The sequence below is a fragment of the Cellulophaga omnivescoria genome (assembly GCF_001999725.1).
Taxonomy (GTDB): Bacteria; Bacteroidota; Bacteroidia; order Flavobacteriales; family Flavobacteriaceae; genus Cellulophaga; species Cellulophaga omnivescoria.
In genome coordinates, this window is record NZ_MDDP01000004.1 from 115,344 (window position 1) to 173,014 (window position 57,671).

The window sequence follows — 57,671 nt, forward strand, 5'->3', positions numbered from 1 at the left end:
ATTGTTGTAAAAGGTTCTACAACAACATTTTTTGCGATTTTAGCACCTGGGTGTATATACGCTAAAGGTTGATTCATTCTATTGTTTTTTTGCTATTTGTGCCATCATTTCGGCTTCACAAACTAATTTATCATTTGCATAAGCATACGCTTGCATATGACATATTCCTCTGCGTATTGGTGTTATAAGGCTACAGTGAAATATTAATGTATCTCCTGGTAAAACCTTTTGTTTAAACTTAACTTTGTCAATCTTCATAAAAAAAGTTAAGTAATTTTCTGGATCTGGTACAGTACTTAAAACTAAAATACCTCCTGTTTGTGCCATTGCTTCTACTTGTAAAACTCCTGGCATAACAGGTGCTCCTGGAAAATGACCTACAAAGAATGGCTCATTCATTGTAACATTTTTCATCCCCACTACATGATTATCAGAAAGTTCTAACACTCTGTCTATCAACAAAAATGGAGGTCTGTGTGGTAACATATCCATAATTTGATGAATATCCATTAAAGGAGGTAAACTCAAATCATATTTAGGTACACTGTTTCTTTTTTCTAACTTAATTATTTTAGCTAATTTTTTTGCAAATTGTGTATTTACAAAATGCCCTGGCTTGTTAGCTATAACCTTACCACGTATTCTAATACCTGTTAAAGCTAAATCTCCAATAACATCTAATAGTTTATGACGTGCAGCCTCATTAGGCTGGTGTAATGTTAAATTATCTAATATTCCATTAGGCTTAACAGATAATTTCTCTTTCCCAAAAGCTTTTTCAAGCTTTTTCATTGTTTCATCAGATATTTCTTTATCTACATAAACTATGGCATTATTTAAATCACCTCCTTTAATAAGTCCGTGTTCTAATAACATTTCTAACTCATGTAAAAAGCTAAACGTTCTTGCATTAGAAATTTCTTCTTTAAAATCTGATAATTTTAACAAAGTAGCATTTTGTGTACCCAAAACCTTGGTACCAAAGTCTACCATAGTTGTTATTTGGTAATCATCAGATGGTATAATAGTAATTTCACTACCAGTAGCTTCGTCTTTATAAGAGATAACATCCTTTACAATGTATTCTTCTCTTTCTTTTTCTTGCTCTACTACACCTGCATTTTCTAAAGCCTCAACAAAAAACTTTGATGAGCCATCCATTATTGGTAACTCTGGAGAGTTTAACTCTATTAAAACATTGTCTATCTCTAAACCTACTAGTGCAGCTAATACATGTTCTGGTGTTTGTATTTTAACACCTTTCTTTTCTAAATTAGTACCACGCTGTGTGTTTTCTACAAAATTAGCATCGGCCTCTATTATAGGTTCCCCTTCTAAATCTATACGTTTAAAAGCATAACCGTGGTTTTCTGGAGCAGGTAAAAACTTCATTGTAACTTTTTCACCTGTGTGTAAACCTACACCTGTAAGCGTAGCTTCTTTAGCTATAGTTCTCTGTTTTGCATTGGGTTTATTTGCCATCAAACTTTTTTTCAATGTTATTTATTCCTTTCACTATTTTTGGTAAGTTTTTAAAATGAACGTAAGACTTATTAAAATCTCCATAATTCATAGCAGGTGAGCCTTGTAAAACCTCGTTATCTTTAATGTTTTTACCTATGCCAGACTGTGCTTGTATGCGTACATTATCTCCTATAGAAATATGACCTACAATACCTACTTGGCCACCTATCATACAATTTTTTCCAATTTTAGTAGACCCTGCAATTCCTGTTTGAGCAGCAATTACAGTATTTTCACCAATTTCTACGTTATGTGCAATTTGTATTTGGTTATCTAATTTAACCCCTTTTCGTATAATTGTAGATCCCATTGTTGCCCGGTCTATAGTAGTACCAGCTCCAACATCTACATTATCTTCTAAAATTACATTACCTATTTGTGGTATTTTTGTAAAAGTACCATCGGTATTTGGAGAAAAACCAAAACCATCAGAACCAATTATAACTCCTGTATGTATTACGCAGTTGTTGCCAATTATAGAGTCTGAGCATATTTTTGCTCCAGAAAATAAAGATACATTATCTCCTATGGTTACATTATCTGATATGTATACGTTTGGATATATTTTAGCATTTTTACCTATAGTTACATTTTTACCAATGTAGGTAAATGCACCTAAGTAAACATTTTCTCCATAACTAGCAGATTCGTCTACATAAACTGGCTGTTCTATACCACTTTTATCATTTTTAACCTGATCATAATAGGTTAACAATTTTGTAAAAGATTGATAAGCATCATCTACTTTTATTAACGTTGTTGTAAAGTCTTTCTCTGGTAAAAAATCTTTATTAACAATAGTTATAGACGCCTTTGTTGTATATAAATGTGGTGTATATTTAGGATTAGCTAAAAAGGTAAGCGAACCCGCTTTTCCTTCTTCTATTTTAGCAAGTGTATGTACAGTAATTTCAGGATCTCCCTGAACTTCACCTTCTAAAATACTTGCAATTTGACTAGCTGTAAACTTCACGTGTTGTTAATTAATTTAGTAAGGTGTTTTTTTATCCTTATTATGTATTATTAAAAATTAAGGTTTTACAAAAACCATAATTAACGGTGACAAAAGTAAGAAAAATAGTGAAATGTTTACATTTTACTTGAGCTGTGTTTTTATAATACCAAGTAAAACGCTGGCTTATAAACTTTAACCCATTATAATATTTATAAATTTTCTTTACATTTTTTTTACATTAACCTATTCTGTTTTAGGATAACAAGCGTAGTATTTGGTTACTGTTTTAGATAATGTTTTGCTATTTAGCTGGTCTGATGCTTTTGAAACATCTATTATTTTTCCATTTTCTTTTAGCACTTTTATAGGTTGTATATGCTGTATATAAGCCGTATTTTTTATTTCTCCACTAAACACAAAGTATGCTGTTTCTTCATCCGTTAAATTGTGTTTCTCTTTAAATAAATTAAACTCTTTTTTTACTTTTATTGCAGATATTGGCTTTTTCTTCATTTTTATATGAAGTAAATCTCTATGCAATATCATTCTACTTAATGTAGCTAAAACAAAATCGCTATTATGCTGCCACTCTTTAATAGCTGCCATAATATCTATATCATCTAACTCCGAAAATTTTTCAATTACATCAGCATTAAAATCTTTTAAAGTTATTTTGTTTTTTATAAAAAATGATAAAATAGAACTACATGGTAAATTATTACCGTTATGTATTAATTCCTTTGCCCTTTTTAACGTTTTTATTAATAATTGCTCTGCTACCAAGCCAGTTTTATGTAAATATACTTGCCAATACATAAACCTACGAGCCATTAAAAATTTCTCTACAGAGTATATCCCTTTTTCTTCTACAACCAAATCACCATCTACCACATTAAGCATTGTAATTAGGCGTTCTGCATTAATATTACCTTCCGCTACACCTGTATAAAAGCTATCTCTTTTTAAATAATCCAGCCTATCCATATCTAATTGACTAGATACTAAATCATTTAAAAACTTTTTAGGGTGTTCTTTTTTAAAAATAGCTATTGCTGTATCTAGCTTACCATCAAATTCTTTATTAAGCTGTTGCATAAACACCAAGGATATAGCTTCATGATCCACACCCTCTACAATAGTATGCTCCATTGCATGAGAAAAAGGGCCATGACCAATATCATGTAAAAGAATGGCGCATAATAGTCCTTCTTCTTCTTTTTTAGATATTTTTACACCTTTAAAACGGAGAATTTGTACAGCTTGCTCCATTAAATGCATACAACCCAATGCGTGCTGAAACCTAGTGTGCTGTGCTCCAGGATATACTAAATATGTTAAGCCAGTTTGTGATATTCTGCGAAGCCTTTGAAAATAAGGGTGCGCAATAATATTAAAAATTAGCGTGCTTGGTATGCCAATAAATCCGTAAATTGGATCATTGAATATTTTAAGTTTGTTAGATATAATCAAAATCTTCTTTCTTTACAATTACAAATATAGACACTAAATGAACAAGATAACAATACTTTGGGTAGATGATGAAATAGATTTACTTAAACCACACATAATATTTCTAGAAAAGAAAAATTACCAAGTGATAACTTGCCAAAGTGGTAGAGAAGCTTTGGAAGAGCTAGAAGAAACTAAAGTGGACATTGTTTTTTTGGATGAAAATATGCCTGGAATTAGCGGTTTAGAAACACTTTCCGAAATTAAAAAAACAAACACTTCTTTACCAGTTGTAATGATTACAAAAAGTGAAGAAGAGCTTATTATGGAAGAAGCAATTGGCTCTAAAATAGCAGATTACCTTATAAAACCAGTTAACCCAAACCAAATATTGTTAAGCTTAAAAAAGAGTTTAGACCACTCTAGATTAATATCAGAAAAAACAACATCTAACTACCAACAAGAATTTCGAAAAATTGCAATGGATTTATCAATGGTAAATACCTATGAAGAATGGGTAGAGTTGTACAAAAAACTTATACATTGGGAATTACAACTAGAAGAAATTGAAGATACTGGAATGTTTGAAATTCTTGAATCTCAAAAAATTGAGGCTAATAATCAGTTTGGTAAGTTTATAGATAAAAACTACCCTAATTGGTTTTCAGTTGACAATACTCCTGTTTTATCACATACGCTATTTAAAAACTTAATTAAACCAGAGCTAAAAGATAAGTCCACCCTGCTTGTGGTTGTAGATAATTTAAGGTATGACCAATGGTTAGCTTTTGAAAGTACCGTAAATATGTTTTATAAAAAAACAAAAGAAGAACCTTATTTTAGTATTTTACCAACCGCTACACAATATGCACGTAATGCCATATTTTCTGGATTAACACCTTTAGAAATGGAAAAACAACATCCAAACTGGTGGAAAAATGATACTGACGAGGGTGGTAAAAATTTATACGAAGAGGATTTTCTTAGCGCACAATTAAAAAGGCTTGGACTAGATTTAAAATGGGAATACCACAAAATTAGTAGTTTAAAGCAGGGCAAACAATTGTCTCAAAACTACAAAACTCAAAAAGATAATAATCTTACTGTAATTGTATACAATTTTGTAGATATGTTATCACATGCAAAAACAGAAATGGAAGTAATAAAAGAGCTTGCAAGCAATGACAAAGCTTACAGATCTTTAACTGTAAGTTGGTTTAAAAATTCACCTTTATTAGAAATAATACAGCAAGCCCAAGCAATGGGACAAAAGCTTATAATTACCACAGATCACGGCACAATAAATGTAAAGCAACCCTCTAAGGTTGTAGGAGATAAAGACACTAGCCTAAACCTAAGATACAAGACAGGAAGAAGCTTGTCTTATGACGATAAAGATGTTCTTGCTGCAAAAAATCCAAAAGATTTACAACTCCCAACAATTAACATGAGCAGCTCTTTTATCTTTGCTAAAAATGATTTATTTTTTGCCTACCCAAACAACTACAACCATTATGTAAGCTACTATAGAAACACTTACCAACATGGCGGTGTGTCATTAGAAGAAATGATTATTCCGTTTGTTGTTTTAGAGCCTAGATAATTGTTTTAAAACTTACTACTAAATACTTTTGTACGCTTGTAATTTTTTATAAAATGAATAAAACTTTTTCTACACCAGAAATTCAGGATATTGCTAAGGATATAATTAAAAACACTCCTACTAAAACCTTATGTTTTTATGGAGAAATGGGTGCAGGCAAAACCACTTTAATTAAAGCCATAATGAAAGAACTAGGTGTTGCAGGGGACACCTCTAGCCCTACCTTTGGCATTGTAAATGAGTATCATAATAACAAAAACGAAACCTTAGCTTATCATTTTGATTTTTATAGACTTGAAGACGAAATGGAAGCCTTAGATATTGGTATAGAAGATTATTTTTACGCTAACAAATGGGTATTTATAGAATGGCCTGAAAAAATAGAGTCATTTTTACCAGAAAATGCTACCAATATTAAGCTAGAGGTAATTAACCCTACAGACCGTAAAATCAGTTTTTAATGAAGGTTTAGAAAAACCAAATTAACCAATGGTTTTAAAAATAAAATTGTAATTTTGATGGTCAGATTTAATTAATATAAACGGATATGAATCAGCCTTCTTCGCCATTTAGCAAATATCAATTACTACCACAAGAAGAAAAGCTAGAAATCCTTAGAAAAAAAGGTGAATTATTTATTGGTATGCTGAAAGAAAATCAGTACCAAGAAAAAAGAATATGCTTAACTCCAGATGCCGTTAACGCTCTTACTTGCAACGGGCATAGGGTTTTAATAGAATCTGGGGCTGGTGAAGGTGCAAATTTTTCTGATTTAGATTATACCAATGCAGGCGCCGAAGTTACAAAAGACACTAAAAAAGTATTTTCTTGTCCGCTTATTTTAAAAGTAGAACCACCTACTCTTTCAGAAATACAAATGTTAAATCCGCAGACTACTATTATATCTGCGCTTCAGATTAAAACACAATCTAAAAAGTATTTTGAAGAATTAGCAAAAAAACGAATTACCGCAATTGCTTTTGAATACATACAAGATGAAGATGGTAAATATCCTGCTGTACGCTCTCTAAGTGAAATAGCCGGTATTTCATCTGTCTTAATTGCTTCAGAATTAATGGCTACAACAAATAATGGCAACGGATTAATGTTTGGAAACATTAGCGGTGTACCACCTGTAGAAGTTGTAATAATTGGTGCCGGAACAGTTGGCGAGTTTGCTGCAAGATCTGCTATTGGCCTAGGCGCTAACGTTAAAATATTTGATAATTCTATAACCAAACTAAGACAAATACAAACCAACTTAAAACAAACCGTTTACACATCTACATTACAACCAAAAAACCTTTTAAAATCTCTAAAGAGATGTGATGTTGCCATTGGCGCAATAAGAGGTAAAGACCGCTCCCCTATTGTAGTTACAGAAACTATGGTAGAAAATATGAAAAAGGATGCTGTGATTATTGATGTTAGTATAGATATGGGTGGCTGTTTTGAAACCTCAGAATTAACTACACACAATAAACCAACCATTAAAAAACACGGTGTAGTACACTATTGCGTACCCAATATACCATCTAGATACCCTAAAACGTCATCAATATCTATAAGTAACATTTTTACACCTTACCTTTTAAAAATTGGTGAAGATGGTGGAATGGAAAATGCATTACGTTTTGACAAAGGACTACGCAACGGACTATATATGTACCACGGAATTTTAACAAACAAATCTGTAGGAGAATGGTACGACTTACAGTATAGTGATATCAATTTTTTAATTTTTTAATATGGCATTCATCAAACGATTAGGATGGTACTTAGTTGGGCTATCAATCGGTATTGTATTTTTAACTGTTTTCTTAAAAAAGAAATCAGACGAAACAGGAACAGAGTTCTGTTATTTTCCTAACTGCAGAGTTCTTAAAGACCTACGCTCTAAACCTTTATCTTACTCTAACGATATACAAGTTTTACTTAACAACAAAACTATAGATTCTACTACAGTAGCATATTTTTTTAATAATGGCGATATAGATTTTGGCAATAGCGATACTAAATCTACACCGTGTAAAACCTATAAAATTGAAGGTTTAGTTAAAGAAAAACAAGCAATTTTAACTGTAATAAATTGCACAGACAAAGTAGTTGTAGATAAAATTAGCATAAACAATTAATCTACATTACTTTATGTATAAAAAAAGGGAGCATTTAATATGCCCCCTTTTTTTATAGTATTTATTGTATTTTTCTTCTTTTACGTTCTTCTTTTAATAAAGACAACTCCCTTGTGGTTTGCCCCGCTACAGAAGTATTCTCCTCTGCCCTACGTATTAAGTATGGCATTACATCTCTTACTGGTCCAAAAGGTAAATATTTGGCAACGTTATAACCTTTATCTGCTAAGTTAAACGATATATGATCACTCATCCCATACAACTGTCCAAACCAAATACGAGGATCCGAATGGGCAATGTTTTTATCTTTCATTAATTGCATTAAGCTATAACAACTGTTTTCATTATGTGTACCCATAAAAATAGACATTGTATCTAAATTATTTATCATATACACAACCGCAGCATCAAAATTATCATCAGTGTCTTTTTTAGAAGCACATATTGGTGTGGGATATCCTTTTTCTTCAGCCCTCTCATTCTCTTTCTCCATATAAGCACCACGCACCACTTTCATTCCTATTTTAAAGCCTTCTAATTTAGCTTCTTCGTGCAATTTTTTAAGGTAATCTAACCTGTCCCAACGGTACATTTGTAATGTATTATACACTACAACTTTTTCTTTATTGTATTTACGCATCATTAAAGCACATAAGTCATCTGCCGCATCTTGCATCCAACTTTCTTCACCATCCACTAAAAGAGCAACATCTAAGTCATAAGCCTTTTTACAAACCTTATCAAATCTAGCAACAATTCTATCCCACTCTAATTGTTCCATTTCTGTTAAAGGAATACCTGCACCAACTTTTTCAAAAAGAATAAAACGTCCAAAACCGGTAGGCTTAAAAACAGCTAACGGTATAGACTCCTTTTCCTTTACAAAATCCAGTACATGTAATATTTTTTCGTAAGCTAAATCAAAATGATTTTCCTCTTCTTTACCCTCAACAGAGTAGTCTAAAATTGTACTAACTTTTTTGTTGTACATTTTATCTATAACAGGCAAACAATCTTTCTCACTAACACCACCACAAAAATGGTCAAAAACAGTAGCCCTAATTAAGCCCTCTACTGGCAAATGTGCTTTTATAGCAAAATTTGTTACTGCTGTACCAATACGTACTAACGGTTCATTAGCAATTAGCTTAAATAAAAAATAGGCTCTTTCTAATTCAGAATCCGATTTTAAAGCAAAAGCAGTTGCTGTATTTTCAAAAATTTGTTCCATTTTTATGAATTTCGTAATGCGGCAAATATAAATACAGATTTTGTATTCTAATAACTAAAATATGTCTTTATTTTGCGTCTAGTAAAATAAAAATTATGCAGTCAATTTCAGCTCAAACATATTCAGTTCATTTTAACCAAAAAGCCTATACAGAACTAAACACACATTTAGCAAAAGCTAACTACTCTAAAGTGTTTATTTTGGTTGATGAAAATACCCACCAACATTGTTTGCCAAATTTTATGGCACAAATTAATGGTGACTATAATTTTGAAATAATTGAAATTGAAGAAGGTGAAATAAACAAAACTATAGAAACTTGCGTACAAGTTTGGCACGTTTTATCTGAATTAGATGCAGATCGTAAAAGTGTTATGATTAACCTTGGAGGTGGTGTAATTACAGATTTAGGAGGTTTTGTTGCTTCTACATTTAAAAGAGGCATAGATTTTATAAATGTACCAACTACACTATTATCTATGGTAGATGCTTCAGTTGGTGGTAAAACCGGTGTAGATTTAGGCTCTTTAAAAAACCAAGTTGGCGTTATTAACCAACCACAAATGGTGTTAGTTATTTCTTCATTTTTGCAAACATTAGAAAAAAGACAACTAAACAGTGGTTTTGCAGAAATGCTTAAACACGGCTTAATTAAAGATAAAAAATACTGGAACGAATTAAATTTAGTGTCCGACTTTAATAATCTTGATGAATTTATTTACGACTCTGTGGTTATTAAAAATGATGTTGTAACCATAGACCCTACAGAACAAAACCTGCGTAAAATTTTGAATTATGGCCACACGTTAGGACACGCTATAGAGTCTTATTTTTTAGAAAATGAAGACAAAAAAACACTCTTACATGGAGAAGCCATAGCTATAGGTATGGTACTAGAGGCTTTTTTAAGCAATAAATTAACTGGTTTAGAAAATAAAGATTTAGAGGCTATTAAAAATACCTTTACAAAACACTACGGAAAAGTTGAATTTACTGAAGATGATATAAAACAAATTTTAACCTATTTAAAGTTTGATAAAAAGAATTCTCACGGCAATATCAATTTTGTTTTATTAGAGTGTATTGGAGAATGTAAAATTGATGTTAATGTTGATGAAGATTTATTACACCAATCTTTTGCATACTACAAAGTTTAAGCTACACACCTACATAAAAACCCTGCTACACAACTAATTACAATTTTGCTGTAAAAAAAGTTTTAGTTTAGTTCTTATAAAACTAAAACCTATGAATTATGTTACGCAAACTAGTAGATTACAAAAAACTTGACCACACTGTAGCCGCTAAATTAATAGAGTCTTACCCGCACGGATATGGCGATAATGACATTATTGTTTTTAAAAATGCAAAAGGGGAATTTGTAGAGGCTGTAGAAGTCAGAACAGAAGACACCATTTACTTAGTTAGAATAAGTAAAAGCTTATCTAATTTTATAGCTAATTTTGACGATGCTATAGAAAAAGAATTAGAAACAACAGGTACAGAAACTTCTGCGTCTGCTAATTTTGAAGACGCAGAGGAAACGGAATAGTGTTTTTACACCACCTATTATAAATATCTATCTAAAACAATTTTAGTATGATGCTCTAAATGGCCGCAAGCAACAAAACCTGCAGCTGCAGTACTCATTGGAGAGTTGCTTGCCGTACCCACAAACTTTAATTGCTCATTGGTTAAATTTGCAAACAAAGAAATGGTTGCCGCTCTAACATCTAAAAATTCTTTTAATAAACTTTTTCTATTTCTTGAATTTGCATTAGATGTTGGCACATAATCATCTTGATCAAAACCTGGTAAAGGAGTAGCATCTAATCTAGAAAAACGCAATGCTCTATACTGAAATATACGCTCGGTATCAATAATATGCACTAAAACTTCTGCTACAGTCCATTTTTCTGTAGCATAGGCATAATTTAGCTTGCTATCTGGTATAACCGCTATTAAATCCTTAAACTTTTTTTTACCGTTTTCCAAAGCGGCAAGTAAGCTTACATCTCCTAACAAATCTATATACCCTTTATAATAAGCATTATAATCTTGTGATGTTAATTCTGTTGCTTTCATTTCTAAAAAATAAAAAACCCAATGCGTAAAACATTGGGTTGGTGTTATTAATTTACTTTCAATATTAAGAAATTACAATTCATTAAAAATTGTATGCATTAAACGTTTTTTATCGTTAATACTTTCTTCCAAAGAAATCATTGTTTCTGTTCTACTAATACCATCAATATCATCTATTTTAAAGATAATATTTTTAGCATGTTGAGTATCTCTTGCTCTAATTTTACAAAAAATATTAAACTTACCTGTTGTAATGTGCGCCACGGTTACATATGGTATACCAATTAAACGCTCTAGAACAAACTTTGTTTGATGTGTTTTTTCTAAAAATATTCCTACATAAGCAATAAAAGAATAACCTAACTTAACATAGTCCAATGTTAAAGATGAACCTTGTATAATACCGGCTTCTTCCATTTTCTTTACCCTTACATGTACAGTACCCGCAGATATTAATAATTTTTTTGCGATATCTGTAAACGGAGTTCTGGTGTTATCTATTAACATATCCAGAATCTGGTGATCAATTTCGTCTAGCTTAACTTTAGTCATTATATAATTAAATTTGGAACAAAAATAGTAAAATAAGAAGATATACGCACTAAATATGACTTTTTTTTATCAATAATGCAATTATTTTACATATACTAATTAAATTGTTAATTACCAAGTAAAGCAGTAGATAAAAGATGGTTATTTTTAACAAACTCTAAATCATTATTATTCAGTAAATTAAGAGTTTTATGAGCGTAAAAATTGTCTATTTTTTTTGCCTCAGTTACAACAGGCTCAAAAACAACTTTCTTACCTTTTAACACTTCTTTATAAAGAATACCTAAAGAATCGGCATTAGGATATGTAGTTGTTATATTTTTAGTATTATAAATAATAAGGTCTAAAAACTGCTTACCATTTTCTGGAATTTCAAAATAAGCATCAATACTAAAATTATTTAGAGAGTTATTAGCTATAGTTTCTACTCCTTTTAAAAGAGAATAAAAAATAAATTCTCTGGTTTTCTCTCTTTCATAATCATCAGGAAAGTGTCCAGATTCAAATAAAATGGTTGGCGTATTTAACATCTGAAAAGCATCACCAACACAATTAGCATTAAAACCATCATCATACCTACCAACTTGACCTGGTATAAAGTATTGCAAAACTCCATTCATAGCTGCAATAAGCTGCATACTTTTTTTTCTAGAAACAGATATATCTCTTTCTTCATTAAATGCAGGAGCTAAAAAAGATACCGTAGCAGGTTTATTAGTTTCACCTACATTAAAAATTGTTCTCTGGTCATGTAAGTTAAAACAAAAATCAGGTTTAAACTCATCATATACTTTTCTCAAAATTTTACTTTCTGGCTGAGTTCTTTCTTGCGCATCTCTATTCAAGTCAATTTTGTTTGCATTAATTCTAGTATATGCTTTTGCTCCATCTGGATTTAGTATTGGTATAATTTGTATGGTACATTTTTCTAAAATAGAAGACTGCAAATTTGATGGTTTCTCTAAAAAACTAATAAAGTCTAAAACAGCCTTTGTGGTTGTAGACTCATTACCGTGCATTTGAGACCACATTAGAATCTTAATTTTACCAGTACCAATTGTAATTAATTTTATTGGTTCTCCCAAAACAGATTTTCCTACTTGCTTATTTTCATTCTTAAAAATGCTAACTTCTAAAAAAGGAAAAACATGCTCATTAGTCACATATCTACCTACTACACTACCAACTTTACAACTTAAAAATATCTGTTTAAAATCTATCATTTTAACCTAATTATGAAGTGGTAAATATAGTGCTATATTCAGTTACATATGTAACATATGTAATTACAAATGTAACTACTTAATTCACTTTTGTAAACGTAAATTTTATATGCAATTAATAATTAGTTACATTTGTAAATCAATAAGTTTAGATGTATTGATTTTACTTATGAATAAAATATAAAAATCATTATATCAAATAAATAGATTTCTTTATTTAAAGTAAAAATATAAATAATTTTACTAGTTTACAAACTAATACAAGTAAAAAAAGTGTTAAAAAAGGATATAAAATGTTACAATGGTAAATTCAGAGGCATTCATAAAAAGACTAGAGAAAATAATTAACTATTACGATTTAACTGCTGCTGCTTTTGCCGAAAAAGTAGAAGTGCAACGCTCTAGTATATCACATATTTTATCTGGAAGAAACAAACCCAGCTTAGAGTTTGTTTTAAAAGTAATAACACACTTCCCTGAGGTGAATTTATATTGGCTTTTAAACGGCAAAGGGAGCTTTCCTGAAGCAAACAAAACACACTCACACCCTGCCGAGAAAGCAGCTCAAAAAAACACAGACAACTTTAAAAAAGAAGTTAGTAAAGTAATTATTTTTTACACCGATGGAACTTTTGAAACCTATAACAAATAGTAAATTAAAGCCTTAATTTAACAATATATCAATGGCTAATTTTAAGCTAATTGCATATTTTTGTGATATGAAAATAAAATATTTTTACCTGATAGCTTCTGCTTGTTTAGTAACAGCTTGTTACACACCTAAAAGAGATTGCAAAGACTTTAAAACCGGGGAATTTACTTTTGATTACGAAATAAGCGGCGAGAAAAAAACAGGACGTTTTACAAGGGACGAGAATTATAGTGTTGAGTATTACGAAAATAAGATAGACAGCTCATCCGTACGATGGATAAATGATTGTGAATTTGTATTAAAGTCTTTAAAAGATCAATCTTCTATCCACTTTAAAATACTAGAAACCACTGAAAACAGCTACACGTTTGAATACAGCAATGCTGCCAGAGACCCTAAAAAAGAATTAGTAGTTATGAGAGGTGAAGCTATTAAAGTAAAACAATAGAGTACCGACTAAGAATAGCCATCTTAAGCACACATTTACATTACAAACACATAAATAAAGTGCACTACACTCTTAAGCGCTTAAAAGCTATTAAAAACAATAAAGCCTCGCTATAAGCGAGGCTTTATTGTTTTATTTAAAGAGACAACCAATTTAGTTAGGCCTTTCAAAAGACTTTTTAGGATTATTTTTTGCATATTGCTTAAACTGCCTTTGCTGTTGCTTAACAGTCATTGTACTGCCATCATGACTCCATCCAGGAGGACCAAAAATATACATTAACTTATGAGATAGCTTTTTTGACTTCTTCATATCCATCCAAATATCTTTAAACTCGTGCGTTAAAATAACAATTGGATTGTTAGAGTTTGGTGCATGTATTACACCATACTTAACATCAATACTATCATCTAAAGGCAACCAAGTACCAAACATTCTGTCAAAAATATTTAAAAAGCCTCCATGGTTTTTATCTAAATACTCTACGTTTTGCGCGTGGTGTACCTGGTGCATTGTATGCGTATTCATAAACTTCTCAAAAATACCTAACTTTGGTAATAACACCGTGTGCAACTGAAACTGCCACAAGGCCTCTATACCTAAACAGAACACAACCATCTCTGGCTCAAAACCTATAGCTGGCATCCACATATAAAATAGCGGCTTGTAAAGTAATGTAAACCAGCCATTTCTAACAGCTGTTCCCAAATTAAAGTTGTCTGATGAGTGATGTACAATGTGTGCCGCCCATAAAATTCTTATTTCATGATTTGCCCTATGAAACCAATAGTATGTAAAATCATCTGCAAGCTGACAAAGCAACCAAACATACCAAGCATAACCAAAAGATTCATAACCTAAAAGATTAGTATTTACACCATTTACTTCTGGATTGCAAAGCTCAAAAACAAACTCAAAAATTACAATGGCGGATATTACTTTTAATGCTGCAGCAAGTATTGCAGATCCCACACCCATAAAACCACTTGCAAAAAGATCTTTCCAGTCGTAAAGATCATGATGTTCTTCATGACTTTTACTATATGCTAATTCTAATAAAATAAAAATTATAAACGCTGGACCGCCATATACTAGCGGGTTTGTTAAATCCATATAAAAATATTTTTTTTGCTAAGATAACTATATTAAAGGTTATTATTTCTAAAATAAAGTTGTTTGTTCAGTATCATCATCAGTAGAATCATCTTTATCATCCGCTTTAGAATCCATAACCTCCTCCTTCTCTGTCACTTTCGTTTCTTTTAAAACCTCCTCTTCCTCTTCTACCTCTTCATAAGGTAAAGACTCTAGCACATTGGTATTTTTAATCTTGTCTGCGGTTAACTGATTACCTAAAGCTTTAATTCCCTTAACAGCTATAAAATCCTCTATATCAACCTCTTGATTTGGTTTCTGCTCTTTACCTCTAGGCTTTACAAATTCTAATTCCACAACCGGTCTCCAATCTGTAGATACCAACTCTAGAACAGACTTTGGATGCTCAGAAATAAACAACTCCTCCTTATTTTCATTCTCTATAAGAAAGCGCTTCACGTAATATCGCTCTTTTGCACCATCAAAATAAATAGCAGAAATAGGCTTTTTAGGGTTCCATTTTTCCAAAACTATCATATCCTCTTCAAAATGAGTTGTAATTTCTGGTTTAACAGTTTTTGCAATTCCCTTTTGAGTTATAATAAGAATTAAATCTTCCCCTTTAAACTCGCCAAGCAACTCTCCTCTACCATCTAAATTTAACTTACCCACCACATCATCAAACCAAATTTTCCGTGGTTTTAATGTAGAAACACCTTTTTCTTTTAAGTCTATACGCTTAACTGCATATTTACTAACAATATTACCTTTTGAAGATCTACCTTTAATTAAAATATCAGAGAAATTCATATCCCATTTTAACTTCTTAATACTCCCTACCTGTCTTAAGTGAATTGTCACCACTTCTGCTTCACCATTAGGATTTGCAGAAAAATAAAGAACATCAGAATTTGGCTTCCCGGTAGTTAAGGGATACAATTTATCTCTGGTAACAGAGGTAACATTAAAACGCTTTATGTAGCTAGCTCCGCCTTTACCATCTTTATAAATCATATTATAAGTGGTACGTTTGTCTTTTTTCTTAAATACAGCTACGTGTATAATATTTTTGCCTACAAATATTTTTGAATCTACCTTAGAAACCATCATATGGCCATCTTTAGTAAAAACAATAATATCATCTATATCACTACAATCTGTAACATATTCGTCTTTCTTTAAAGATGTACCCACAAAACCTTCTTCTCTATTTACATAGAGTTTAGTATTTCTAATAACAACTTTTGTTGCTTCAATATCATCAAAAACTCTAATTTCAGATTTACGCTCACGATCTTTACCGTATTTCTCCTTTAGATTTTTGAAATAATCTATAGCAAATTCTATCAAATGCTCTAGATTATGTTTTACCTCTGCTATGCGCTCCTCTAAACTATCAAGTAATTGCTGAGCTTTATCTAAATCAAATTTAGAAATACGCTTTATTCTAATCTCTGTTAAACGAGTTATATCCTCCTCTGTAACAGCTCTTTTTAAATGTTTGGTATGCGGTTTTAAACCCTTATCTATAGCAGCTATAACACCTTCCCAGGTTTCTTCTTCTTCAATATCTCTATAAATTCGGTTTTCAATAAAAATACGTTCTAAAGAAGAAAAATGCCACTGCTCCTCTAACTCACCTAATTGAATTTCTAATTCTTCCTTAAGGAGTTGTACAGTATAATCTGTAGAGCGCTGCAACATTTCTGTTACCCCAATAAATAACGGCTTATTATCTTCTATAATACAACCTAAAGGCGAAATAGAAGATTCGCAAGCTGTAAACGCGTAGAGTGCATCTATAGTTTTATCTGGTGAAATACCAGCTGGCAAATGAACCAAAATCTCTACATCTGCAGCTGTATTATCTTCAATTTTTTTAATTTTTATTTTACCCTTATCATTGGCTTTTAAAATTGAATCTATTAAAGAAGAGGTGTTAGTCCCGTATGGTATCTCATTAATAACCAGAGTGTTTTTATCTAGTTGAGATATTTTAGCTCTAACCCTTATTTTACCACCTCTAAGTCCGTCATTATAACCAGTAACATCTATAATTCCTGAAGTAGGAAAATCTGGGAACAATTTAAATTTTTGCCCTTTTAAATGCTTAATAGAAGAATCTATTAATTCTATAAAGTTGTGCGGAAGAATTTTAGTTGATAAACCCACTGCAATACCCTCTGCACCTTGCGCAAGTAATAATGGAAACTTAACTGGTAGGTTTACAGGTTCTTTTTTACGGCCATCATAAGATTGTTGCCATTCAGTAATTTTAGGACTAAACACAACATCTAAAGCAAATTTAGACAACCTAGCTTCTATATACCTAGACGCCGCCGCCCTGTCTCCTGTTAATATATTACCCCAGTTACCTTGCGTATCAATTAAAAGATCTTTTTGCCCTATTTGCACCATAGCATCTGCAATACTCGCATCTCCATGCGGATGATACTGCATTGTATGCCCTACTACATTTGCAACTTTATTATACCTTCCATCATCTAACTCTTTAAGCGAGTGCATAATTCTACGTTGCACAGGCTTAAAACCGTCTTCTATAGCAGGTACAGCACGTTCTAAAATTACATAAGAGGCGTAATCTAAAAACCAATCTTTATACATCCCAGTGACCTTTGTAAGCTCATCTTGTGGATTGTTTGCGTTATTATCTAGATTTTCGTTAACTTCTTCGTTCTCTTCCATAAAGAAAGACTCGTGTTTATCTGGTTTATAATTAGTTGTCCTCGATTAAATCAAGTTCTACTTTAAGATTTTCTATAATAAATTTTTGACGATCTGGTGTATTTTTCCCCATATAAAAACTTAACAATTGCTCAATTGACATTGCCTTGTCTAGCATTACAGGTTCTAAACGAATATCATCACCAATGAAATGTTTAAACTCATCTGGAGAAATTTCACCCAAACCTTTAAATCGGGTAATTTCTGGTTTACCAGTTAACTTTTCTATTGCTTCAGCCTTTTCCTCTGGACTATAACAATAGTATGTTTGTTTTTTATTACGAACTCTAAAAAGAGGCGTTTGTAATATATACAAATGATTTTCCTTTATTAATTCTGGGAAAAACTGCAGAAAAAAAGTAATTAATAACAATCTAATATGCATACCATCTACATCGGCATCTGTTGCAATTACAATATTATTGTAACGCAAATCTTCCATAGACTCTTCTATATTTAAAGCTGCCTGCAATAAATTAAACTCTTCGTTCTCATACACAATCTTTTTAGACATTCCGTAAGAGTTTAAAGGCTTACCACGCAAACTAAAAACTGCTTGGGTATTAACATCTCTAGATTTAGTTATAGATCCAGATGCAGAATCTCCCTCGGTAATAAATAAAGTAGACTCTAATCTTCTGTCCTTTTTAAGGTCTCCCAAGTGAACACGGCAATCTCTTAGTTTTTTATTATGCAGACTGGCTTTTTTAGCTCTATCTCTTGCAAGCTTACGAATACCAGACAAGTCTTTACGCTCGCGTTCTGCTTGTATTATTTTACGCTGTAACGCTTCTGCTGTTTCAGGGTTTTTATGAAGGTAATTATCTAAATACTTACCAACAAAATCGTTTATATAAGTACGTACAGTTGGGTAGTTACCTCCCATATCTGTAGAACCAAGTTTTGTTTTTGTTTGACTTTCAAAAACAGGCTCCATTACTTTTATTGATACTGCAGAGATAATTGACTTTCGAATATCCGAAGCCTCATAACTTTTCCCGTAAAAATCCCTAATTGTTTTTACAATAGCCTCTCTAAAAGCAGATTGATGCGTACCACCTTGTGTGGTATGCTGACCATTAACAAAGGATTGATACTCTTCACTATACTGTGTTTTACTGTGTGTTATAGCTATTTCTATATCATCTCCTTTTAAATGAATAATAGGATACAGTAAATCTTCAACATTATTATTATCTTCTAAAAGATCTTTAAGTCCATTTTCTGAAAAATATTTTTCTCCATTAAAAACTATAGTCAATCCAGGATTTAGGTACACGTAGTTTTTAAGCATACGTACTACATACTCATTTCTGTATTTGTAGTTTTTAAATATAGTTTCATCTGGTGTAAACGAAACTTTTGTACCTTTTCTTTTAGAGCTATCTACAGGACCTTCTTCTGCAACTAAATTACCTTGACTAAACTCTGCCCATTTAGATTGCCCTTCTCTTGAAGACTCTACTTTAAAAAAGTTAGACAAAGCGTTTACAGCTTTGGTACCTACACCATTTAATCCAACAGATTTTTTAAAGGCTTTAGAGTCGTACTTACCACCAGTATTCATTTTAGATACTACATCTACAACTTTACCTAGCGGAATACCACGACCATAATCGCGAACCTTAACTAAATTATCTTTTATGCTAATTTCTATGGTCTTGCCTGCACCCATTACAAACTCATCTATACAGTTATCTAAAACTTCTTTTAAAAGAATGTAGATACCGTCATCTGCAGATGAACCATCGCCTAATTTACCAATATACATACCAGGACGCATACGAATATGCTCTTTCCAGTCTAAGGAACGTATATTGTCTTCAGTATATTTAGTATTGTCTGACATTGATTTAGGATAATTGCAGTTTGCACGCTAATATAGTAAGTGTTAGAAAAAAATGAAACACCTACAGCTTAAAGTAATTAACAATAGTACATTTAATTTTGTTGATATATAGAAATTAAGTAGTTACAATTAAGAAATAAGATAAAAAATTCATCATTTTAACTTTATAGCACAAAAAAATGCTGCAACAAGGTTACAGCATTTTAATTTATAATTAAGTTAAAAACTATTATACATTAAATCTAAAGTGCATAACATCTCCATCTTTTACAATATACTCTTTACCTTCTACACGCATTTTTCCTGCTTCTTTAACTTTAGCTTCGCTACCGTAAGTAACATAGTCATTGTAAGCAATAACTTCTGCACGTATAAAACCTTTTTCAAAATCTGTATGTATAACACCTGCTGCTTGTGGCGCGGTTGCCCCCACTGGTATAGTCCAGGCTCTCACCTCTTTAACACCTGCAGTAAAATAGGTCTCTAAATTTAGTAGCTTGTAAGCACCTCTAATTAACTTAGCAGAACCAGGCTCTTCTAAACCTAAATCTTCTAAAAACATTTGGCGCTCCTCATAACTATCTAACTCTGTAATATCTGCTTCTGTACCTACTGCTAAGAAAATAACTTCTGCATTTTCTTTAGCTACAGCTTCTTTAACTTTTTCTACATATTCATTACCATTTACAGCTGCATCTTCATCTACATTACATACATACATTACTGGCTTATCTGTAATAAACTGTAGCGGTTTAACATATTCTAAATGGTCTTTTTCTTCAACCTCTATAGCTCTAACAGAAATACCAGCTTCTAAACCTTCCTTTAACTTTAAAAGAACGGCTTCTTCCTTCTGCGCCTCTTTATTTCCTGTTTTAGCTGTACGTTTTACTTTTTCTAGTTTTTTATCTACAGTTTCTAAATCCTTTAACTGCAACTCCATATCTATGGTTTCCTTATCTCTAATAGGATCTACAGAACCATCTACGTGTACAATATTATCATTATTAAAGCAGCGTAATACGTGTAAAATAGCATCAGTTTCTCTAATGTTTCCTAAAAACTGATTCCCTAAACCTTCTCCTTTACTTGCACCTTTTACAAGACCTGCAATATCTACAATCTCTACAGTTGCAGGTAAAACACGCTCTGGGTTTACCAATTCTTCTAATTTTTGCAACCTTGCATCTGGTACATTTACAACACCTATATTAGGCTCTATAGTACAAAACGGAAAATTTGCGCTTTGCGCTTTTGCATTAGACAAACAATTAAAAAGGGTAGATTTCCCTACGTTTGGCAATCCAACAATACCTGCTTTCATTTCAAATTCTATTTTTAGTGCCGCAAATATACCATTTAAAAATTTTCGAGAACAAATAAAACGTTTTTGATTACCTTTAGATTTATAAAAACCTAAATATCAATCTATATGAAAAAAAAATGTATTCTTATTTTTAGCCTATTATGCTTCTCGTTCGCGTTTAGTCAATCTACAATTACAGGTACTGTAGTAGATGATGAAGGAGCACCGCTAGCCGGCGTAAACATTCTAGAAAAAGGCACAACAAACGGAACATCTACAGATTTTGATGGGAAATACAGTATTGACACGCAAACAAATGCCACACTTGTGTTTAGCTATATTGGCTTTAACACACAAGAAATTAGTACGTCTGGCAAAACAACTATAAATGTAACCTTGTCTGAAGGTATGCTACTAGATGAAATACAACTTGTAGGATCTAGAAGCCCAAAAAGAACAGCTACGGACACTGCTGTACCTATTGATGTTTTAGATGTTGCAGAAATTGCCTCTAACACAGGTAAGGTAGAAGTTAATGACATATTACAATATGCCGCTCCTTCATTTAATGCCACAAAACAGTCGGGTTCCGATGGTGCAGACCATATTGTACCTGCTAGTTTAAGAGGTTTGGGACCAGACCAAACACTGGTACTAGTAAACGGAAAAAGAAGACATCAATCTTCTTTGGTAAACATTTTTGGAACTAGAGGTCGTGGTAACTCCGGTACAGATTTAAATGCTATTCCTGCTTCTGCCATAAAACGAATTGAAGTTTTACGAGATGGCGCATCTGCACAATACGGATCGGATGCCATTGCCGGTGTTATTAACATTGTATTAAAAAACAATACCAACGGATTTTCTGGCGGAATTACCTACGGAGCCTACAGCACTGCTATTGGAGATGGATGGGCAGAAGAAACAGGAGAAACGCTTTATAATGTTGAAGGCAAAAACAGACTGGACGGAAAAGACAAAAATTTTGATGGAGAAACTACTAAAATAGATCTTAACTACGGTATGGCTCTTGGAGAAAATGGTGGTTTTTTTAATGTTACAACCGAATTTTTATCTAAAGAAAAAACACTTAGACCAGGATTTAGCTGGAGAAAAGGATACGGAGGAGCTGCAATAGATGGTTTTAATTTTATGATTAATTCTGCTGTTCCTATTGATGAAAACACAGAGGTTTACGCCTTTGGTGGCAGAAATTACAGAGATACCAATGCAAACGCTTTTTCCAGAGATGGTTTTGCAGATGGCGACAATAGATCTGTACCAAGTTTGTACCCAGACGGATTTACACCTCAAATTACTTCATTAATTACAGATGTTTCTGTTTCTGCTGGTGTTAGGAGCAAAACTAAAAATGGATGGAACGTAGATTTTAACAACACTTACGGGAAAAATAACTTTCATTATTTTGTAAAAAATACAAATAACGCTTCTATGCAAGATGCTTCTCCTACTGATTTTGATGCTGGTGGACATTACCTTTCTATGAATACAACAGGATTAGAACTTAACAAGTATTTTGATGATGTTGCCGCTGGTTTAAATGTAGCTTACGGATTTGAATACCGCACAGAAAACTTTGGTATATTTTCTGGCGAAGAAGCATCATACTCATTGTATGATGAAAATGGCGTAGTACTTACAAACCCCGCTACACAAACTGCTGCTCAAGATAGTAACGGAGATGATTTACCTGGAAGCTCACAAGGTTTCCCGGGATATAGTCCTGCTAACGAAGTAGACCGTAGTAGAACCAATTACGGTATTTATGTAGATTCTGAATTAAATGTAACTGATGAATTTATGGTTGGAGGTGCATTACGTTATGAAAACTATAGCGACTTTGGCAACACTTTTAACTTTAAACTAGCTAGCAGATATAAAATTAATGAAAACTTGGCATTTAGAGGATCTGTTTCTTCTGGCTTTAGAGCTCCATCATTAGCGCAATTATATTACAACTTAATATTTACAAATATTGTTGCTGGTAGGTCTGTACCATCATTATTATCTGCAAACAATAGCACTGTAACCAAAGCTTTTGGAATAGGACAACTTAATGAAGAGAAAGCCTTAAACGCCAGTTTAGGATTTACTTATACAAATGGTGGTTTTTCTGCAACTATAGATGCTTATTCCATTGCTGTAGACGACCGTATCATTTTAACAGATAACTTTACAGACCAAGCTGTACTTGGACCTTTAGGTGTAGATGCAGCACAATTTTTTGCAAATGGCGTAGATACCAGAACTACTGGTTTAGACATTGTACTTAACTACACCACTACTATTGGTGCAAACGGAAAAGCTAGTATTGGTTTAATTGGTAACTTTAATGACTTAGAAGTAAAAGAAATACACAATGGTAATTTAAATGAGTTTACTTTCTTTGGACCATTTTCTCAAGCTTATTTAGAAGCTGCTGCACCAGATTACAAATTTGGACTTAATCTTGGTTATTCTACTCCTAAATTTAATGCACAAGCAACATTAACACAATTTAGTGAAGTAGAATTACAAGATTTTCAGTGGGTAGATACACCTGCAACTACACAAGCTGAAGCGGATTTACTCTACCCAGTAGCTACAGATATTTATGAAGCAGCACTAGTTGTTGATTTAAGTGTTGGCTATCAGTTTTGTAAAAATTTAAAACTTACAGTTGGCGCTAATAACTTATTTAATGAGTATCCTACTCCACAATTTGATGGATGGACAGATCAAGGTGGTTTAGCAGATTCTGTACAAATGGGCTCAGACGGAACCTATATTTTTAGTAGAATAAACTTCAACTTCTAAGAGTAGATAATTTAAAAACACAAAAAAGCGAGGATATAATATCCTCGCTTTTTTTATCATAAATAATAAGTAAAACTCTTTTACTACTACCCCTCTGGGTGCATAAAACGTTGCTTTGCAAGCAGTTCTTCTTCTGTTTCTACAATGTCATCATCCGGCACACAACAGTCTACAGGACAAACCGCAGCACACTGTGGCTCTTCATGAAAGCCTTTACACTCCGTACACTTGTCTGGAGATATATAGTAAATTTCATCACTAATAGGCTCTTGAGACTCTTCAGCATCAACCTCTTTACCATTTGGTAAAACAATTGTTCCTTCTAAAGATGTTCCATCTGCATATCTCCAATCATCTGCACCTTCATATATTGCTGTATTAGGACATTCTGGCTCGCAAGCTCCACAATTAATACATTCGTCTGTAATTATTATTGCCATAATTTATATCAATTTTTAGACTGATATTTAATCAGTATATCTACTTTTGCACAAAGGTAAACCCTATTAAATCACTATACAAATAAAATGGCTAAACTTGAAGATAGAATAGTTGCTTTTTCTGAATTAGGAACTTTGTTTGCAGATTATTACGAATTTGCAAACTCAGAAAAACAAGAAGAAAATACAAATGAATGGGTCTTAAAATTACAAGATGCAGTACATACAGCTAGCTTACACAACGGTTGGTTTACTGAAGAAAATATTCTTTTTTGCTTAAAAAATTGGAGCAATTTACTAACTCAAAAAAACTTAAATGATTGGTTTAAATCATACAACTTAAGTTCGCTTAATATCAAAAAAGTAGCCATAATAATGGCCGGTAACATCCCGCTTGTTGGTTTTCACGATTTTTTAGCAACTGTATTAACAGGTAATACCGCTTTAATTAAGTTATCATCTAACGATAAAATACTACTTCCTTTTGTAACATCGTTTTTAATTAGTAAGCTTCCAAGTTTAGCAAATTCTATAATTTATGTAGATGGTAGATTAGAGGGTTTTGATGCTGTAATAGCTACCGGAAGCGATAATACTGCTAGGTATTTTGAGCATTATTTTGGAAAAAAACCAAATATTATAAGAAAAAACAGAAATTCTGTTGCAGTTTTAACTGGCAACGAAACCAATGAGCAATTAGAAAATCTTGCCGAAGACATATTTACATACTATGGCTTGGGTTGTAGAAGTGTTTCTAAACTATTTGTTCCTAAAGGATATAATTTTGATGCCTTTTTTAAAGCAATGTATCCCAAACAAGACATTATAAACCATATGAAATATGCAAATAATTATGATTATAATAAGGCTGTATATTTAATGAGTGAATTTAATATTTTAGAAAATGGATTTTTGATGATTAAGGAAGATGAAAGTTACGCTTCTCCTATTTCCTCTGTTTTTTATGAGTATTACGAGTCGTTAGACGCTTTAAAGCAAAAACTTACCCATGATAAAGACAAAATACAATGTGTTGTTGCTAATGGTTTGCTTAAAAATGAAATTAATTTTGGTGAAACACAAAAACCTAGTTTAACAGATTATGCAGATAATATAGATACTGTTGAATTCTTGTTGAAAACATCCTAGAATTAATTCAAATTATAAAAGGTGTATTGTTATAAAATTTAGACCTTTACCTTATATTTAAATAAATTTAATAAAGCTATAAACAATTAAAAAACAATTAATTACTTGTAGCTACAAACATAAATTGGCTAGCAAACCAATTACAAACAAAAAACGTACAAATGAAAAAGCATAATTTTAGCGCAGGACCTTGTATTTTACCACAAGAAGTATTATTAAAAGCATCAGAAGCTGTTGTAGATTTTAATGGTTCTGGTTTATCTTTGATAGAAATATCTCACCGTAGTAAAGATTTTGTAACTGTTATGGAAACTGCACAATCTTTAGCATTAGAGCACTTAGGGTTAACAGACAAAGGATACAAAGCATTATTTTTACAAGGTGGTGCTAGTTTGCAGTTTTTAATGACTGCCTATAACTTATTAGAAACAAAGGCAGGCTACTTAAACACTGGCACTTGGAGTGATAAAGCTATTAAAGAAGCTGAAATGTTTGGTGAAATTGTAGAAGTAAGGTCTTCTAAAGATAAAAACTACAACTACATACCTAAAAATTATATGGTTCCTGCAGATTTAGATTATTTTCATTTAACATCTAACAATACCATATTTGGAACACAAATTAAAGAGTTTCCTAAAACTAAAGTCCCTGTAGTTTGCGATATGAGTTCTGATATCTTTTCTCGTAAATTAGATTTCTCTCAGTTTGATTTAATCTATGCTGGTGCGCAAAAAAATATGGGTCCAGCGGGTACCACCTTAGTTGTTATTAAAGAAGATATATTAGGTAAAGTTACTAGACAAATACCTTCAATGTTAAACTACCAAGTACATATTAGTAAAGACAGTATGTTTAATACACCACCTGTTTTTGCTGTTTACACATCTATGTTAACAATGCAATGGCTAAAAGACCTTGGAGGTATAGAAGCTATTGAAGAAATAAACGATAAAAAAGCACAATTGTTATATTCAGAAATTGACTTGAACCCTTTATTTAAAGGTTTTGCAGAAAAAGCAGACCGTTCTAATATGAATGCCACTTTTAATTTAACAGATGAAAAATTAAAAAAAACTTTTGATACTATGTGTAAAGAGGCTGGTATTAATGGTATTAATGGCCATAGATCTGTGGGTGGTTACAGAGCCTCTATGTACAATGCATTGTCTTTAGATAGCGTAGGTACTTTAGTAGATGTTATGAGCGACTTAGAAAGAAAAGCATAAATTGTTATAAATAATTTAAGATTACGTATGAAAAAAATATTAGCAAACGACGGTATATCACAAAACGGTATAGACGCATTAGAAAAATCTGGTTTTAAAGTAATTACCACTACTGTAGCACAAGAACAGCTTGCTAATTATATTAATGAACATAAAATTGCTGGGTTAATAGTACGTAGTGCCACCCAGGTACAAAAAGATATTATAGACAACTGCCCTACTCTAGAATTAATTGGTCGTGGTGGCGTTGGTATGGATAATATTGATGTAGATTACGCAAAAGAAAAAGGCTTACACGTTATTAATACACCTTCTGCTTCTTCTGCTTCTGTAGCAGAACTTGTATTTGCACATTTATATAATGGTGTACGTTATTTATATGATGCAAACCGAATTATGCCTTTAGAGGGTGACAGCAAGTTTAAACAACTTAAAAAGGCCTACGCTAAAGGTGTAGAACTAAGAGGTAAAACAATAGGTATTATTGGTTTTGGTAAAATTGGTAAAGCTACAGCCCAAATAGCACTTGGTGTTGGTATGAAAGTAATTTACCATGATACGCAGGTAGAAGAAGCTACTGTTACAGTGCCTTTTTTTGATGGACAAACAGTTTCCTTTAATTTAAAAAATACACCAAAAGATACTCTTTTACAAGAATCTGACTTTATTACAGTGCACGTTCCTGCACAAGCAAATTACACTATTGCTGATAGTGATTTTGATAAAATGAAAGACGGTGTTGGTATTATAAATGCTGCTCGTGGTGGCGCTTTAGATGAAGTTGCACTTGTAGATGCTTTAGAGGAAAATAAAGTTTCTTTTGCTGGTTTAGATGTATTTGAATCTGAACCAAATCCAGAAATAAGAATCTTAATGCATCCAAAAATTTCCTTAACTCCACATATTGGTGCTGCTACCAATGAAGCACAAAATAGAATTGGAGAAGAATTAGCTACTCAAATTGTAAGTTTACTAAAATAAGTGCAGATTATCGGTTATTCTACAATAGCATTTATTTTTTTTGTAAATTGAAGCATTATTAAACATTAACTAAACAAATCAAATGTCAGGATTATTAGACTTATTAAATAGCCCAATAGGCTCACAAATTATTAAAGGTGTTGCAGGACAGGCTGGAGAATCTGAACAAAAAACAGCAGGTGTACTTAGTATGGCCCTACCTTTATTAATGGGTGCAATGAAAAAAAACACAGCAACTCCAGAAGGTGCGCAAGGACTTATGAGCGCATTAACAAATAAACATGATGGTAGTATTTTAGACAACCTTGGTGGTTTATTTGGCGGCGGTGTAGATGACAACGTTATGAACGATGGTCAAGGAATACTTAACCACGTATTAGGAGCAAAACAACCACAGGTAGAAAATGCACTAAGTCAAAAAGCTGGTGTAAGTTCAGATACTGTTGCTACTATATTAAAAGTTGCTGCTCCTATATTAATGGGTGTTTTAGGAAAACAAGCAAGAAATGAAAACGTTGTTGAGTCTAACGGAATAGGAAATCTTTTAGGAGGTTTACTAGGAGGTGATGAAAACAGCAATAAAGAACAATCTTTGATAGAATCTTTTTTAGATTCTGACGGTGATGGTAGTATTTTAGATGATGTTGCCGGTATGGTTCTTGGAGGAAGTAACAAAAGCGGTGGTTCTGGAATTGGAGGCCTATTAGGCGGACTTTTTGGAAAATAAACACGTTTTAACAAACTTATATAAGCCACTTGACAAAATCGAGTGGCTTTTTTTGTATATTAGAATAAATACAGATACTATGAAAAAGAAATTTTATTTAGTTAGTTTATTAATTTCCGCTACCCTATTTATAAATTGTACTAGTACCAAAGAAACTGTATTAATATCTAACGCAGAAAAAGATGTATTTGAACAAAAAAATGGAGATCCTGTTGTTATAGCTGATGATGAGTCTGAGTATGAAATAACAATTATAGACCCAGGATTTAATGCTTGGCTGGTAAGTTTTGCTAGGCCAGAGCAATACTATTCACAAAGTTACCTAGAAACAAGAAACCGTTTATATGTTACAGAATGGAACCAGAGAGTTACACAACCTTTTAGGTTTAATCCAAATTTATACGAAATGCAAATTAACTATTCTGCAAACATAGATTATGGTTATGAAGTAAATTATAAACTCTACAATTACTTTATTTATTTTCAAAGAAAATACAATCAGCGTCTTGGCCATTTTGTTCCTCGCATATAAGCTGTTATATTTGCGGTCGATTAAATGCTATTATGGAAAAATTAAAACAACGCTGGGGAATAGATTCTAATTTCGCCATTGTTATGATACTTATTGTATTTGCCCTAACAGGTTCTTCTTCTTTAAAAATTGCAAGACCTTTTCTGGACTTTATAGGCTTTACAAGAGAAATTTTCCCTTCAGATTGGTATTTTTCAATTTTATATTGGACAGTACGTATACTAATTATATTTCCTATATATCAAATACTACTAGTTGCTTTTGGTTGGCTATTTGGTCAGTTTAAATTCTTTTGGGCTTTTGAAAAAAAGATGCTCTCTAGACTTGGTTTTGGTCGTTTTTTTAAATAAAAATTTAGAAAAAATCTCCTAATAACAATTTATTAACCAAGTCTTAATCTTAAGGTTTTTGTTTGCGATATAGATACACTTTCTTTTGTAAAGTATTAGATAGTGTCCCCTAAATGCTAGTAAATCAAAAACAATTTAACGAACAACTTCTTTTAAAAGAAGTATATAAAGGCAATATAAATGCCTACGAAACTATATTTAACACATATTGGAAAAGACTTTATTTATACGCTTTTAAAGTTTACGAAGATGAGTCTTTATGTGAAGATATAGTACAAGAAGTTTTTATAAACTTTTGGGAACGCAGAGAAAGTTTAAATGTAATTAAACTAGAAAACTACCTTTTTAAATCTGTTAAATACAAAATGGCAAACGCTATTAGAGATTTAAAATTTACAAACATACACTTATCTAAGCTTTTAGATCTTCCAACAGACAGTTCTCAAGAAAACACTGTAGAATATAAAGAACTTCAGCAAGAAATAAACTCTGTGATTGCTACACTACCAGATAAATGTAAAAAAGTATTTATTATGAGTAGGTTTGATGATCTTACAAATGCAGAAATAGCTGCAGAACTAAACTTATCTATACGCACTGTAGAGACACATATTAGTAATGCTATTAAACACTTAAAAAATAATTTAAGCACCACTTCTCTTTACGCTAGCATTATTCTAATGTTAACTTAATATCACTAAAACAACCCGCAGATTAACCAATTGTTAAAAGGCTTGTTTTTTAAAAAATTGCTTACGTGTACTCCTTTGTTTTTGTGACTACCTAGTAAAAGCAATAACATTGAAGAAAGAAGAATTTATAAAAATTACAGAAAAGTTTTCTAAAGGTACAGCATCAGAAAAGGAAGAGAATATTGTTTCTACCTTTTTTGATTCATTGCAAGATAAAGAAGTAAACACAGACATTACTAATGAAGCACGAAAGCAAAAAATGTTTGACGCTATTAAGGCAAAAACCGTTAAACAGTCTAAAAAAACAACTTTTGTGAAAATTGCTGCTGCAATAATACTATTTATAAGCTTAGGTACATTTGTTATACATACTATTACTAAAGAAACCATAGTAACTTATGCTACAGTAAAAGGTGAACGAAAAAATATAACGCTACCAGATGGAAGTTCTATTTTTCTAAATTCAAAAAGTAGTATTTCTTACGCTAAGGAATTTACAAATAACAGAAATGTAACACTAAATGGTGAAGCATTTTTTAAGGTTACCAAAGACAGCCTAAACCCTTTTAGCGTAGAAACTAATACCATAAAAACTACAGTATTAGGTACATCTTTTAATATAAGCTCCTACCCTAAAAACAATGCTAAAGTAACTGTAAACACAGGAAAGGTAAAGGTACAAATGATTACAGATTTAAGTAAGCAACTGTTTTTAACAAAAAATCAAAGCGCTACTTATGTTTATGGTTCTTCTAATTTAGAAAAAAGCACAAGTAATGCTAACAATTACAATGCTTGGACCAAAAATACTTTGTGGTTTAAAGACAATAACCTAAAAGAAGTTTCAGAAAAATTAGAGAATTGGTTTAATGTAAAAATTACAATTAAAGACCAAGATTTAGAATCATTAAAACTTACGGGTACTTATAAAAATCCAAAATTAATTGAGGTATTGGAAAGTATTAAATTCCTAAAAAACATTGAATATACTATTACAAACAACCAAATAACAATACTAAAAACTAAAAATGAAGAAATGCCTATGTAAAACAAATAAAAAAACCCATTTCTGCGGGAACAGTAATGGGCTATAATGAATCTTCAAGCCTAAAACTTGAAAAAAACTTTAATAAAGACTTATCAGTTAACACTAAAAAGCCAAAATGAAATCAAATTTACAAAAAAAGCTAATGAAAAAACTCAAATCATATATAAAACTATATTTTGTCATTAGTCTTGTATTAACATCCAACATAATGTTGGGTTTTAATCAACCAGAAAAAATATCAGTAATTTTAAATAAAGTTAGTTTAGACAAGGTTTTTAAAGCAATAGAAAACAAAACAGAATACACCTTTGTTTATGATAATAGTATTGTTAAAAATACTACCAAAAAAAACTACAATTACACTAATACTACACTTAAAGAAATATTAGCAAAACTTAGTGAAGAAGAAAAAATTGCATTTAAAGTTATTAATAAAACAATAACTGTTGCTAAAAAAACCAAACAGTTAAAGACAATTAAAGGAATTGTTATTGATAAAGATAACATACCATTAGCTGGAGCAAGTGTACTAATTAAAGGAACTAAAACTGGCACAACAACAGATTTTGATGGTAAATTTTCTTTAGACATTAATGTGCAAGCTACCACCCTAATTGTTAATTATATGGGGTTTGAGTCTAAGGAAATTACAACAGATAACCGCTCTTTTTACCAAATAACTTTAGAGGAAAACGTTAATGCCTTAAACGAAGTAGTTGTAACAGCTTTAGGTATTAAAAGAGAAGAAAAAAAATTAGGTTATGCACAACAAACCGTTAAAGGAGAACAATTAACAGACGCACGCCCTAATAACTGGTCTGATGCTTTACGCGGAAAGGTTCCTGGTTTAAATATTCAATCGTTAGGCGGACCATTAAATTCACAAGAAATAAAATTAAGAGGAGACAGCTCTTTAAACCCTGGTAACAATGCAGCTCTGGTTGTTGTAGATGGTGTTCCTGTTACTAGTGGTTTAGCATCTACAGGTGCAAGTAATTCCTATATGGGAGGTGATGCATCTAATGATACACCTGTAGATTTAGGTAATGGAATATCTGACCTTAACCCTGAGGATATAGAAAGCGTATCTGTATTAAAAGGAGCTGGCGCAGCTGCTTTATACGGTTCTAGAGCAGCAAACGGTGTAGTTATCATCACAACAAAATCTGGAAAAAAACAACAAGGTTTAGGAATTACTTTTAGTTCTAATACCAAGTTTGATGTAGTCACTAGATACCCTGATTACCAATATGAATATGGACAAGGTAGTGGTAAAGGAAGTTATCTAAAACCTGATGGAAGCACTTATTACACTTACGGAGCTTCTGAAGACGGAAAAAGTACTGCTGGTAGTAGTAGTGCTTTTGGCCCTAAGTTTGAAGGGCAATATTATTTTCAGTACGACCCCACTGTTGAGGGACAATCATTAGAGCGTCAATTATGGCAACCATACAAAAATAATAGAAGTGATTTTTGGCGTGTAGGTAGCACACTAACTCAAAATTTAGCAATTCAGGGTGGTAATGATAAAGGAAGTATGCGTGCTTCTCTTACACATTCTAAAAATGAATGGATTATGCCAAACACTGGTTTTGATCAGCTTTCAATATCCGTAAATAGTAAATACCAAATAACAGATAATGTAAAAATTAGTTCTGTTGTTAATTATAGAGACAGAAATAGTGATAACCTTCCTGGAACTGGTTACAACAACCACTCCATAGCTTATTTTATGATTTTTCAGAATCCTAATGTAAACTTAGATTGGTACAGACCTATTTGGAAAAAAGATAAAGAGGGTTTAAGTATGATAAGACCTTATAGTAGTTATATAGACAACCCTTACGGTATTGCATATGAGGTAGAAAACACATTAGAGCATGATGCTGTTACTGGTAACATACGTGCAGATATTAATCTTACTCCTAAGTTAGATTTAATGTTGAGAACCTCTTTAAACTCTTACAACAAAAATGCAGAACAACGTAGACCGTATGATATAAACAGGTATAAAACTGGTTATTATAAAACAACTAGTATTTTTAAAAGAGAAGTTAATTCTGATTTTTTACTTACCTATAATAACACTATTAAAAACATAGATTTAAATGCTTCTGTAGGTGCAAATGCAATGGTTTACAAGTACAACAGATTAGATTCTTGGACTGTTGGTTTAGAAACACCTGGCATTTACAACCTTGTTAATGGTACAAACCTTTTTACAAATGAGTATGAAGGAAATGAAAAAGTAAATAGCCTTTACGGAATGTTATCATTAGGCTTTAATAATAAGTTATTTTTAGATATTACTGGACGTAATGACTGGTCTAGTACATTACCAAAAGAAAACTGGTCGTTCTTTTACCCATCTGCAAATGCCAGCATACTTTTAAATGAAATATTTACACTACCAATTGCTATAGATTTTGCTAAACTTCGTTTTTCTTACGCTAAAGTTGGTAATGATGCACCACGTTATAGCACTAAAAAATACTTTGGCAGAAGCGGTTATGAATTTGCGAGTTCTGCAGTGGCACCTACTACTTTATATAATACAGAATTAAAGCCAGAGCAAACTACAAGTTATGAGGCCGGTTTAGACATTCGCTTATTAAAAAACAGATTAAGTTTGGATGCTGCTGTTTATGAAACGTTTACAGATAATCAAATTTTAAAAGTTCCATTAGCACAAAGTAGCGGTTATAGTTACGCTTGGATTAATTCTGGAGAAGTACGCAACAGAGGTGTAGAATTGACTTTAAAAGCAACTCCTGTAAAAACTAAAAACTTTAACTGGAATACTACAATGACGTGGTCTACTAATAAAAGTAAAGTAATGAGTTTAGATGACAGACTAGAAGGTAAATTACAAATGATGAGCTCTTCTAATGCTAGGCTTGTTGCAAAAGAAGGTGAATCTGCAACAGCTTTATACGGTAGAGGTTTTGAAAGAAATGAAAACGGAGATATTTTATATACAGACAATGGTTACCCTATAAAAACTGATGACGACATTTATATAGGAGAAACTACTCCAGATTGGCGTGCGGGCTTCATTAATTCTTTTAAATACAAAAACCTTAGACTTAATATGGTCATAGATGGCCAATATGGAGGTGTAATTTACTCTCACACACACCATAAATTAACTCAGCAAGGAAAACTAAAACACACTTTACGTGGTCGTGAAGAAGGTGAACTTATAGGCAAGGGTGTTGTAGATAACGGAGATGGTACTTACAGACCAAACACTACTCCTTTACCAATTGCGGTGTATTATGATAAGCATTATGAACGTGTAAATACAGAAGCCAATAGTTTTGATGCTTCTTTTGTAAAGTTAAGAGAGGTTAGTTTAGAATATAAAGTTCCTGCTAAATTTTTAAAATCGCTATTTATATCTAGCGCTAGTTGTTCTGTTTACGGAAGAAACTTGGGCGTATGGACAGACTTTCCTATTTATGATCCAGAAGTTGCTGCACAGGCAGGTGGCACAAATATTTTTACAGGTGTAGAAGTAGGACAATTACCTGTTGCAACAGAATTTGGTTTTAATGTAAAATTAGGACTATAACACATAACAATATATACTATGAAAACTATAAAATTTTTACTTTTTTCAAGTTTAATCTTAGTGCAACTAATTTCTTGTACATCAGATTTTGAAGAAACAAATACAGATCCAAACAAGCTAGAAAACATAACAGCTGGTAGCGCCATTAATCCAATTATTTATTCCTTAGCAGTACGTAATGCTAATGAAGCTCGTAATAACAATTTTGGCCTAATGCAGGTTTTTTATAGAATAGATGATTTATCTGGACAACCATTTTTATATGACTTAAGAACAGATATAGGAGCCTCTTTATGGAGAGATTATTACAAAGCGCTTACCAATATTGTAGAAATGGAAAAAGCTGCTATATTAGAAGAAAAAGTAAACTACCAAGCGGTTGCTTTAACCTTAAAAACCTATGCTTTCTCTATACTAACAGATACTTTTGGTGATATTCCTATGACTGAGGCTTTACAAGCTGAGGCCGGTATTCTTTTCCCTAAATTTAGCACACAAGAAGAAATATACACACAGTTATTAGCAAATTTAGAACAGGCTAATAATTTGTATGATGTATCTGTGGGTATGGTTTATGAAAATGATATTCTTTTTGATAATGATGTAACTAAATGGCAAAAGTTTACAAACTCATTACGCTTACGCTTACTACTACGTATTTCTGGTAAAAAAGACACTTACCAAGAAATGGTTTCAATACTAAATAACCCTAGTAAATATCCTGTTTTCACTTCTAATGAAGATGCAGCTGTTTTAAACGTAACAGGTGAAGCCCCAAACCTATCTCCTTGGGACAGAGCTTCAGATTTTGGTTTATTTAGGTATTATGGCGATTTTTTCATAGATAACTTAAACAAATTTAAGGACCCGCGTAGAAGCATATACGCTACACCAGCAAGAGGTATAAATGATGAAGACTTAGGATACATTGGTCAACCTATAGATTTTAGTAATAATCCGTTACCAAACAATATTGCTAGTGCTTCTGGTATAAATCAAGAGCAAATAATAGCTCCAATGATTATTCCTCTTATGACCTATTCAGAACTAGAATTTATTAAGGCTGAACTAGCTCAAAAAGGTTATTTAACTAATGCAGAAATTGCTTATAACAACGGTGTTACTGCTGCTATAGAGTTATGGGGTGCAGAAGTTCCTACTGATTATTTTGACAATACTGATGCAGCTTACAACAATACGCTAGAACGCATAATGTTACAAAAATACTACGCTTTATATTTAACAGATTATCAATCTTGGTTTGAGCACAGAAGAACTGGGTTTCCTGTTTTACCTACTACTGATGCTATGTTTAATGACAAAAAAATGCCAAGTCGCTTTTTCTATCCAATTGCTGCTAGTACTTTAAATAGTGACAATTACCAAGAAGCTGTAAACCGTATTGGAGGTAATGAAATTAATGTAAAAGTTTGGTGGGATAACAACTAAAAAGCACACAATGGAAAATAGAAGAAAATTTTTAAAAAAATTAGGAATTACTGCTGGTGGTATATCTACAATTGGTGGCTTATCTCCCATTTTTGCAAATACCAAAGAGCAATTAGTAACCAATAAGCACATTAAAATTAATGGGCGCGTTACTACAAATGGTAAAGGTATTGCTAAAGTTCAAGTTACAGACGGACAGCAAATTGTGCTTACAGACCAAAATGGTAATTTTAATTTTTTAAGCAATAGTAACAGAAAGTTTGTATACATTACACAACCTGCAGGGTTTAAAATAAACCAACTAGAAAATGGTTCTGCAGACTTTTTTAAACATATGGATGCTACTAAAAAAAATAATGAGTTCTTGTTTGAACTAACACCTAGTGTAGTTTCAGATAATGAACATCATTTTTTATTACTTGCAGACCCTCAAATACAAAGTAAATATGAGGCCCAGCAATTGTTAAACGTGGCTACACCAGATTTTATTAATACTGTAAAAGATATAAATCATCCTAATACATTTGGTATTGGGTGTGGCGACTTAGTTTTTGATAAACTAGAATTATTTAAAGACTATAACCAATCAATAAAAAATACAAATGTACCTTTTTACCAAGTTATTGGTAATCATGATATGGATTTAAATGTGCGTAGTGATAAAATGACAACAACTACCTTTGAGTCACTTTTTGGTCCAACATACTACTCTTTTAATCGTGGAGAAATACACTATGTTGTTTTAGACGATGTATTTTTTATTGGTCAGGATAAAAAATATATTGGTTATATAAATGAAGAACAACTTGCTTGGTTAGAACAAGACTTAAGTTTTGTAGAACCAGGAACAACAGTTGTGGTATCATTACATATACCAACTTATACCGGTGCAGTACGCCGTTATCCAGAAAGAGATGTAATGGGAGGTGTTGTTAGTAACAGAGCATATTTATACAAAATACTAGAACCTTACAATACTCATATAATGTCTGGTCATACTCATTTTAATGATAATATGGTTGCTAAAAGCAGGTTTGAGCATTGTCATGGAACCGTTTGTGGTGCTTGGTGGAGTGGCCCTATTTGTTGGGACGGAACTCCTAGTGGCTATGGCGTATACTCTGCAAAAGGTTCAGATTTTAAATGGTATTATAAATCTATTGGACACGATAAAGATTACCAGTTTACAGTCTATAAAAAAGGAGAACATCAAGACCATAAGGATAAATGGTGTTTAAATGTATGGAACTGGGATCCGGAATGGCAAATTTGTTGGTATGAAGACGGAATTAAAAAAACTGACGTATCTAAAATTATGGCTTTAGATCCACTTAGCATTAAACTACATACCGGACCAAAATTACCTGAAAGAAGATCATGGGTAGAGCCACAATTAAATGATCATATGTTCTTTTTTACGCCAAATGAAAAAGCAAAAACTATTACTGTTGAGGTTACAGATAGGTTTGGAAATACATACTCACAAACAGTATAACATTACAAAAACATTATGAAAAAACATATAATTACAAGTGTATTATGCGCTGCTTTTGCTGCAATAAGTTGCCAAACAGAGGCAATAGACACAACAGAGGACGTTGTAGCTACACCTTCTAATACAGGTATTAACTACGTAGATGAAAGTGCTTTTATAAACTCTTTAAGTACAGAAACTTTCCTTAACCCAACAGATATTAGCCTAAACAGGAATGCTACAACTGCTGGTTACAACCAGGTTTATGGTTTTAATATTCCGGAAGATAACCAAGTTTTAGGTTTTAAATGGAATACTGGTGACCAAAACACTACAGATTGGAGACCACAGGGAATAACTGGTTTTACGTGGAATCAGAAACGGTTTTTACTAGCAACTTGGTATGGTATTGGCCCATCTAATATAAACGGAGTTGAAAACCAACATAAAGGAGTTAGAATTTCTTTGGTAGATATCACAAACCCAAACAACATAACTTACCGCCATATACTATTAGTACAAGACAAAAATAATATTAGTAACCCAAAGTTATTTAAGGCTACAAATAGTTATGATCAGTTAAATTTGTTTGCACCGGTTACCGTACACGCTGGTGGTGTAGCTTATGCAAATCAGAAAATATATGTAGCTTCTACTAGTTTAGGATTACGTGTTTTTGATTTAAATAATATTATAGCTGTTAGTTCAGACAATACCAAAAACAAAATTGGCCAAGATGCAAACGGAGATTTAAAGGCTTTTAATTATGGGTATATTTTACCGCAATCTGGATATTATGATATTTTAGATGGAGATCCTTTTTCTTGTGTATCATTAGGAGAAAACACTACTGGTAATAATATGCTTTACACATCACAATATAAAACAAGTAGCAGCAGTATTATACCTTCTGTTTACGGTTTTAACCTATCAAGCAACGGAGATATTGATACTTACATAACGGCAGAAATAAGTGTTCCTAAAGATAATGCATCTGGCAATAACGGACCACTTTACAATATACAAGGTGTTTATAGAAAAGATAGCACAAGTGTTTTTGCTGTTACAGGTAAAAGTAGTTATAAAGGTTCTACAGCAAGATTAGTGCGTTACACAGACGGTGAAGCATCTGGAACAAGATATAGATGGCCACATGGAGCTGAGGATTTTTACCTTGAAAAAAGCACAGGATTATTATGGAATTTAACAGAGTATGAAACCTCTAAGTATGGTGAAGAAAACAGAACAGTATTTGCCGTACGTTACGCTGACTATAATTAATTTTTAGTTTTTTCGTTAATAGTTGTCTACAGCCCTTAGAGTATTTTCTTAAGGGCTTAGATTTAAATAAAAGCTTTAAATAAGGTTATTTAATAAGTTTTAAATCTATTAATAACAAGAAGTAATTTAATTTAACTGGTACCACTCAATATTTTCTAAATTAGCACGTCTACCCATACTTTTGGGTGCGTAATTTTTAGCTAAGTAGTTTACTATAATCTCTTCATTATTTCCTAAATCCCAAAGGTTTTGGGTTTCTTGCATCCATCTAATTGTAGCTATCCAACGTTCTTTAGTCATTCTGTTTTGAGTAACCATTTTGGCAGAGTGGCAGCTAGTACAATTATTCACCACAGTCATTAACCCATCATCCTCTACAAAACCTGTTCTTATGTGTATCCCATTTTCAATTTTGTCCCAATCACCTTCTTCAATAGTGTTTTCTATTACAACAGTTTGCAATTCTTCATCTGTATTAAAAGCAGAAAAATTTGGATCTACAAGCGCATAAATAGCAAATACTACTCCCAAAAGCACTACACACCACACCATAATAAGCATTCTGTATACCTGCTTAGCCTGATTTTTAAACTTGTTTTCTTTGCTCATTATTTCACTTTTACAGCTATTCTATGACAAGCATTGTTTAAATATCCTTTAGGGTTCCAGCCAGGTACAAGCATTGGCTGTGCTACATTATTTACATCTGTTGCCCTAGCCCAAACCTCATAATACCCTTTTTCTGGAAATGTAATTGCTGCATTAAAATGCTGCCACGCTAACCTGTTTACAGGTTTTTCTAGGGTACAGGTATTCCAGGTAGCACCAAAGTCTATAGAAAACTCCATTTTAACCACCTCTAATTCTCCTGCCCAAGCGTGTCCGCGAATGTTTAGTTTTTTACCCAAATCTATCATTGCTCCAGATTTAGGATAAGTAATTAAAGATTTTACAGGCATAGACTCTATAATTTTCATATCCACGTCTTTAACCTTTTCTCCTGGGGCAACCGGATTCTTTGGCACTCTGTAAGCCGGAGCTTTCATTTTAGCACCATCATGTTCTTTGTTTCGTACACTAATACCATTTAGCCATTTCCCAGATGTAGATGCTGGCCAACCACCACATACCAAACGCAAAGGATAACCGTGAGCCGCTGGTACATCTTTACCGTTCATTTTAAAAGCAACCAAAGTTTCATCTTGTAAAGCTTTACTCATTGGCACGCCTCTAGAGATAGGCTCTTTGTTAGGGTTTCTACTAATATGTGAGTCTGCTGCGTGGTATCCAATATAAATAGCAGAATCTTTAATACCTACATCATCAAGTATATCTTTAAGTCTAACTCCTGTCCAACTTGCGCAAGATACAGCACCAACAGTCCATTGGTTTCCTTTAGCAGGCGGATTAAACTCAGATCTACCATTACCGCCACACTCTATAGTTAATTGGTAAGTATACTGTTTAAATTTAGATTTTAATTCTGATAAAGTGTATGATTTTTTCTGCTGAACAGATTCGCCATCTATGGTAAGTGTCCATTTAGAGATGTCTATATTTTCTGGCGGAATACCATTATTTCTAATAAACATATTTTTGTTAGATGTTACTTTTTCATCTAGCAAATGTGCTTTAGCTTCAATATTCCAAGGCTTATCATTTAAAACAACCATTTCCTTATCTAAATTAAACAAGGTAAATGGATCTGTTTCTTGTAAAGCTAAAGGTTGGTAATTTACGGGCATTTTAGAACCAAAAACAATATCAGCTCCAATAATACCAGCCATAGTAGTTAAGGATGCCTTTTTAACAAAGTTTCTTCTTTTCAATTTTGGTATAAGATCAAAAAATTATTACTCAATTTCTCCCCTATTTCTTGCTCTTATATTAAAAATCATAGCAATGGTTATTATTACCGCGGATACAATTCCCACATAAAAACCAATACTTAAGTTAGTATAATCTGCAGTAAGTAGGTGCATTAAAATTAGCAATAAACAAAAGAAAATTACTATAAATGGTATAATTTTTTTACTCATACTATTTTTTTTCTAGTACCTCTCCAAGTTTAGAGCCACTTATAACGTAGGTATAAAACCACATAATGGTAAATGATGGTATAAAATCTGTTCCCGGAATTAATTCTTCTACAAAGGATGCCATACCTGCCGCTTTACCTGCCGCGCCCTTATACATTCTGGTCATTAACCAAAAAGAAAGTGGTGCCCAAATAACATCGGAAAATTCTCCTATCCCTAATACCGAAAAGGATAGCATTCCTACGGCGTCAAAAAGAAGCCCTAAAAATAAGTCTCTGTATTTTGTATTTTTTTTGTTTGTCATATTAAAATAGTTAATGTTACCTACTAATATACAAAAGTAATGCCAGTGTTTATTAGGATAAGTCTGAGCTAATTAACTTTAAAAACTCATTACGCGTTTCTTGCTTCTCAAACTGACCTCTAAAACCAGATGTTGTGGTTACAGAATTTTGTTTTTGCACGCCACGCATCATCATACACATATGCGATGCTTCTATAACAACAGCAACTCCTTGTGGTTTTAAGGTATTATTTAAACATTCTAAAATATCATGAGTTAACCGCTCTTGTACTTGTAGCCTTCTGGCAAAAACATCTACAATTCTAGGTATTTTACTTAACCCAACTATATGTCCGTTAGGTATGTACGCTACATGTGCTTTACCAAAAAAAGGCAGCATATGGTGTTCACATAAAGAGTATAGTTCTATATCTTTAATAATAACCATATCGTCATAATCTTCCTTAAACATTGCAGCTTTTAATATCTTTACGGGGTCTTGCTCATAACCTTGGGTTAAAAACATCATAGCTTTTGCAGCTCTTTCTGGTGTTTTTACCAAACCTTCTCTACTAACATCTTCTCCTACTCCTTCAATTATTTTAGCGTATTTTTCTTTTACAGATTCTGTTGCTTCTAAATTATATTCTTCAAAATTTTTATAAAAAGACATCTATATATTGTTTTATGCTTGTTTTTTTGGTTGATATAGCCCTTGCTTTACTAAAACGGACTCTTCTATTTCAAAAATAGGTATTAAAATTGAATACCGCTTTCTTTTATTTATTTTTGCCATATCAACGCTAATGAGTACTTTCATCAGCGAAAAAGACAGGGAATGATAAAAGCAGAAAATATTCAAAAGTTTTACGGTAAACTACAGGTTTTAAAAGGGGTAAATCTTCATATTAAAGAAAAAGAAATTGTCTCTATTGTTGGCTCTTCTGGTGCTGGAAAAACCACTTTATTACAAATATTAGGAACTTTGGATGCCATTTCTAAAACATCTTCTAGCAGTTTGCTAATTAAAGATACAGATATTACCAAATTAAAAGATAAGGAGTTAGCTAAGTTTAGAAATGAAAATATTGGTTTTATTTTTCAGTTTCACCAATTATTACCAGAGTTTACTGCTTTAGAAAATGTATGCATACCTGCTTTTATAAAAAAAACAACTAAAACTGCGGCAGAAAAAAGAGGAAAAGAGCTTTTAGATTTTCTTGGACTGTCTCATAGATACCACCATAAACCTAGTGAGTTGTCTGGCGGAGAACAACAACGTGTTGCTGTAGCTAGAGCTTTAATAAATAACCCTGCTATAATTTTTGCCGATGAACCTAGTGGTAATTTAGATTCTGAAAGTGCAGATAACCTACACAAATTATTTTTTAAGCTTAGAGATGAGTTTGGACAAACATTTGTAATTGTTACACATAACCAAGAGTTAGCAGATATGGCAGATAGGAAATTAGTAATGGTAGACGGACAAATACAACAATAATATGCTAAAATTAGTTTTTCAGTTCTTAAAAAACCCAGAAAATAATCCTGATGAGAATACAGATTTTAGATATAGATTTATATCTTTTATTAAATTACTTTTTTGGGGATTGCTTATTGGTATTGGTATTGTTGTTTTTAACTCTATTTGGGAGGTAACTGGTATTCTAGGCCCAAATGAACATGCTTTAAGTTCCGCTATGGACGATTATACCACGCCAATGCTTTTTTTATTAATTGTTATAGCCGCTCCCTTGTTTGAAGAATTATTTTTTAGAGGTCCGCTTGCTTTTTTTAAAGAAACTAAAACGTTTAAAATAGCCCTTTATGTATCTATTTTATTATTTGGAGCTGTACATATTACTAATTTTGAAATTACACCAATGGCACTTCTATTGTCACCGTTTTTAGTAGCTCCACAATTGGTTTTAGGTACTTTTGCTGGTTACATACGTGTAAAATTTGGTCTAATTTGGTCTATTGCACTACACGCCTGCCATAACTTTATTCTGTTTTTGCCATTGGCTCTTTTTAAACTTTTAGAACTCCCTATAGAATAATGACTAAAGCAGAATTAAAAGAGTTTTTAGATGTTAAGGTTGTACAATACAACAACCCAGATTTTATAGATTCTGATCCTTTACAAATTCCACATCGCTTTACTAAAAAAGAAGATATAGAAATTGCTGGTTTTTTAACGGCAACTATAGCTTGGGGAAACCGAAAGAGTATTATTAAAAATGCAGATAAAATGATGACTCTTATGCACAACTCTCCTCACGATTTTGTGCTAAACCATTCTGATGATGATTTAGGTAACTTTAAAGGTTTTGTACACCGCACATTTAATGAAACCGATTTTACTTTTTTTGTACAGAGTTTAAAAAACATTTATACAAATCACGGTGGTTTAGAGGCTGTTTTTGCTAAACATATTAAAAATAATGATTTGCAAACTGCAATCTCTAAATTTAAAGCTACTTTTTTTGAAATTGGACATCCTAAACGTACTACAAAACACATATCAGACCCTTTAAGAGGTTCTGCTGCAAAACGTATTAATATGTTTTTACGTTGGATGGTACGTGATGCTAGTAGCAAAGTAGATTTTGGCATTTGGAAAACTATAGACCCTGCACTACTCTCTTGCCCATTAGATGTGCATTCTGGCAACGTTGCGCGTAAACTTGGACTTTTAAAACGCAAACAGAATGATGCTAAAGCTTTAGCTGAATTGGATAAAAGCTTGCGTAAACTAGACCCTAAAGACCCATCTAAGTACGACTTTGCTTTGTTTGGTCTTGGAGTTTTTGAAGGGTTTTAGATTAGATTTTTAGTTCTTCTCTATTATTTATATCAAACTAAAAGCAAGTTTATCTCCAGTAAATTTCTGAGCTAATATATTTATTGCGGTGTTTGATAATTGCAACACTCTTGGGTAACCACCTGTGGTTTGGCAATCTTTCATTAAAATTATAAGTTGCCCAGATGGAGTTAGCTGTACTGTTCCTGGTAATACTACTGATGTTATTATAGGCTCTAAAGTATTAGGCAAAAGTTCTGTTAGTTGGTACGCCATTCTACTATTATTTTTTGAAACCGTAAACACTGTATTTAATAGTTTTTTCTGTTGTTGAATAGTTAACTTATGAAACTCTGGCCCTTTATGCGCTGTAATGACTTTTTCTTCTAAATAAACATTATTTACAACTAAACTAGCGTTTGATTGCTTTTTTATAGTTACAGCATTTTTAATAGGTAAAAAAAGATTTTTTTGTATGGTTTGATGCTGAGTAACGTTTTTAAACATACTTCTACTTTTCATAACAACATCAGTTAAAAATCCGCCTAAAACAGCAATATAACCTCTAAAACCACTCTTTTTTGCTCCAAAAGAGAGAATATCGTTCTTTTTTACAACTATTACACTATTATTTTTTATTGGTATGCTATTTAATTTTGGCTGAAAATCCCCTCCTGTAATACAAATTCTGCTTTTACATAAAAACTGAAGTTTTGGACCTGTCATTGTAAACTCTAAAACGGCATTATTTTTAGCATTTCCTAATAACAAATTAGCTATTAAAGCAGCTCTTTCATCCATTACACCTGCGTAAGGTACTCCGTATTGCTGGTAACCAAACCTACCCAAATCTTGTACAGAAGTATAAAAACCAGTTTGTATAACCTTAACCATTGTAATCCTCACTTTCTATCTGAAAAACATTAGCATTTACTAAAGTTTTTATATCATCATACTTCTTTTTAGTAACCGAATAAAACTGAATAGCATCACCTGCTTTAGCAAAACAAGGAACATCTTTGGTTATATCAAAAAAAGGAAGTGGCGAGTTGCCAATAATATTCCAACCTCCTGGGCTTTCTACAGGGTAAACTCCCGTTTGGTTACCTCCTATTGCCACCGCACCTTTTTTAATTTTTAAACGCGGTGCTGCTTTTCTGGGCATTGCTAACTCTTCTGGCAATCCACCTAAATACAAGAACCCTGGTAAAAAACCAATAAAAAATACGGTATATACGGTTTTAGTATGCAGTGCTATAATTTGGTCTACACTAATATTTTTCTCTGCAGCTATTTCTTTAATATCTATTCCAAATTCATCTTCATAACAAACAGGAATTTTCCACAGTGTACTATTACTTTGTTTCCTTTTACTTTTCTGAGAGTATATTTGCTTTAAATTTTCAATTTCATTCGTCAAATTAATTCTAAAATCATCAAAAACTATTAAAAGAGAATTATAAGCAGTTGTTATTTCAATTCCTGATGTATAAAAAGCTTCAATTTTAGATTTAAACGCTAATACATCACTTAAAATATCTTTTGTAATAACAGGCTGCCATTCTACCAAAATAGAAGTGTCTCCAAATATTTTATAGTTTACATTAGTTGTCATATGTTAAGCAACATCAATATTTAAACTCTTTAATTTATCTTTTAACTGTTTTATAATTTTTACCGCATTTGGGTTGTCTCCGTGCACACAAAACGTATCTGCTTTAATTGTTTTTATTGTTCCTTGCACAGTAACCACCTTTTTACTGTAAAACATACCGTACACATGATTAAACAGCATATCAAAATCTTGTATAACTGCATTTTTTTGTAATCTAGAAACTAGTGTTAAATCATCATTATAATTACGATCTGCAAAAGCCTCGTACTTAATTTCTAAATTTTCCTTTATTGCTATTTTTTCAATTACTGAATTGTAAGGAACATATAATTTTACAGGTAAATTGATGCTTTTTACAGCTTTTACAACCACTTTTGCTACATTCTCATCTACAGCAGCCAAATTGTACAATGCGCCGTGTGGCTTTATATGATGCAAAGTAGTTTGTTCTTCTTCAATTACAGTAAGTAAGTTTAGTAGTTGTTTTTGAATAGAATTTAATAACTCCTGGTTACTCATTTTCATTACAACCCTTCCAAAGTTTTCTTTATCTGGAAAAGAAGGATGTGCACCTATTTTTACGTTATGTTTTTTTGCTAAACCTACAATGTGTTTCATTAAATCTATAGTACCAGCGTGTCCGCCACAAGCTATATTACAGGAGGAAATATAAGGCATTAATTGCGACTCATTACCAACACCCTCACCAACATCTACATTAATATCTATAGTTTTTTCTGTCATTAAAATAAGTTTAAAGAAAATACTTTATTTAAGGTTGCAACAGATAGTAAAATACTAATTGCAAGAATTATAAAGCCTAGTATATTTTGTTTTATATTGTTTTTGTATACACCTAAAACCGACTTTTTATTCATTATCCATAATAAAAAAGCAGCTATAATTGGTAGTAAAATTCCGTTTGCTATCTGAGCAAATTTTATAATGTCAATAGGTTTAATTCCTAATGAAGAAAATACAACACCTAAAAACAAAATAAACATCCAAACAGCTCTAAATTTTGATGATTTTAAGTTTGTAGACCACCCCAAACAACCACAAGTAACATAAGCTGCAGCTAATGGAGCCGTAATTGCGCTAGTAATACCAGCTGCAAATAAACCAATAGCTAAAAAGTACTTAGCAAAGCTACCAAACAAAGGAGCTAAACCTTTAGCTAAATCTGCGGCAGAACTAACCTCACTACCTTGTATTGCCGCAGCAGAAATTATAACGCACATAGATACTATACCACCTAAAATAACTGCTACAATAGTATCTTTACGAGCATATTGTAAATCGGTAACAGATTTCCATTTTTCACTCACCAAAGATGCGTGTAAAAACAAATTATAAGGCACAACGGTTGTTCCTATTAAGGCAATAACGGTTAATAAACCGTCTTTAGGTAGACTTGGCTTAAAAATGCTGCTAAAAATTGCTAATAGATCTGGTTTGGTAATAATTGCAGTAATTAAAAAAGCCAAACTCATTGCTATTACTAAAGAAATTAACGCTTTTTCTAAAACCTTATAATTACCAATAAATAGTAATACAAAAGCTATAATACCAATTAATATACTTAAGTAGTTCAAAGAAAAACTACCTATATTTATATAAGAATCTCCTAATATCGTTTCTAATCCAAGTATACCACCACTAATATTACCTGCCTCATAAACAGCATTACCTATAACAATTGCAGAAAGTATAAGAACTATGGTTAACCATTTTACAATTGGATTTTTAATTTCTGTACGTATAATTTTGCTTAGTCCTTTTTGAGATACAATACCTACTCTGGCAGACATCTCTTGCAATACAATTGTTGCCACAATAGAAAGTACCATTGCCCAAAGCAATGCAAACCCAAAATAAACTCCCGCTAGTGTACATACTGTAATAGTTCCTGGACCAATAAAAGCAGCAGCTATAAGCGGCCCTGGACCAATGTTTTTAAACCATTTTTTTATCATTCTGTAGGTTGGTTATTTAATGTAAGTTGAAAGATAAAAAACTTATAAGTTTATTACATTTAAAATGTGACAAATATTAAATAATGTATTCTATTGTTTTAGCTTGTTAAAACTTACCCCAACCACCCTTCTCTGTCTAAACTACGGTATTGTATAGCTTCAGAAATGTGATCTCCTAAAATAGCATCAGAATTAGCCAAATCTGCAATAGTTCTAGCCACTTTTAAAATTCGGTCGTACGCTCTGGCAGATAAATTTAAACGCTCCATAGCGTTTTTTAACAACTCTTTAGACGGCTTATCTAAAACACAATACTCTCGTATTTGCTTGGTATTCATCTGTGCATTATAATGTATGTTTTCTAAGGCTTCAAAACGTTTTGTTTGTACTTCTCTTGCCGCAGTAACACGTTTTCTAATCTCTACGCTACTTTCTCCTTTACGTTCTTCTGATAGCTTTTCAAAAGGAACAGGAGTAACTTCAATATGTATGTCTATACGGTCTAATAACGGTCCTGATATTTTACTTAAGTACCGTTGCATTTCTGCAGGTGAAGATGTTACAGGAGCATCTGGATCGTTAAAGTAGCCTCCCGGACTAGGATTCATACTTGCAACTAACATAAAACTACTAGGATAGGTTACCGTAAAACGCGCTCTAGCAATGGTTACCTCTCTATCTTCTATTGGTTGGCGCATAACTTCTAGTACTTTACGCTCAAACTCGGGCAGCTCATCTAAAAATAAAACTCCGTTATGCGATAATGATATTTCTCCTGGCTGTGGGTAACTTCCGCCGCCTACTAAAGCAGCAGAGCTTATGGTGTGGTGTGGATTTCTAAACGGACGTTGACTCATTAGTCCAGCATTTTTAATTTTACCTACCACACTGTGTATTTTTGTGGTTTCTAAAGCTTCATGCAGGGTCATTGGAGGCAAAATAGAAGGTAAACGCTTGGCTAACATTGTTTTTCCTGCTCCAGGAGGACCAATTAGTATAATGTTGTGTCCGCCTGCTGCTGCAATTTCCATACTACGCTTAATACTTTCTTGGCCTTTAACATCAGAAAAATCGAACTCTGGAAACTCTAAACTTTTATAAAACTCGGTTCTTGTATCTACAATGGTTTGCTCTAAAGGAACATCTTTATCAAAAAAATCTATAACCTCTGTAATTTTTTCTACACCAAATACTTTTAAGCCAGAGACAATTGCCGCTTCTTTTACATTTTGTTTTGGTAAAATAAAACCTTCAAACCCTTCCTCTTGTGCTTTAATAGCAATGGGCAAAGCACCTGTAATGGGTTGCAAACTTCCATCTAAGGAAATTTCTCCCATTATTAAATACTTTTCAATATTATCTGATTTTATTTGTCCGGATGCACTTAAAATTCCTATTGCCAAGGTTAAATCATAGGCAGAACCTTCTTTACGTAGGTCTGCCGGAGCCATATTTATAGTTATTTTTTTACCTGGAATTTTGTAACCATTGTTCTGCAAAGCCGCAGCAATTCTATAGTTACTTTCTTTTATAGCATTATCTGGCAAACCTACTAAATGGTAGCCAATACCTTTATTAATATTAACTTCTACTGTAATAGTTGTAGCCTCTACCCCAAATACAGCACTACCAAAAACCTTTGTAAGCATTAATTATTTTTTTCTTAAAAGTAAGAAAAATATTCTAAAATGAACAATTGTTTATTTAACGGTGAATTTAAAACTGCAAATAAAAACCACTAGTCATTTTCAACATCTGCCTTAAAAACTAACAACGATTTTTTTGTAGCAATAATTTCATCTTTATTCATCATCATTTTACGAAACTCACCATTTAAATACATTTTAGCTTGGTCGTTATAATGAGAGCTAAACGGACTGCCAGATTGTCCTGTAGGAAGTATACTTACACTATTTTCTATATCAGAAAAATCTATAACCCTACGTGTAGATGGGCCAGATGTTACTTTGTAAATACTATCTTCACTATACGTAAACCCCATATTATTTATAACCTCTTTAGTGCCATTTACAGGAAAAGGCCCTACATTAAAGTACTTACGTAACGCTTTTACTTTGCCAATAGGATGCTCGTGTTCTAGTGTGTGTATTTTTCCCCAAGTCCAAGTTTCCGTATCTTCTCCAAACTGTTTTTTTAACGATGACAATGCTGCTGTAAATGAAGATTGAAAAATATCATCTGAAGTTTCTACTTTATTGGTATTTACATTATCCCACCATATTGATGATTTATTAGTAACCAAAGGTGCTATTAACCTTTTATGAAAATGTGTTGTGAGTAATTGGTTAAATAGCTCCTCTCCCAACTCATCTTTAAAAGTATGCTTTAACATATAAAACACCCAACGTTGGTAAACGCTAGATTCTACACTGTTTACCGTAGCACTACCATCCCAATTGGTAAGTTTATCTAACAATTTAATGTCGTTAATATTTAGCTTACTAATGTCTATATTCTTTGCCATATTGGTAACAGTAGTTGGGTCTACAGCAGATGTTACGTCTGTTATCATTTTAGAAACCGACTCCAAATTCCAATCATTTTTGGGCTTTAACAACTGCTCTATACGTTTGGCTCTGTTTTCTGGCAAATAGTATCCAGGAAAAAATCTTCCGTTTATAGTGTCTGGCTGGTTGTTTGCAGAATACACAAACTCCCAAGGCGGGTTTTCTGCATGGGGATTATCTGAAAAATCTAAAAACGTACCACGTTCTTGTGTTCCATTAGAACCGTTTAAAATTAATTTGGTATTGGTACTATCGGGCATTTCATAAAGTTTTGCCGTTGCCCACCAAGCTACATTACCTTCTGCGTCTCCGTACATTATATTTAGCCCTGGAGCATGTAAATCTCTTAAATGACGCTTAAAAGTGCTCATAGACTCTGAATGCGACATACCATAAAGCGCACCAAGTAATTTGTTTTCTACCTGCGTATATATCCAAGATATAGTTACTGGTTTTTCTCCTGATACACTGGCAGCAACTCCATTTAATACGGCTCCGTGTCTGGTAGTTTTTACAGTAAATTTTACATCATCCTCACCTTTTACCTTTATTGTTTTGTGCTTATAATGGTATTTTCTCCAGCCATTTTCTGTTTTATACTGTGTAGTATCTTTTGGGTTGGTTTCTTCGTAATAAAAATCTACATCATCATTCTCAAACATTGTTAAACCATAAGCCAATTGCCTATTGTGTGCCAATAAAGGAAAAGGAACTCCCGCTAAATGGTACCCATATTTTTTATAAGTTGGAGTACTTAAATGGGCTTCATACCAAACGGTTGGCTGAGAAAAACCTATATGCGGATCGTTTGCTAAAATTACAGCTCTATTTTTTGTTTTTTCAGGCGATAAAACCCAACTATTACTCCCCTCAAACAAAGGAACTGGTAAATTTTTAAATGAAGATGCCAATTTACTAGCTAAATTAAGCTGTAAGGTATCTTTTAATGGGTCGTAATTTTTTATAAGTGTAGAGTTTGGTTCTGTGTTAACAGATAAATCTTGCAAATAAGCAGCTCCTAGCTTGTTTTTTATAGTACTAAGCAATGGATCTGTTTTATGAGCCATTGCAAAGCTAAAAGCCATATACCCAATGGTATTATGAATATCTTTAAGTGTAAACGGACGTTTGTTAACACCTGTAAGGTAAAATTCTACAGGAGTTGGCCCCTCTTCCTGAAACTGGTTAATACCATCTAAATAAGCCTCTGCCAATTGCACATAATCACTATTTGGATCTAAGTTTGCAACTGTTCGCTTAGAGTAATCATCAATACCCAACGACAAAAATAATTTATCGGTCTCTATTAATTCTTCTCCAAAAATTTCTGATAATTCTCCTGGACCAATTCTCCTTAACAATTCCATTTGCCACAACCTATCTTGCGCATGAACATAGCCTAAAGCACGTATTGCGTCTTTTTCTGTGGCACCATAAATGTGCGGAATTCCGTAGTTGTCATAATAAACATCTACTTGGTTAGATAAATTTTTTAAGTCTTTTTCTCCTTCATATTCAGGAGTTAAGGAATATATAAATATACAAAAGGCTAAAAATAACAGCCCCAAAACAGGAATGGCTATTTTTAGAATCTTTTTTAGTCGGCGCATGGGGTAGGTTGTTTGCCTAAAGGTAAAATTAAATTTTAAAAATGGAAACCTATTTAGCTGCTATAATTAAAAAAAAGGCAGGTATTATTTTACTAGACTGATTTTTAAAACGTTATCGCACCCAGCAGCTACTTTAAATCTATTATCTGCACGCTTACCTACTACCCAAACTATGTTAGACCCGGAGCATAATAACCACTGTTCATCCTTTTCTACAACACTAAGTTTTATATCTTTATAATATTTACTAAGCTTTTTTTTACCTTTTTGTCCAAACGGATAAAAAACATCTCCCTCTTCCCTTTTACGTAAAACCAGCGGAAACTTTAATTTAGACTTATCTACATAAATGGTGGTATTATTAGTAATTCCTATTTCAGATACATTTTTAAAATGCAATTTTATAGGATAACTTACAGTTTCTTGGTCTTTGTTCACCAAATACACGTCAGAATTAGCTTCTTTAAGCTCTTGTAACAACAAGTTTTCTCTATTTTTTACCAACCTGTGCGTTCTAGACAAAACCTGTTTACCGCTCATTGCAGTTAGTAAATTGGCTACATCTTGCCATTCTGTAAAACCATAATCACTAAACAATGCATACAAATAGGTTTTTAAAGGGTTATAAGTAATTAATTTGGCTACAGACACTTCTATAAATCCATTTTTATGTACAAATAATTCTTTTTTAAGAAGTGTGGTATAATCTTCCGCCAAAACAGAAGTCTCTTGTAAGTAAACTTGTGTATTATTAAAATTTTGTAAAAACGTAGGATGCAATTCTTTTAATTCTGGTACAATTTTATGTCTTATTCTGTTTCTTAAATATTTGGTTTCTTTATTGCTTTTATCTTCTCGCCATATAATATTGTTTTGCTTAGCAAAATTTTCTATCTGATTACGAGTAAAAGGTAATAATGGTCTAGCCAATGCACTAGTTTTTGATGGTATACCCAACAGACCATCTACCCCGGTACCACGAGATAAATTAATTAAAAAAGTTTCTAAATTATCATCTGCTTGATGACCTGTTAACACGGTTTCTAGGTTGTTTTCTTTAACTAATTTAGCAAACCAAGCGTACCTTAAGTCTCTTGCCGCCATTTGAACAGAAACTTTATTCTTATTAACATAACCAACTGTATTAAAATTAGTTACAAAAATTTTTTTGTGTAATTGGTGTGCTAAACTTCTAACAAATTCTTCGTCATCGTCACTAGCTTTGTCACGTAACTTAAAATTACAATGTGCAATAGAAAACTCTAGGTTTAATTGTGCACATAAATGTGCCAAAACAACGCTATCTACACCACCACTACAAGCAACCAAAAATGGACGTTGTAACAGCAATGGAAAATTAGCTTTAATATGATTTTTAAATTCTTTTAGCACACTACAAATGTAACTAAAGTTTAAGATACTTTACCCTCTAAAACTTGTCTCATTGCTTTTGCTTTAAGTAAGCACTCTTCATACTCCTTTTCTGGACTGGCTTTTGCTGTTATAGCACCACCAACAGAAAACGACACGTATTTTTCTGTGGCATTATACAAAATACTACGTATAACCACATTAAAATCAAAATCTTGTTCTGGCGTAAAATACCCAACGGTACCACTATACAATCCTCTTTTTGTAGCTTCTAATTCTTCAATTATTTGCATTGCAGAGACCTTTGGAGCGCCTGTCATACTTCCCATTGGGAACGTTTCTTTTATAATATCTACTACATTCTTATCTTTTTCAACACTTGAAGTAATTGTTGAAATCATTTGATGTACTTGATTATAGGTGTACACTTTACATAATTCCTCTACAGTAACACTACCTTTTAATGCACTTTTGGACAAATCATTACGTACCAAATCTACAATCATTATATTCTCTGCTCTTTCCTTTTCATCTGCACTTAAGTTTGCTCGTAAATCTTCATCTTCAAATTTGTTTAAAGATCTTTTTGCTGTACCTTTTATTGGTTGAGAAATTACCTTTGTTCCTACTTTTTTAATATACCGCTCTGGTGATGCAGAGGCCAAATATTTATCGTTTAATTTTAAGAAAACAGAAAAAGGAGCTTTTGATATTTTATTTAATTGATTAAAAGTTTCTAAAGGATTAATGATTGTATTTTCTGCATAAAACTCTTGGCAGAAATTAGCCTCATAAATATCTCCTCTTTGTATTTTTTGAAGCATTTTACCTACCCTACTAAAATAATCATCTTTAAAGATTCTCATTTTAATATGTATGTTTTTTTCTTTTAACTTCTTTTCTTTCTTAAGTTTTATGTTAGCAATTTCATTAAAATCTGGCTCAATTTCATCATCAACCATATTTAAATACATAAAAAGCACAGTATTCCCCTGTATTTTTATAATTTTTTTGGGTTGAAAAAAGTATAATTCTGGAAACTGTAAACCATCAAAATTTTCAGATTTTAAACGTTCTGTAGTATTTTTTAAATCGTACGTTAAATAACCAAAAATCCAATCTTTTGTTTCAGACTGGTAGGTTTTTAAATCCTCAAAAGCATTAAAACTATCTGTAGACAATGCGGTTAAGGCATCTACAGCCAATAATCCGTCTACAGAACTGTATTTGTCTTTATGCAAATTACTATCTAACCAAACAAGCTCGTAAAATTGCTGGCTCCAGATGAGTAATTTTGATTTAAATTCCTGTACATCATCAACCGTAAAAGAAAAAGATTTGCGCAATGGCATGGTTTATAATTTAGCTAAAAATTGATTTATAACTGCCTGGTATTCGGTCTTTAAATTAGATGCTACAAAAACATCTTCTTTAAAATTATCATAAAAAGAAGGCAACGAAAAGCTACCAACTATTTCTGCTCCAAAGCGTGGCAATACACCTTTTGCTTGTTCCATTGCACTAATTGCGCCTCTTTTACCAGGAGAAGTTGATAGTAAAAGTACTTTTTTATCTTCTAAAAAATTACGATCTAGCCTAGAAAGCCAGTCTATTAAATTTTTAAAAAAAGAAGATAACCCACTATTGTGCTCATTTACCGCTATTACTAAAGCATCTGCACTTGCAATTGCGCTATTTACCTTTTTTAGTTCTGCAGAAAAACCATCATTTTTTTCTGCATCTTCACTATACATAGGAATATTAACCTTAGACATATCTAATAAAGTAATAGAATTATCACCCAAAAGACTAGCGGTATATGTAGCCAATTTGTAATTTATAGAAGTACTACTATTACTTCCGGCAAAAGCTAAAATATTACTCATTTTTAAATAGTTTTTAACGAAAATACCGTAAATAACAATCATTTGCGAGCATTTTAGCTAATTTTGCAGACGAAAATAATAAAACCAACTGTAAAACAAGCACATAGCTTTTTTATAACCACCAATGGAGAAGAAAACCAATAGATTATACTTTATAGACGCAATGCGTGCTTGGGCTATTTTAATGATGTTACAAGGTCATTTTATAGACGGATTATTAGATTTTGAATACCGTGACAAAACCATTTTGCCTTATGCAATTTGGAGTTACTTTAGAGGAATGACTGCTCCTGTTTTTTTTACCGTATCGGGCTTTATATTTACATATTTGCTGGTTAAAGGCAATAAAATTGGTTTAAAAAATCCGCGAGTTAAAAAAGGAATTAAACGTGGACTGCAATTAATTTTAATAGGCTATTTACTTAGAATGAACCTGTTTAGCGTGCTTTTTGCAGAACTGTACGACTCTTTTTATTATGTAGATGTATTACATTGTATAGGATTTTCTATTTTAGGTATTATTGCATTGTATTTGCTTACCAGTAAAACTAAACCAATTGTATTTGCTACTATTTTGCTTTGCATAACATTAGTTTTATTTTTATATGAACCTAGTTATGATAAACTACCACACACCTATTTACCTAAAGCCATAGCAAATTATATTACCAAACTATACGGTTCTGTATTTACCATTATTCCTTGGTTTGGATATGCTACTTTTGGTGCGTTTATGGCTATGTTATTTACCAAATTCAAAAACTACAAGCATTTATACCTAACTGCTATACTTATTTGTACAACTTTAGGGTTGTTTTTAATTTTTGGATCATCACCAATGTTTGCATTTATTTGTGATGTTACAGGCAGTAACTTTTTATATGCTGTGTATACCAATAACTACTTGTTTATTAGACTTGGAGACGTACTTATTATTTTTTCTTTATTTATGATGCTGCGCTCTTTTTTAACCAATAAAGTAGTTTTAAGGATAGGGCAAAACACCTTAGCCATTTACGTTATACATTTTATTATATTATACGGTAGCTTTACTGGACTTGGAATTTACCACTACTTAAAATATTCTTTACACCCAGCAACAGCCATAATTGGAGCTATTTTATTTATGATTAGTTGTACATATTTAGCTTTATTGTATGATACTTATGAAGATAAAATAAAAGCTACACTGCAGAAGATAAAGTTAGGAGTGTTAAAACTATTTAGACTAGCTAAAAATTAAGTTTTACTATTTTTTGATGCTTAGTTTTACGCTATGTTTACAGCCAAATAACTATAAAAATGAGCAACGAAAAAAAATACTCTCCTATTAAAGTAGAATTAGAAAAAGATAAAAATTACGGTTGGTGTACTTGTGCACACAGTAGTAACCAACCTTTTTGTGATGGATCGCATAGAGCGCATAATGCAACACCGTCTATGCGTTTTTCTGTAGAGGAAACAAAAACATACAATATGTGTACATGTAAGCTAACGAGTAACCCTCCTTTTTGCGACGGATCTCATAAATAGCCAACACTTAATACAAAGAAAAAAGTCCTTATGTAAAACTCTTAAGGGCTTTTTTGTTGTTTTGTGCGTATGTTAATACAGAACAGTCTAGCGCAAAGTCTACAAATTACATAGCTTTGCAAACTTATTATTAACATTACAAATGAAAAACACTACTACCATTTACAACACTGTACTAACAATTGCTGGGAGCGACTCTGGCGGTTGCGCTGGTATACAGGCAGATATAAAAAGTATAAGCGCAAACGGGGGTTTTGCAACTACTGCAATTACAGCTATTACAGCACAAAATACACTTGGTGTAAATGCCATTTACCCAATACCAACTAATGAAATTAAAAACCAAATAATTACTGTACTTAGTGATATTAATGTTGGAGCTATAAAAATAGGAATGTTGCAATCTTCACAAATTATAAAAACTGTAACAGAAACTCTAAAAGAATACAAAGATATACCTATTGTTATAGATCCAGTTATGGTGGCTTCATCTGGTCATAATTTATTAGATAATTCTGCCTTAGATGCATTAAAATTGCTTTTACCAATGGCAACTTTACTTACACCAAATATACCAGAAGCATTAATTTTATTAGATATTGATACTATTTCTCCTGACAATATGCCCAAAATGGCAAAAAAAATAGGAAAAACCTATAAAACATCTGTTTTACTTAAAGGCGGACATTTAGAAAATTGTACTTCTCTAATGGATGTTTTATATGTGTATGATACAGATAGCTTACATAATTTTTCTAAAACACAAATAGATACCAAAAACACACACGGTACAGGCTGCACTTTATCTTCTGCTATTGCTACACATTTAGCGTTGGGTAATACTTTAAAAGATGCGGTACAAAAAGGAATTACTTACACACACCAAGCTATTGTTGCTGGTAAAAGTAAAAAATTAGGTAAAGGAAATGGTCCTGTAGACCATTTTTACAAGCTATATTAAAAAACAAAAAAGGCTGCCCATAAGAGCAGCCTTTTTTATATTATTTTATTATAAGAGCTTAAATATGTAAAGCTCTATCTCCTGTAGCAGCTAAAGCCGCTTCCTTAATAGCTTCTGTAAACGTTGGGTGAGCATGAGACATTCTAGATACATCTTCTGCACTAGCTCTATATTCCATAGCAACAACAGCTTCAGCAATCATATCTGCTGCACGTGCACCAACCATATGTACACCTAAAATTTCGTCTGTATTTTTATCAGCAAGTACTTTTACAAATCCGTCTAAATCCATACTAGCTCTAGATCTACCTAAAGCACGCATAGGAAACTGACCAACCTTATAATCAACACCAGCTTCTTTTAATTGCTCTTCAGTTTTACCAACAGCAGCAACTTCTGGCCAAGTGTACACAACGCCAGGAATTAAATTGTAATCTATATGTGGTTTTTGTCCTGCTATAGTTTCTGCAACAA

At 32.4% G+C, this 57,671-nt stretch carries 55 protein-coding genes and 1 pseudogene (2 of these 56 cut by a window edge); 28 read left to right on the forward strand and 28 right to left on the reverse strand.

What is annotated here, in order from left to right; translation table 11 throughout:
- From lpxA to BFJ87_RS02930, 4 genes are all read right to left on the reverse strand, one after another.
- Positions 1-77 carry the beginning of an acyl-ACP--UDP-N-acetylglucosamine O-acyltransferase gene (gene lpxA / locus BFJ87_RS02915; RefSeq protein ID WP_013622527.1) on the reverse strand. It extends 709 nt beyond the left edge of the window, so the window shows 77 of its 786 coding nt (coding positions 1-77); it begins with the start codon at positions 75-77; its stop codon lies off the left edge, out of view.
- Between the two features lies 1 nt (position 78).
- Positions 79-1,482, reverse strand: coding sequence for a bifunctional UDP-3-O-[3-hydroxymyristoyl] N-acetylglucosamine deacetylase/3-hydroxyacyl-ACP dehydratase (locus tag BFJ87_RS02920; RefSeq protein ID WP_077399689.1), 1,404 nt, complete (start codon positions 1,480-1,482; stop codon positions 79-81).
- A complete protein-coding gene (gene lpxD, locus BFJ87_RS02925) occupies positions 1,472-2,497 on the reverse strand; it encodes a UDP-3-O-(3-hydroxymyristoyl)glucosamine N-acyltransferase (protein ID WP_077399692.1) in 1,026 nt (341 codons plus the stop codon). Before lpxD ends, BFJ87_RS02920 begins: the two co-directional genes overlap by 11 nt.
- 225 nt (positions 2,498-2,722) lie before the next feature.
- Positions 2,723-3,949, reverse strand: coding sequence for an HD domain-containing protein (locus BFJ87_RS02930; RefSeq protein WP_077399695.1), 1,227 nt, complete (start codon positions 3,947-3,949; stop codon positions 2,723-2,725).
- Between the two features lie 37 nt (positions 3,950-3,986).
- Between BFJ87_RS02930 and porX the strand changes: the two genes are divergently transcribed.
- From porX to BFJ87_RS02950, 4 genes are all read left to right on the forward strand, one after another.
- Positions 3,987-5,531 (forward strand): T9SS response regulator signal transducer PorX, encoded by a 1,545-nt coding sequence (porX, locus tag BFJ87_RS02935; RefSeq protein WP_077399698.1) that lies wholly within the window; start codon positions 3,987-3,989, stop codon positions 5,529-5,531.
- 53 nt (positions 5,532-5,584) lie between these two features.
- A complete protein-coding gene (tsaE, locus tag BFJ87_RS02940; RefSeq protein ID WP_077399701.1) occupies positions 5,585-5,992 on the forward strand; it encodes a tRNA (adenosine(37)-N6)-threonylcarbamoyltransferase complex ATPase subunit type 1 TsaE in 408 nt (135 codons plus the stop codon).
- Positions 5,993-6,078: 86 nt separating this feature from the next.
- Positions 6,079-7,278, forward strand: coding sequence for an alanine dehydrogenase (locus BFJ87_RS02945; RefSeq protein WP_077399704.1), 1,200 nt, complete (start codon positions 6,079-6,081; stop codon positions 7,276-7,278).
- A gap of 1 nt (position 7,279) precedes the next feature.
- Positions 7,280-7,666 (forward strand): hypothetical protein, encoded by a 387-nt coding sequence (locus tag BFJ87_RS02950; protein ID WP_077399707.1) that lies wholly within the window; start codon positions 7,280-7,282, stop codon positions 7,664-7,666.
- Between the two features lie 61 nt (positions 7,667-7,727).
- Here the strand turns inward: BFJ87_RS02950 and BFJ87_RS02955 are convergent, their stop codons facing one another.
- A complete protein-coding gene (locus tag BFJ87_RS02955; RefSeq protein ID WP_077399710.1) occupies positions 7,728-8,897 on the reverse strand; it encodes a proline dehydrogenase family protein in 1,170 nt (389 codons plus the stop codon).
- 95 nt (positions 8,898-8,992) lie between these two features.
- Between BFJ87_RS02955 and aroB the strand changes: the two genes are divergently transcribed.
- A complete protein-coding gene (gene aroB / locus BFJ87_RS02960) occupies positions 8,993-10,054 on the forward strand; it encodes a 3-dehydroquinate synthase (RefSeq protein WP_077399713.1) in 1,062 nt (353 codons plus the stop codon).
- Positions 10,055-10,152: 98 nt separating this feature from the next.
- Complete coding sequence (locus BFJ87_RS02965; protein ID WP_077399716.1) at positions 10,153-10,449, forward strand: hypothetical protein; 297 nt, start codon at positions 10,153-10,155, stop codon at positions 10,447-10,449.
- A 17-nt stretch (positions 10,450-10,466) separates the two neighbouring features.
- On the opposite strand, the gene BFJ87_RS02970 is transcribed toward BFJ87_RS02965, so the two are convergent.
- The 3 genes from BFJ87_RS02970 to BFJ87_RS02980 form a co-directional block, all read right to left on the reverse strand.
- Positions 10,467-10,982, reverse strand: coding sequence for a DinB family protein (locus BFJ87_RS02970; protein WP_077399719.1), 516 nt, complete (start codon positions 10,980-10,982; stop codon positions 10,467-10,469).
- 72 nt (positions 10,983-11,054) lie between these two features.
- Positions 11,055-11,534, reverse strand: coding sequence for an Lrp/AsnC family transcriptional regulator (locus BFJ87_RS02975; RefSeq protein ID WP_013622539.1), 480 nt, complete (start codon positions 11,532-11,534; stop codon positions 11,055-11,057).
- Positions 11,535-11,641: 107 nt separating this feature from the next.
- A complete protein-coding gene (locus tag BFJ87_RS02980; protein WP_077399722.1) occupies positions 11,642-12,757 on the reverse strand; it encodes a M14 family metallopeptidase in 1,116 nt (371 codons plus the stop codon).
- A gap of 301 nt (positions 12,758-13,058) precedes the next feature.
- Between BFJ87_RS02980 and BFJ87_RS02985 the strand changes: the two genes are divergently transcribed.
- Entirely contained in the window at positions 13,059-13,409 is a 351-nt protein-coding gene (locus tag BFJ87_RS02985; protein ID WP_077399725.1) for a helix-turn-helix transcriptional regulator, read from the forward strand.
- 31 nt (positions 13,410-13,440) lie between these two features.
- Entirely contained in the window at positions 13,441-13,857 is a 417-nt protein-coding gene (locus BFJ87_RS02990; RefSeq protein WP_333780830.1) for a hypothetical protein, read from the forward strand.
- Between the two features lie 153 nt (positions 13,858-14,010).
- Here the strand turns inward: BFJ87_RS02990 and BFJ87_RS02995 are convergent, their stop codons facing one another.
- From BFJ87_RS02995 to ychF, 4 genes are all read right to left on the reverse strand, one after another.
- Positions 14,011-14,970, reverse strand: a complete 960-nt coding sequence (locus BFJ87_RS02995; RefSeq protein WP_077399728.1) for a sterol desaturase family protein — start codon at positions 14,968-14,970, stop codon at positions 14,011-14,013.
- 48 nt (positions 14,971-15,018) lie between these two features.
- The gene (locus BFJ87_RS03000; RefSeq protein ID WP_077399731.1) at positions 15,019-17,658 is read right to left on the reverse strand and encodes a DNA gyrase/topoisomerase IV subunit A; all 2,640 of its coding nucleotides are present in this window, start codon (positions 17,656-17,658) and stop codon (positions 15,019-15,021) included.
- Between the two features lie 31 nt (positions 17,659-17,689).
- A complete protein-coding gene (locus BFJ87_RS03005; protein ID WP_077399735.1) occupies positions 17,690-19,546 on the reverse strand; it encodes a DNA topoisomerase IV subunit B in 1,857 nt (618 codons plus the stop codon).
- Positions 19,547-19,775: 229 nt separating this feature from the next.
- Positions 19,776-20,870 carry a redox-regulated ATPase YchF gene (gene ychF / locus BFJ87_RS03010; protein ID WP_077399739.1) on the reverse strand — a complete coding sequence of 365 codons (1,095 nt, stop codon included), beginning with the start codon at positions 20,868-20,870 and terminating at the stop codon, positions 19,776-19,778.
- Between the two features lie 108 nt (positions 20,871-20,978).
- Here ychF and BFJ87_RS03015 point away from each other — a divergent pair, with 108 nt between their 5' ends.
- Positions 20,979-23,669 (forward strand): TonB-dependent receptor, encoded by a 2,691-nt coding sequence (locus BFJ87_RS03015; RefSeq protein ID WP_077399742.1) that lies wholly within the window; start codon positions 20,979-20,981, stop codon positions 23,667-23,669.
- A gap of 86 nt (positions 23,670-23,755) precedes the next feature.
- On the opposite strand, the gene BFJ87_RS03020 is transcribed toward BFJ87_RS03015, so the two are convergent.
- Complete coding sequence (locus BFJ87_RS03020; protein ID WP_013622548.1) at positions 23,756-24,109, reverse strand: 4Fe-4S dicluster domain-containing protein; 354 nt, start codon at positions 24,107-24,109, stop codon at positions 23,756-23,758.
- 87 nt (positions 24,110-24,196) lie between these two features.
- Here BFJ87_RS03020 and BFJ87_RS03025 point away from each other — a divergent pair, with 87 nt between their 5' ends.
- The 12 genes from BFJ87_RS03025 to BFJ87_RS03080 all read left to right on the forward strand — a co-directional run bounded on the left by BFJ87_RS03025 (position 24,197) and on the right by BFJ87_RS03080 (position 38,592).
- A complete protein-coding gene (locus tag BFJ87_RS03025; protein ID WP_077399744.1) occupies positions 24,197-25,258 on the forward strand; it encodes an acyl-CoA reductase in 1,062 nt (353 codons plus the stop codon).
- 161 nt (positions 25,259-25,419) lie between these two features.
- The gene (serC, locus tag BFJ87_RS03030) at positions 25,420-26,484 is read left to right on the forward strand and encodes a 3-phosphoserine/phosphohydroxythreonine transaminase (protein ID WP_077399746.1); all 1,065 of its coding nucleotides are present in this window, start codon (positions 25,420-25,422) and stop codon (positions 26,482-26,484) included.
- Between the two features lie 27 nt (positions 26,485-26,511).
- Positions 26,512-27,465 (forward strand): NAD(P)-dependent oxidoreductase, encoded by a 954-nt coding sequence (locus tag BFJ87_RS03035; RefSeq protein WP_077399749.1) that lies wholly within the window; start codon positions 26,512-26,514, stop codon positions 27,463-27,465.
- Between the two features lie 82 nt (positions 27,466-27,547).
- Positions 27,548-28,192 carry a DUF937 domain-containing protein gene (locus BFJ87_RS03040; RefSeq protein WP_077399752.1) on the forward strand — a complete coding sequence of 215 codons (645 nt, stop codon included), beginning with the start codon at positions 27,548-27,550 and terminating at the stop codon, positions 28,190-28,192.
- A 79-nt stretch (positions 28,193-28,271) separates the two neighbouring features.
- Positions 28,272-28,724, forward strand: coding sequence for a DUF6146 family protein (locus BFJ87_RS03045; protein WP_077399755.1), 453 nt, complete (start codon positions 28,272-28,274; stop codon positions 28,722-28,724).
- A gap of 32 nt (positions 28,725-28,756) precedes the next feature.
- Entirely contained in the window at positions 28,757-29,074 is a 318-nt protein-coding gene (locus BFJ87_RS03050) for a DUF6787 family protein (protein WP_013622554.1), read from the forward strand.
- 113 nt (positions 29,075-29,187) lie between these two features.
- On the forward strand, positions 29,188-29,766 hold the full coding sequence (locus BFJ87_RS03055; protein WP_077399758.1) for an RNA polymerase sigma-70 factor: 579 nt from the start codon (positions 29,188-29,190) through the stop codon (positions 29,764-29,766).
- A gap of 109 nt (positions 29,767-29,875) precedes the next feature.
- Positions 29,876-30,814, forward strand: coding sequence for a FecR family protein (locus tag BFJ87_RS03060; RefSeq protein ID WP_077399761.1), 939 nt, complete (start codon positions 29,876-29,878; stop codon positions 30,812-30,814).
- Between the two features lie 208 nt (positions 30,815-31,022).
- A complete protein-coding gene (locus BFJ87_RS03065; protein WP_245799578.1) occupies positions 31,023-34,388 on the forward strand; it encodes a SusC/RagA family TonB-linked outer membrane protein in 3,366 nt (1,121 codons plus the stop codon).
- Positions 34,389-34,406: 18 nt separating this feature from the next.
- On the forward strand, positions 34,407-35,837 hold the full coding sequence (locus BFJ87_RS03070; RefSeq protein WP_077399764.1) for a SusD/RagB family nutrient-binding outer membrane lipoprotein: 1,431 nt from the start codon (positions 34,407-34,409) through the stop codon (positions 35,835-35,837).
- 10 nt (positions 35,838-35,847) lie between these two features.
- On the forward strand, positions 35,848-37,332 hold the full coding sequence (locus BFJ87_RS03075; RefSeq protein ID WP_077399767.1) for a calcineurin-like phosphoesterase C-terminal domain-containing protein: 1,485 nt from the start codon (positions 35,848-35,850) through the stop codon (positions 37,330-37,332).
- A gap of 15 nt (positions 37,333-37,347) precedes the next feature.
- Positions 37,348-38,592: a hypothetical protein gene (locus BFJ87_RS03080; protein ID WP_077399771.1), complete on the forward strand. Its 1,245-nt coding sequence runs from the start codon at positions 37,348-37,350 to the stop codon at positions 38,590-38,592.
- A gap of 126 nt (positions 38,593-38,718) precedes the next feature.
- Here BFJ87_RS03080 and BFJ87_RS03085 read toward each other — a convergent pair whose 3' ends face one another.
- The 5 genes from BFJ87_RS03085 to folE are packed head-to-tail and all read right to left on the reverse strand — an operon-like array spanning position 38,719 to position 41,587.
- Positions 38,719-39,201 carry a monoheme cytochrome C gene (locus BFJ87_RS03085; RefSeq protein ID WP_077399774.1) on the reverse strand — a complete coding sequence of 161 codons (483 nt, stop codon included), beginning with the start codon at positions 39,199-39,201 and terminating at the stop codon, positions 38,719-38,721.
- Positions 39,201-40,421, reverse strand: a complete 1,221-nt coding sequence (locus tag BFJ87_RS03090) for a sulfite oxidase (RefSeq protein ID WP_077399777.1) — start codon at positions 40,419-40,421, stop codon at positions 39,201-39,203. Before BFJ87_RS03090 ends, BFJ87_RS03085 begins: the two co-directional genes overlap by 1 nt.
- Positions 40,422-40,445: 24 nt before the next feature.
- Positions 40,446-40,631 (reverse strand): hypothetical protein, encoded by a 186-nt coding sequence (locus tag BFJ87_RS03095; RefSeq protein WP_077399780.1) that lies wholly within the window; start codon positions 40,629-40,631, stop codon positions 40,446-40,448.
- 1 nt (position 40,632) lies between these two features.
- Positions 40,633-40,935, reverse strand: coding sequence for a hypothetical protein (locus BFJ87_RS03100; RefSeq protein ID WP_077399783.1), 303 nt, complete (start codon positions 40,933-40,935; stop codon positions 40,633-40,635).
- A gap of 52 nt (positions 40,936-40,987) precedes the next feature.
- The gene (gene folE, locus BFJ87_RS03105) at positions 40,988-41,587 is read right to left on the reverse strand and encodes a GTP cyclohydrolase I FolE (RefSeq protein ID WP_077399786.1); all 600 of its coding nucleotides are present in this window, start codon (positions 41,585-41,587) and stop codon (positions 40,988-40,990) included.
- Positions 41,588-41,752: 165 nt separating this feature from the next.
- Between folE and BFJ87_RS03110 the strand changes: the two genes are divergently transcribed.
- From BFJ87_RS03110 to BFJ87_RS03120, 3 genes are read left to right on the forward strand one after another with little or no spacing between them, the layout of a single operon-like run.
- On the forward strand, positions 41,753-42,415 hold the full coding sequence (locus BFJ87_RS03110; RefSeq protein ID WP_077399789.1) for an ABC transporter ATP-binding protein: 663 nt from the start codon (positions 41,753-41,755) through the stop codon (positions 42,413-42,415).
- A 1-nt stretch (position 42,416) separates the two neighbouring features.
- Positions 42,417-42,974: a CPBP family intramembrane glutamic endopeptidase gene (locus BFJ87_RS03115; protein WP_077399792.1), complete on the forward strand. Its 558-nt coding sequence runs from the start codon at positions 42,417-42,419 to the stop codon at positions 42,972-42,974.
- Positions 42,974-43,738 (forward strand): TIGR02757 family protein, encoded by a 765-nt coding sequence (locus BFJ87_RS03120; protein ID WP_077399794.1) that lies wholly within the window; start codon positions 42,974-42,976, stop codon positions 43,736-43,738. Before BFJ87_RS03115 ends, BFJ87_RS03120 begins: the two co-directional genes overlap by 1 nt.
- A 27-nt stretch (positions 43,739-43,765) precedes the next feature.
- Here the strand turns inward: BFJ87_RS03120 and BFJ87_RS03125 are convergent, their stop codons facing one another.
- From BFJ87_RS03125 to BFJ87_RS03165, 9 genes are all read right to left on the reverse strand, one after another.
- Complete coding sequence (locus tag BFJ87_RS03125; RefSeq protein WP_077399797.1) at positions 43,766-44,611, reverse strand: 5-oxoprolinase subunit C family protein; 846 nt, start codon at positions 44,609-44,611, stop codon at positions 43,766-43,768.
- Entirely contained in the window at positions 44,604-45,332 is a 729-nt protein-coding gene (gene pxpB / locus BFJ87_RS03130; RefSeq protein ID WP_077399800.1) for a 5-oxoprolinase subunit PxpB, read from the reverse strand. Before pxpB ends, BFJ87_RS03125 begins: the two co-directional genes overlap by 8 nt.
- Positions 45,333-45,335: 3 nt before the next feature.
- Positions 45,336-46,076 (reverse strand): 5-oxoprolinase subunit PxpA, encoded by a 741-nt coding sequence (pxpA, locus tag BFJ87_RS03135; protein WP_077399803.1) that lies wholly within the window; start codon positions 46,074-46,076, stop codon positions 45,336-45,338.
- Entirely contained in the window at positions 46,076-47,308 is a 1,233-nt protein-coding gene (locus BFJ87_RS03140) for an Nramp family divalent metal transporter (protein ID WP_077399806.1), read from the reverse strand. Before BFJ87_RS03140 ends, pxpA begins: the two co-directional genes overlap by 1 nt.
- 113 nt (positions 47,309-47,421) lie before the next feature.
- Positions 47,422-48,957 (reverse strand): YifB family Mg chelatase-like AAA ATPase, encoded by a 1,536-nt coding sequence (locus tag BFJ87_RS03145; RefSeq protein WP_077399809.1) that lies wholly within the window; start codon positions 48,955-48,957, stop codon positions 47,422-47,424.
- A gap of 89 nt (positions 48,958-49,046) precedes the next feature.
- Positions 49,047-51,446 carry a penicillin acylase family protein gene (locus tag BFJ87_RS03150; protein WP_077399812.1) on the reverse strand — a complete coding sequence of 800 codons (2,400 nt, stop codon included), beginning with the start codon at positions 51,444-51,446 and terminating at the stop codon, positions 49,047-49,049.
- An 84-nt stretch (positions 51,447-51,530) separates the two neighbouring features.
- Positions 51,531-52,838, reverse strand: a complete 1,308-nt coding sequence (gene tilS / locus BFJ87_RS03155) for a tRNA lysidine(34) synthetase TilS (protein WP_077399814.1) — start codon at positions 52,836-52,838, stop codon at positions 51,531-51,533.
- A gap of 20 nt (positions 52,839-52,858) precedes the next feature.
- Positions 52,859-54,163 (reverse strand): anthranilate synthase component I family protein, encoded by a 1,305-nt coding sequence (locus BFJ87_RS03160; protein WP_077400098.1) that lies wholly within the window; start codon positions 54,161-54,163, stop codon positions 52,859-52,861.
- 9 nt (positions 54,164-54,172) lie between these two features.
- Positions 54,173-54,703, reverse strand: a complete 531-nt coding sequence (locus BFJ87_RS03165) for an NADPH-dependent FMN reductase (RefSeq protein ID WP_077400101.1) — start codon at positions 54,701-54,703, stop codon at positions 54,173-54,175.
- A gap of 124 nt (positions 54,704-54,827) precedes the next feature.
- On the opposite strand from BFJ87_RS03165, the gene BFJ87_RS03170 reads away from it, so the two are divergent.
- From BFJ87_RS03170 to thiD, 4 genes and pseudogenes are all read left to right on the forward strand, one after another.
- Positions 54,828-55,946 carry a heparan-alpha-glucosaminide N-acetyltransferase domain-containing protein gene (locus BFJ87_RS03170; protein WP_077399817.1) on the forward strand — a complete coding sequence of 373 codons (1,119 nt, stop codon included), beginning with the start codon at positions 54,828-54,830 and terminating at the stop codon, positions 55,944-55,946.
- A gap of 38 nt (positions 55,947-55,984) precedes the next feature.
- A pseudogene (locus BFJ87_RS17065) lies at positions 55,985-56,041 on the forward strand (hypothetical protein); the annotation flags it as partial.
- Positions 56,033-56,236: a CDGSH iron-sulfur domain-containing protein gene (locus BFJ87_RS17125; RefSeq protein ID WP_338064778.1), complete on the forward strand. Its 204-nt coding sequence runs from the start codon at positions 56,033-56,035 to the stop codon at positions 56,234-56,236. The pseudogene BFJ87_RS17065 and the gene BFJ87_RS17125, both read left to right, overlap by 9 nt.
- Positions 56,237-56,378: 142 nt before the next feature.
- Positions 56,379-57,197, forward strand: a complete 819-nt coding sequence (gene thiD, locus BFJ87_RS03180) for a bifunctional hydroxymethylpyrimidine kinase/phosphomethylpyrimidine kinase (protein WP_077399823.1) — start codon at positions 56,379-56,381, stop codon at positions 57,195-57,197.
- Between the two features lie 58 nt (positions 57,198-57,255).
- Here the strand turns inward: thiD and lpdA are convergent, their stop codons facing one another.
- Positions 57,256-57,671, reverse strand: the 3' portion of a protein-coding gene (lpdA, locus tag BFJ87_RS03185) for a dihydrolipoyl dehydrogenase (RefSeq protein WP_077399825.1). The gene runs 985 nt beyond the window's last position; 416 of the gene's 1,401 nt are visible here — the last part of the coding sequence; the start codon falls outside the window, past its right edge — the gene reads right to left on this strand; its stop codon occupies positions 57,256-57,258.

Bases quoted from the DNA above. Each gene is read 5' to 3' on its own strand.
- porX (WP_077399698.1), top strand. From the start codon at position 3,987: ATGAACAAGATAACAATACTTTGGGTAGATGATGAAATAGATTTACTT.
- BFJ87_RS03005 (WP_077399735.1), bottom strand. From the start codon at position 19,546: ATGTCAGACAATACTAAATATACTGAAGACAATATACGTTCCTTAGAC.
- BFJ87_RS02970 (WP_077399719.1), bottom strand. From the start codon at position 10,982: ATGAAAGCAACAGAATTAACATCACAAGATTATAATGCTTATTATAAA.
- BFJ87_RS02955 (WP_077399710.1), bottom strand. From the start codon at position 8,897: ATGGAACAAATTTTTGAAAATACAGCAACTGCTTTTGCTTTAAAATCG.
- BFJ87_RS03075 (WP_077399767.1), top strand. From the start codon at position 35,848: ATGGAAAATAGAAGAAAATTTTTAAAAAAATTAGGAATTACTGCTGGT.
- BFJ87_RS03080 (WP_077399771.1), top strand. From the start codon at position 37,348: ATGAAAAAACATATAATTACAAGTGTATTATGCGCTGCTTTTGCTGCA.
- BFJ87_RS03140 (WP_077399806.1), bottom strand. From the start codon at position 47,308: ATGATAAAAAAATGGTTTAAAAACATTGGTCCAGGGCCGCTTATAGCT.
- BFJ87_RS02980 (WP_077399722.1), bottom strand. From the start codon at position 12,757: ATGATAGATTTTAAACAGATATTTTTAAGTTGTAAAGTTGGTAGTGTA.
- BFJ87_RS03040 (WP_077399752.1), top strand. From the start codon at position 27,548: ATGTCAGGATTATTAGACTTATTAAATAGCCCAATAGGCTCACAAATT.
- folE (WP_077399786.1), bottom strand. From the start codon at position 41,587: ATGTCTTTTTATAAAAATTTTGAAGAATATAATTTAGAAGCAACAGAA.
- BFJ87_RS03110 (WP_077399789.1), top strand. From the start codon at position 41,753: ATGATAAAAGCAGAAAATATTCAAAAGTTTTACGGTAAACTACAGGTT.
- BFJ87_RS03035 (WP_077399749.1), top strand. From the start codon at position 26,512: ATGAAAAAAATATTAGCAAACGACGGTATATCACAAAACGGTATAGAC.
- BFJ87_RS03150 (WP_077399812.1), bottom strand. From the start codon at position 51,446: ATGCGCCGACTAAAAAAGATTCTAAAAATAGCCATTCCTGTTTTGGGG.
- BFJ87_RS03145 (WP_077399809.1), bottom strand. From the start codon at position 48,957: ATGCTTACAAAGGTTTTTGGTAGTGCTGTATTTGGGGTAGAGGCTACA.
- BFJ87_RS03000 (WP_077399731.1), bottom strand. From the start codon at position 17,658: ATGGAAGAGAACGAAGAAGTTAACGAAAATCTAGATAATAACGCAAAC.
- BFJ87_RS03085 (WP_077399774.1), bottom strand. From the start codon at position 39,201: ATGAGCAAAGAAAACAAGTTTAAAAATCAGGCTAAGCAGGTATACAGA.
- BFJ87_RS02945 (WP_077399704.1), top strand. From the start codon at position 6,079: ATGAATCAGCCTTCTTCGCCATTTAGCAAATATCAATTACTACCACAA.
- BFJ87_RS03045 (WP_077399755.1), top strand. From the start codon at position 28,272: ATGAAAAAGAAATTTTATTTAGTTAGTTTATTAATTTCCGCTACCCTA.
- BFJ87_RS03125 (WP_077399797.1), bottom strand. From the start codon at position 44,611: ATGGTTAAGGTTATACAAACTGGTTTTTATACTTCTGTACAAGATTTG.
- BFJ87_RS02985 (WP_077399725.1), top strand. From the start codon at position 13,059: ATGGTAAATTCAGAGGCATTCATAAAAAGACTAGAGAAAATAATTAAC.
- thiD (WP_077399823.1), top strand. From the start codon at position 56,379: ATGAAAAACACTACTACCATTTACAACACTGTACTAACAATTGCTGGG.
- BFJ87_RS03025 (WP_077399744.1), top strand. From the start codon at position 24,197: ATGGCTAAACTTGAAGATAGAATAGTTGCTTTTTCTGAATTAGGAACT.
- BFJ87_RS03170 (WP_077399817.1), top strand. From the start codon at position 54,828: ATGGAGAAGAAAACCAATAGATTATACTTTATAGACGCAATGCGTGCT.
- BFJ87_RS02995 (WP_077399728.1), bottom strand. From the start codon at position 14,970: ATGGATTTAACAAACCCGCTAGTATATGGCGGTCCAGCGTTTATAATT.
- BFJ87_RS03100 (WP_077399783.1), bottom strand. From the start codon at position 40,935: ATGACAAACAAAAAAAATACAAAATACAGAGACTTATTTTTAGGGCTT.
- BFJ87_RS02975 (WP_013622539.1), bottom strand. From the start codon at position 11,534: ATGACTAAAGTTAAGCTAGACGAAATTGATCACCAGATTCTGGATATG.
- pxpB (WP_077399800.1), bottom strand. From the start codon at position 45,332: ATGACAACTAATGTAAACTATAAAATATTTGGAGACACTTCTATTTTG.
- pxpA (WP_077399803.1), bottom strand. From the start codon at position 46,076: ATGACAGAAAAAACTATAGATATTAATGTAGATGTTGGTGAGGGTGTT.
- BFJ87_RS03015 (WP_077399742.1), top strand. From the start codon at position 20,979: ATGAAAAAAAAATGTATTCTTATTTTTAGCCTATTATGCTTCTCGTTC.
- BFJ87_RS03095 (WP_077399780.1), bottom strand. From the start codon at position 40,631: ATGAGTAAAAAAATTATACCATTTATAGTAATTTTCTTTTGTTTATTG.
- serC (WP_077399746.1), top strand. From the start codon at position 25,420: ATGAAAAAGCATAATTTTAGCGCAGGACCTTGTATTTTACCACAAGAA.
- BFJ87_RS03070 (WP_077399764.1), top strand. From the start codon at position 34,407: ATGAAAACTATAAAATTTTTACTTTTTTCAAGTTTAATCTTAGTGCAA.
- BFJ87_RS03020 (WP_013622548.1), bottom strand. From the start codon at position 24,109: ATGGCAATAATAATTACAGACGAATGTATTAATTGTGGAGCTTGCGAG.
- BFJ87_RS03120 (WP_077399794.1), top strand. From the start codon at position 42,974: ATGACTAAAGCAGAATTAAAAGAGTTTTTAGATGTTAAGGTTGTACAA.
- BFJ87_RS02920 (WP_077399689.1), bottom strand. From the start codon at position 1,482: ATGGCAAATAAACCCAATGCAAAACAGAGAACTATAGCTAAAGAAGCT.
- BFJ87_RS03115 (WP_077399792.1), top strand. From the start codon at position 42,417: ATGCTAAAATTAGTTTTTCAGTTCTTAAAAAACCCAGAAAATAATCCT.
- BFJ87_RS03055 (WP_077399758.1), top strand. From the start codon at position 29,188: ATGCTAGTAAATCAAAAACAATTTAACGAACAACTTCTTTTAAAAGAA.
- BFJ87_RS03050 (WP_013622554.1), top strand. From the start codon at position 28,757: ATGGAAAAATTAAAACAACGCTGGGGAATAGATTCTAATTTCGCCATT.
- BFJ87_RS02990 (WP_333780830.1), top strand. From the start codon at position 13,441: ATGGCTAATTTTAAGCTAATTGCATATTTTTGTGATATGAAAATAAAA.
- ychF (WP_077399739.1), bottom strand. From the start codon at position 20,870: ATGAAAGCAGGTATTGTTGGATTGCCAAACGTAGGGAAATCTACCCTT.
- BFJ87_RS03165 (WP_077400101.1), bottom strand. From the start codon at position 54,703: ATGAGTAATATTTTAGCTTTTGCCGGAAGTAATAGTAGTACTTCTATA.
- tsaE (WP_077399701.1), top strand. From the start codon at position 5,585: ATGAATAAAACTTTTTCTACACCAGAAATTCAGGATATTGCTAAGGAT.
- aroB (WP_077399713.1), top strand. From the start codon at position 8,993: ATGCAGTCAATTTCAGCTCAAACATATTCAGTTCATTTTAACCAAAAA.
- BFJ87_RS02965 (WP_077399716.1), top strand. From the start codon at position 10,153: ATGTTACGCAAACTAGTAGATTACAAAAAACTTGACCACACTGTAGCC.
- BFJ87_RS03065 (WP_245799578.1), top strand. From the start codon at position 31,023: ATGTTGGGTTTTAATCAACCAGAAAAAATATCAGTAATTTTAAATAAA.
- BFJ87_RS02950 (WP_077399707.1), top strand. From the start codon at position 7,280: ATGGCATTCATCAAACGATTAGGATGGTACTTAGTTGGGCTATCAATC.